This window comes from Pseudomonas sp. MN1F (genome assembly GCF_009391885.1).
GTDB lineage: Bacteria > Pseudomonadota > Gammaproteobacteria > Pseudomonadales > Pseudomonadaceae > Aquipseudomonas.
In genome coordinates this window covers 1-55,829 of sequence record NZ_VZII01000006.1, presented here as the reverse complement: position 1 = coordinate 55,829, position 55,829 = coordinate 1, and the positions used below count along the sequence as shown (strand labels likewise).

The 55,829-nt window shown below is 64.9% G+C and carries 53 protein-coding genes (1 of these 53 running past the window's edge); 12 read left to right on the top strand and 41 right to left on the bottom strand.

Features of this window, described 5'->3' with window-relative positions:
• A protein-coding gene (locus tag F6X59_RS02775; RefSeq protein WP_152954331.1) for a DUF2282 domain-containing protein crosses the window boundary here: on the bottom strand, window positions 1–218 show its 5' portion. Its footprint begins 70 nt before the window's first position; 218 of the gene's 288 nt are visible here — the first part of the coding sequence; its start codon is at window positions 216–218; its stop codon lies beyond the left edge, outside the window.
• A gap of 171 nt (window positions 219–389) precedes the next feature.
• Between F6X59_RS02775 and F6X59_RS02770 the strand changes: the two genes are divergently transcribed.
• Window positions 390–977: a sigma-70 family RNA polymerase sigma factor gene (locus tag F6X59_RS02770; RefSeq protein WP_152954329.1), complete on the top strand. Its 588-nt coding sequence runs from the start codon at window positions 390–392 to the stop codon at window positions 975–977.
• On the top strand, window positions 964–1,605 hold the full coding sequence (locus F6X59_RS02765; protein ID WP_152954327.1) for a DUF1109 domain-containing protein: 642 nt from the start codon (window positions 964–966) through the stop codon (window positions 1,603–1,605). The genes F6X59_RS02770 and F6X59_RS02765 overlap by 14 nt, the downstream gene beginning before the upstream one ends.
• A 6-nt stretch (window positions 1,606–1,611) precedes the next feature.
• Here the strand turns inward: F6X59_RS02765 and F6X59_RS02760 are convergent, their stop codons facing one another.
• Genes F6X59_RS02760 through F6X59_RS02750 form a run of 3 tightly spaced genes read right to left on the bottom strand, consistent with a single transcriptional unit; the run spans window position 1,612 to window position 5,039 of the window.
• Window positions 1,612–2,427 carry a helix-turn-helix transcriptional regulator gene (locus F6X59_RS02760; protein ID WP_152954325.1) on the bottom strand — a complete coding sequence of 272 codons (816 nt, stop codon included), beginning with the start codon at window positions 2,425–2,427 and terminating at the stop codon, window positions 1,612–1,614.
• Between the two features lie 53 nt (window positions 2,428–2,480).
• Window positions 2,481–3,899, bottom strand: a complete 1,419-nt coding sequence (locus F6X59_RS02755) for an aminotransferase (RefSeq protein WP_152954324.1) — start codon at window positions 3,897–3,899, stop codon at window positions 2,481–2,483.
• A gap of 36 nt (window positions 3,900–3,935) precedes the next feature.
• Window positions 3,936–5,039 carry a polyamine ABC transporter substrate-binding protein gene (locus F6X59_RS02750; protein WP_152954322.1) on the bottom strand — a complete coding sequence of 368 codons (1,104 nt, stop codon included), beginning with the start codon at window positions 5,037–5,039 and terminating at the stop codon, window positions 3,936–3,938.
• Between the two features lie 230 nt (window positions 5,040–5,269).
• Here F6X59_RS02750 and F6X59_RS02745 point away from each other — a divergent pair, with 230 nt between their 5' ends.
• Window positions 5,270–6,661 (top strand): FAD-dependent oxidoreductase, encoded by a 1,392-nt coding sequence (locus tag F6X59_RS02745; protein WP_152954319.1) that lies wholly within the window; start codon window positions 5,270–5,272, stop codon window positions 6,659–6,661.
• Between the two features lie 143 nt (window positions 6,662–6,804).
• On the opposite strand, the gene F6X59_RS02740 is transcribed toward F6X59_RS02745, so the two are convergent.
• From F6X59_RS02740 to F6X59_RS02720, 5 genes are read right to left on the bottom strand one after another with little or no spacing between them, the layout of a single operon-like run.
• A complete protein-coding gene (locus F6X59_RS02740; protein ID WP_152954317.1) occupies window positions 6,805–7,509 on the bottom strand; it encodes an NAD(P)H-dependent oxidoreductase in 705 nt (234 codons plus the stop codon).
• A 9-nt stretch (window positions 7,510–7,518) separates the two neighbouring features.
• Entirely contained in the window at window positions 7,519–9,153 is a 1,635-nt protein-coding gene (locus tag F6X59_RS02735) for an ABC transporter ATP-binding protein (protein WP_178120024.1), read from the bottom strand.
• A gap of 2 nt (window positions 9,154–9,155) precedes the next feature.
• The gene (locus F6X59_RS02730) at window positions 9,156–9,983 is read right to left on the bottom strand and encodes an ABC transporter permease (protein ID WP_152954315.1); all 828 of its coding nucleotides are present in this window, start codon (window positions 9,981–9,983) and stop codon (window positions 9,156–9,158) included.
• Window positions 9,984–9,986: 3 nt separating this feature from the next.
• Window positions 9,987–10,946 (bottom strand): ABC transporter permease, encoded by a 960-nt coding sequence (locus F6X59_RS02725; protein WP_346653484.1) that lies wholly within the window; start codon window positions 10,944–10,946, stop codon window positions 9,987–9,989.
• Between the two features lie 48 nt (window positions 10,947–10,994).
• Complete coding sequence (locus tag F6X59_RS02720) at window positions 10,995–12,596, bottom strand: ABC transporter substrate-binding protein (protein ID WP_152954313.1); 1,602 nt, start codon at window positions 12,594–12,596, stop codon at window positions 10,995–10,997.
• Window positions 12,597–12,783: 187 nt separating this feature from the next.
• Here F6X59_RS02720 and F6X59_RS02715 point away from each other — a divergent pair, with 187 nt between their 5' ends.
• On the top strand, window positions 12,784–13,218 hold the full coding sequence (locus F6X59_RS02715; RefSeq protein WP_079228574.1) for an Rrf2 family transcriptional regulator: 435 nt from the start codon (window positions 12,784–12,786) through the stop codon (window positions 13,216–13,218).
• Window positions 13,219–13,330: 112 nt separating this feature from the next.
• Here the strand turns inward: F6X59_RS02715 and F6X59_RS02710 are convergent, their stop codons facing one another.
• The 11 genes from F6X59_RS02710 to F6X59_RS02660 form a co-directional block, all read right to left on the bottom strand.
• Window positions 13,331–14,746 (bottom strand): aldehyde dehydrogenase family protein, encoded by a 1,416-nt coding sequence (locus F6X59_RS02710; protein WP_152954311.1) that lies wholly within the window; start codon window positions 14,744–14,746, stop codon window positions 13,331–13,333.
• Window positions 14,739–15,929 carry a pyridoxal phosphate-dependent aminotransferase gene (locus F6X59_RS02705; RefSeq protein WP_152954309.1) on the bottom strand — a complete coding sequence of 397 codons (1,191 nt, stop codon included), beginning with the start codon at window positions 15,927–15,929 and terminating at the stop codon, window positions 14,739–14,741. The genes F6X59_RS02710 and F6X59_RS02705 overlap by 8 nt, the downstream gene beginning before the upstream one ends.
• Window positions 15,930–15,958: 29 nt before the next feature.
• Window positions 15,959–17,566, bottom strand: a complete 1,608-nt coding sequence (locus F6X59_RS02700; RefSeq protein ID WP_152954307.1) for a 5-guanidino-2-oxopentanoate decarboxylase — start codon at window positions 17,564–17,566, stop codon at window positions 15,959–15,961.
• A gap of 10 nt (window positions 17,567–17,576) precedes the next feature.
• A complete protein-coding gene (locus tag F6X59_RS02695) occupies window positions 17,577–19,676 on the bottom strand; it encodes an acetate--CoA ligase family protein (RefSeq protein WP_152954305.1) in 2,100 nt (699 codons plus the stop codon).
• A gap of 13 nt (window positions 19,677–19,689) precedes the next feature.
• A complete protein-coding gene (locus tag F6X59_RS02690; protein ID WP_152954303.1) occupies window positions 19,690–20,850 on the bottom strand; it encodes an acyl-CoA dehydrogenase family protein in 1,161 nt (386 codons plus the stop codon).
• 36 nt (window positions 20,851–20,886) lie between these two features.
• On the bottom strand, window positions 20,887–21,678 hold the full coding sequence (locus F6X59_RS02685) for an enoyl-CoA hydratase/isomerase family protein (RefSeq protein WP_152954302.1): 792 nt from the start codon (window positions 21,676–21,678) through the stop codon (window positions 20,887–20,889).
• Between the two features lie 321 nt (window positions 21,679–21,999).
• Complete coding sequence (locus F6X59_RS02680) at window positions 22,000–23,412, bottom strand: amino acid permease (RefSeq protein WP_152954300.1); 1,413 nt, start codon at window positions 23,410–23,412, stop codon at window positions 22,000–22,002.
• A gap of 126 nt (window positions 23,413–23,538) precedes the next feature.
• Complete coding sequence (locus tag F6X59_RS02675) at window positions 23,539–25,791, bottom strand: ATP-binding protein (RefSeq protein WP_152954298.1); 2,253 nt, start codon at window positions 25,789–25,791, stop codon at window positions 23,539–23,541.
• Window positions 25,788–26,552, bottom strand: coding sequence for a substrate-binding periplasmic protein (locus tag F6X59_RS02670; protein WP_372240284.1), 765 nt, complete (start codon window positions 26,550–26,552; stop codon window positions 25,788–25,790). The genes F6X59_RS02675 and F6X59_RS02670 overlap by 4 nt, the downstream gene beginning before the upstream one ends.
• A complete protein-coding gene (locus F6X59_RS02665) occupies window positions 26,549–27,265 on the bottom strand; it encodes a response regulator (protein ID WP_152954296.1) in 717 nt (238 codons plus the stop codon). Before F6X59_RS02665 ends, F6X59_RS02670 begins: the two co-directional genes overlap by 4 nt.
• A gap of 76 nt (window positions 27,266–27,341) precedes the next feature.
• A complete protein-coding gene (locus F6X59_RS02660; protein ID WP_152954294.1) occupies window positions 27,342–27,989 on the bottom strand; it encodes a TetR family transcriptional regulator C-terminal domain-containing protein in 648 nt (215 codons plus the stop codon).
• A gap of 106 nt (window positions 27,990–28,095) precedes the next feature.
• Between F6X59_RS02660 and F6X59_RS02655 the strand changes: the two genes are divergently transcribed.
• The 4 genes from F6X59_RS02655 (at window position 28,096) to F6X59_RS02640 (ending at window position 31,365) form a co-directional block, all read left to right on the top strand.
• Window positions 28,096–28,851, top strand: a complete 756-nt coding sequence (locus F6X59_RS02655; protein WP_152954292.1) for an enoyl-CoA hydratase-related protein — start codon at window positions 28,096–28,098, stop codon at window positions 28,849–28,851.
• A 150-nt stretch (window positions 28,852–29,001) separates the two neighbouring features.
• The gene (locus tag F6X59_RS02650) at window positions 29,002–29,187 is read left to right on the top strand and encodes a hypothetical protein (protein WP_152954290.1); all 186 of its coding nucleotides are present in this window, start codon (window positions 29,002–29,004) and stop codon (window positions 29,185–29,187) included.
• A gap of 129 nt (window positions 29,188–29,316) precedes the next feature.
• A complete protein-coding gene (locus F6X59_RS02645) occupies window positions 29,317–29,991 on the top strand; it encodes a cysteine hydrolase family protein (RefSeq protein WP_152954287.1) in 675 nt (224 codons plus the stop codon).
• 12 nt (window positions 29,992–30,003) lie between these two features.
• Entirely contained in the window at window positions 30,004–31,365 is a 1,362-nt protein-coding gene (locus F6X59_RS02640) for a cytosine permease (RefSeq protein WP_152954286.1), read from the top strand.
• Window positions 31,366–31,407: 42 nt separating this feature from the next.
• On the opposite strand, the gene F6X59_RS02635 is transcribed toward F6X59_RS02640, so the two are convergent.
• From F6X59_RS02635 to F6X59_RS02605, 7 genes are all read right to left on the bottom strand, one after another.
• Complete coding sequence (locus F6X59_RS02635; protein ID WP_152954284.1) at window positions 31,408–32,820, bottom strand: MFS transporter; 1,413 nt, start codon at window positions 32,818–32,820, stop codon at window positions 31,408–31,410.
• Window positions 32,821–32,892: 72 nt separating this feature from the next.
• Window positions 32,893–33,330, bottom strand: coding sequence for a type II 3-dehydroquinate dehydratase (gene aroQ, locus F6X59_RS02630; protein ID WP_152954282.1), 438 nt, complete (start codon window positions 33,328–33,330; stop codon window positions 32,893–32,895).
• A 3-nt stretch (window positions 33,331–33,333) separates the two neighbouring features.
• Window positions 33,334–34,152 (bottom strand): shikimate dehydrogenase, encoded by an 819-nt coding sequence (gene aroE, locus F6X59_RS02625; protein ID WP_152954280.1) that lies wholly within the window; start codon window positions 34,150–34,152, stop codon window positions 33,334–33,336.
• Entirely contained in the window at window positions 34,149–35,381 is a 1,233-nt protein-coding gene (locus F6X59_RS02620; protein ID WP_152954278.1) for a CaiB/BaiF CoA-transferase family protein, read from the bottom strand. Before F6X59_RS02620 ends, aroE begins: the two co-directional genes overlap by 4 nt.
• Entirely contained in the window at window positions 35,378–35,833 is a 456-nt protein-coding gene (locus tag F6X59_RS02615) for a MaoC family dehydratase (RefSeq protein WP_152954276.1), read from the bottom strand. The genes F6X59_RS02620 and F6X59_RS02615 overlap by 4 nt, the downstream gene beginning before the upstream one ends.
• Window positions 35,830–36,228 (bottom strand): VOC family protein, encoded by a 399-nt coding sequence (locus F6X59_RS02610; protein ID WP_152954275.1) that lies wholly within the window; start codon window positions 36,226–36,228, stop codon window positions 35,830–35,832. The genes F6X59_RS02615 and F6X59_RS02610 overlap by 4 nt, the downstream gene beginning before the upstream one ends.
• Window positions 36,225–37,172 carry a ketopantoate reductase family protein gene (locus F6X59_RS02605; protein ID WP_346653468.1) on the bottom strand — a complete coding sequence of 316 codons (948 nt, stop codon included), beginning with the start codon at window positions 37,170–37,172 and terminating at the stop codon, window positions 36,225–36,227. The genes F6X59_RS02610 and F6X59_RS02605 overlap by 4 nt, the downstream gene beginning before the upstream one ends.
• Window positions 37,173–37,265: 93 nt before the next feature.
• Here F6X59_RS02605 and F6X59_RS02600 point away from each other — a divergent pair, with 93 nt between their 5' ends.
• Window positions 37,266–38,177: a LysR family transcriptional regulator gene (locus F6X59_RS02600; protein ID WP_152954274.1), complete on the top strand. Its 912-nt coding sequence runs from the start codon at window positions 37,266–37,268 to the stop codon at window positions 38,175–38,177.
• A gap of 7 nt (window positions 38,178–38,184) precedes the next feature.
• On the opposite strand, the gene F6X59_RS02595 is transcribed toward F6X59_RS02600, so the two are convergent.
• Together F6X59_RS02595 and F6X59_RS02590 are read right to left on the bottom strand one after the other, a co-directional pair.
• Window positions 38,185–39,369 carry a M20 aminoacylase family protein gene (locus tag F6X59_RS02595; RefSeq protein WP_152954273.1) on the bottom strand — a complete coding sequence of 395 codons (1,185 nt, stop codon included), beginning with the start codon at window positions 39,367–39,369 and terminating at the stop codon, window positions 38,185–38,187.
• 1 nt (window position 39,370) lies between these two features.
• On the bottom strand, window positions 39,371–40,675 hold the full coding sequence (locus tag F6X59_RS02590; protein WP_152954272.1) for an MFS transporter: 1,305 nt from the start codon (window positions 40,673–40,675) through the stop codon (window positions 39,371–39,373).
• 374 nt (window positions 40,676–41,049) lie between these two features.
• Between F6X59_RS02590 and F6X59_RS02585 the strand changes: the two genes are divergently transcribed.
• Entirely contained in the window at window positions 41,050–42,180 is a 1,131-nt protein-coding gene (locus F6X59_RS02585; protein ID WP_152954271.1) for a porin, read from the top strand.
• On the opposite strand, the gene F6X59_RS02580 is transcribed toward F6X59_RS02585, so the two are convergent.
• Window positions 42,157–43,095, bottom strand: coding sequence for a LysR family transcriptional regulator (locus F6X59_RS02580; RefSeq protein WP_152954270.1), 939 nt, complete (start codon window positions 43,093–43,095; stop codon window positions 42,157–42,159). The genes F6X59_RS02585 and F6X59_RS02580 overlap by 24 nt on opposite strands.
• A gap of 128 nt (window positions 43,096–43,223) precedes the next feature.
• Between F6X59_RS02580 and F6X59_RS02575 the strand changes: the two genes are divergently transcribed.
• Window positions 43,224–43,937: a GntR family transcriptional regulator gene (locus F6X59_RS02575; protein WP_103447785.1), complete on the top strand. Its 714-nt coding sequence runs from the start codon at window positions 43,224–43,226 to the stop codon at window positions 43,935–43,937.
• An 8-nt stretch (window positions 43,938–43,945) separates the two neighbouring features.
• On the opposite strand, the gene F6X59_RS02570 is transcribed toward F6X59_RS02575, so the two are convergent.
• The 4 genes from F6X59_RS02570 to F6X59_RS02555 form a co-directional block, all read right to left on the bottom strand.
• Complete coding sequence (locus F6X59_RS02570; protein WP_152954269.1) at window positions 43,946–44,896, bottom strand: PDR/VanB family oxidoreductase; 951 nt, start codon at window positions 44,894–44,896, stop codon at window positions 43,946–43,948.
• A gap of 57 nt (window positions 44,897–44,953) precedes the next feature.
• The gene (locus F6X59_RS02565; RefSeq protein WP_152954268.1) at window positions 44,954–46,015 is read right to left on the bottom strand and encodes an aromatic ring-hydroxylating dioxygenase subunit alpha; all 1,062 of its coding nucleotides are present in this window, start codon (window positions 46,013–46,015) and stop codon (window positions 44,954–44,956) included.
• 114 nt (window positions 46,016–46,129) lie between these two features.
• Window positions 46,130–46,846 carry a murein L,D-transpeptidase catalytic domain family protein gene (locus F6X59_RS02560; RefSeq protein ID WP_152954267.1) on the bottom strand — a complete coding sequence of 239 codons (717 nt, stop codon included), beginning with the start codon at window positions 46,844–46,846 and terminating at the stop codon, window positions 46,130–46,132.
• A gap of 88 nt (window positions 46,847–46,934) precedes the next feature.
• Window positions 46,935–47,969: a L,D-transpeptidase gene (locus F6X59_RS02555; RefSeq protein ID WP_152954266.1), complete on the bottom strand. Its 1,035-nt coding sequence runs from the start codon at window positions 47,967–47,969 to the stop codon at window positions 46,935–46,937.
• Between the two features lie 261 nt (window positions 47,970–48,230).
• On the opposite strand from F6X59_RS02555, the gene F6X59_RS02550 reads away from it, so the two are divergent.
• Complete coding sequence (locus tag F6X59_RS02550; protein WP_152954265.1) at window positions 48,231–49,751, top strand: NCS1 family nucleobase:cation symporter-1; 1,521 nt, start codon at window positions 48,231–48,233, stop codon at window positions 49,749–49,751.
• Window positions 49,752–49,851: 100 nt separating this feature from the next.
• Here the strand turns inward: F6X59_RS02550 and F6X59_RS02545 are convergent, their stop codons facing one another.
• The 7 genes from F6X59_RS02545 to F6X59_RS02515 form a co-directional block, all read right to left on the bottom strand.
• Window positions 49,852–50,472: a hypothetical protein gene (locus tag F6X59_RS02545; protein WP_152954264.1), complete on the bottom strand. Its 621-nt coding sequence runs from the start codon at window positions 50,470–50,472 to the stop codon at window positions 49,852–49,854.
• Window positions 50,472–51,170 (bottom strand): hypothetical protein, encoded by a 699-nt coding sequence (locus F6X59_RS02540; protein ID WP_152954263.1) that lies wholly within the window; start codon window positions 51,168–51,170, stop codon window positions 50,472–50,474. Before F6X59_RS02540 ends, F6X59_RS02545 begins: the two co-directional genes overlap by 1 nt.
• Before the next feature lie 11 nt (window positions 51,171–51,181).
• The gene (pstB, locus tag F6X59_RS02535) at window positions 51,182–51,967 is read right to left on the bottom strand and encodes a phosphate ABC transporter ATP-binding protein PstB (protein ID WP_027918791.1); all 786 of its coding nucleotides are present in this window, start codon (window positions 51,965–51,967) and stop codon (window positions 51,182–51,184) included.
• A 51-nt stretch (window positions 51,968–52,018) separates the two neighbouring features.
• Complete coding sequence (pstA, locus tag F6X59_RS02530) at window positions 52,019–52,912, bottom strand: phosphate ABC transporter permease PstA (RefSeq protein ID WP_152954262.1); 894 nt, start codon at window positions 52,910–52,912, stop codon at window positions 52,019–52,021.
• Complete coding sequence (pstC, locus tag F6X59_RS02525) at window positions 52,912–53,877, bottom strand: phosphate ABC transporter permease subunit PstC (RefSeq protein ID WP_079228597.1); 966 nt, start codon at window positions 53,875–53,877, stop codon at window positions 52,912–52,914. The genes pstA and pstC overlap by 1 nt, the downstream gene beginning before the upstream one ends.
• Before the next feature lie 73 nt (window positions 53,878–53,950).
• Entirely contained in the window at window positions 53,951–54,979 is a 1,029-nt protein-coding gene (gene pstS / locus F6X59_RS02520) for a phosphate ABC transporter substrate-binding protein PstS (RefSeq protein ID WP_152954261.1), read from the bottom strand.
• Between the two features lie 187 nt (window positions 54,980–55,166).
• Window positions 55,167–55,658, bottom strand: a complete 492-nt coding sequence (locus tag F6X59_RS02515) for a GNAT family N-acetyltransferase (RefSeq protein ID WP_152954260.1) — start codon at window positions 55,656–55,658, stop codon at window positions 55,167–55,169.
• Window positions 55,659–55,829 lie beyond the last annotated feature (171 nt).

The following is a 55,829-nucleotide window of genomic DNA, read 5'->3' as shown; positions in this document are numbered from 1 at the left end:
ACGTTCTTCCAGTGCATGCCGTCGTAATCCTTCTTGGCAGAACCGGCGCAGGTGGTGCCGGCACCTGCCTTGCAGTCGTTCTTGCCGGCCATGGCGACGCCATAGCACTTTTCCATGGCGGCGCCGCTGCCGGCCGGCTGGGTGGGGGTGGCTGCCAGGGCGGCGCTTGCCAGCGACGCGAGGGCCAGGGCAGCGGTGGCGAGGGCTAAGGTTTTCATGCTGATGTCTCCAGGGTGGGTGGCCGTGGCACTTTTACCGGCGGCTCATGGAGTAGTTCGTGGCGTGCGCCGATCCGGTTACAGCCCTGGAAAAATTTTTCGCTCAAGTGGCTGCAGCGACCTAAGGTTTCACTCACAGAAAATGCACCCAGGGTGTAACCCAGGCGGCCCATGCAGCGAACTGACTCACAGGCAGTATTTGATGCGCGCGAAGCCCAGCTGCAAGCCTTGCTGCTGGCCGGGCTGGCGGGCGACGCGCAGGCCTACCGGGCCTTCCTCGCCGCCCTGGCGCTGCATATCCGGGCGTTTCTACGACGGCGCCTGGCCAGCCGCCCGGCCGAGATCGAGGACCTGCTGCAGGAGGTGCTGCTGGCGGTGCACAACGCACGGCATACTTATCAGGCACAACAGCCGCTGACCGCCTGGGTGCAGGCGATCGCCCGCTACAAGCTGGTCGACTACCTGCGCAGCAGGGCCCGCTTTGATGCCCATAACGCGCCACTGGATGACGACGCCGAGCTGTTCGCCAGCAGCGATGCCGAGCCGGCCGAAGCCAGCCGCGACCTGGCCAGGCTGCTGCAACAGCTGCCCGAGCGCCAGCGGTTGCCGATCGTCCATGTCAAGTTGCAGGGGCTGTCGGTGGAAGAAACCGCGCAACTGACCGGGCTTTCCAGCTCAGCGGTCAAGGTGGGCATACACCGCGGCCTGAAGGCACTGGCCAGGTTGATTGGAGGTAAGAGCGACAATGAAGACCGATGACCTGATCACCCTGCTGGCCGCAGGCGAAGGCCCGGTGCAGCGCAACGCCACCGGCCGGCGCCTGGGGCTGGCCGTGCTGCTTGGCGGCCTGGCGGCCGTGCTGATGACCTTGGCCATTTACGGCGTACGCAGCGACCTGGCCGAGGTGGCGCGCACGCCGCTGTTCTGGGCCAAGGTGGCGTTGCCCAGCAGCCTGGCGGTGCTCGGGCTGTGGCTGACCAGCCGGCTGGCCACACCTGGCGTGCGCGGTGGCCTGGCCTGGGGGCTGCTGGGCCTGCCCTTGCTGCTGCTGTGGCTGGGCGCAGCGCTGAGCCTGGCCGGCGCCCCGCTGGATGCACGCGCCGACCTGCTGTTGGGCCGTACCTGGCGCACCTGCGCGCTGAACATCACCTTGCTGTCGCTGCCAGGGCTGGTCAGCGTGTTCTGGGCCTTGCGCGGCCTGGCCCCGACCCGTTTGCGCCAGGCTGGAGCCGCTGGCGGCCTGCTGGCCGGGTCGACGGCGACCTTGGCCTACTGCCTGCACTGCCCGGAGATGGGCGTGCCGTTCTGGGGCCTGTGGTACGTGCTTGGCATGCTGCTGCCGACCGCGCTCGGCGCGTGGCTGGGCCCGCGCCTGCTGCGCTGGTGACGCCTGTCAGATCCGCCGCAACCAGCCGATGAACTGGGCGAACAGCTCCGATTGCGAGTTGATGTCCAGCTTCAGGTAGAGGTTCTTGCGGTGCATCCGCACGGTCTCGGGTGAAATCCCCAGTTCATGGGCCGTGGATTTCACCGAGTGCCCCTGCAACACCATCTGCGCCACTTGCCGCTCGCGCTCGGTCAGTACCCCGCAACCAAAGCTGTCGAACGCGGCCTGCACGCTCCCTTTCGCTTCTGGCTGCTGCTCCAGGCCATGCCGGGCAAAGCGCATCAGCAGCTCGCGCACCATCGGTTCCACCGCCTGCAACAGGTGCAGTTGCTCCACACCCAGGCGCGCACCGCTGCAGCCCTGGAACAGGCTCAGGGAAATCTTGCTGTCGTTGCCCAGGTCGACGATGAAATAGCTGTCCTCGCTGCAGCCGGTGCCCAGGTAGTAGGTCTTGTAGTAGTCGCTGTCGAAAAAGTTGTCCGGGGCGATGTCTTCCAGGTGGTAGAAACCCTGCGCCAGGCCCTTCTGCACCGCCAGGCAGAACGGGTCGAGCAGGTAGCCCGCGGCGAAATAGCGCTCCAGCACCGCCTCGTGGTAGCGGGCCGGGATGCCCTGCTGATACAGCAGCTGCGGCGGCTGGCCCTTGCGTTCGAGGCTGATCAGCATCGACTCGGCCGCCACCAGCTGGCTGATGGCCGCCGCCAGCCAGGCCAGCGCGTCCGGGCCGTCGCTGTGGGCGAAGGCTTGTTGCAGGGCGCCGTGCCATTGCTGCAGGGCATGAAACGGCAGGTTTATTGTGGTGTTTTCGTGTGCTCGGCTCATGCCCCGCAGTCTACCGGCCGGGGCACGCGCGTGCATCTTTGGCAGAAGGTCGATCATTGGCCGTGGTACAGGCCCTGCTCGGTCAGCTCCTGCGCCGCTTCGAGAATGCAGCTGCGCAGCGTGTCGACGATCTCGTCGACCTGGGCGTGGGTGATGATCAGCGGCGGCGACATCACGTTCAGGTGCATGATCGGGCGCACCAGCAGCCCCTTGGCCTGGGCCCGCACGTGGATGCGCTCGCCGATGTTCACCGCGTCGGGGAACAGCGCCTTGGTCTGCTTGTTGGCGACGAATTCGACACAGGCCATCAGCTTCATGCAGCGCACCTGGCCGACCAGCGGCAGTGCAGCCAGGGTCTGCAGGCGCTGCTCCAGGTAGCTGCCGACAGCGTTGACGTGGGCCAGCAGGTTTTCCCGCTCGATGATCTCGATGTTCTTCAGCGCCGCCACGCAGCACACCGGGTGGCCGCTGTAGGTGAAACCGTGGGTGAAGCAGCGGCCCTTGCCCGGCTCGGCGATGACCTTCCAGATGCGTTCGGAGAAGATGCACGCGCCCAGTGGCAGGTAGGCCGAGGTCAGGCCCTTGGCGGTGGTGATGATGTCCGGGGTGACGCCGAACAGCGCTTCGGAGGCGAAGAAGGTGCCCAGGCGGCCGAACGAGGTGACCACTTCGTCAGCGACAAAGAGGATGTCGTAGGTCTGGCACACCTGCCACATGCGCTGGAAGTAGCCCTCGGGCGGGATGATCACCCCGCCCGAACCCATGATCGGTTCGGCGAAGAAAGCCGCGACGTTGTCCGCGCCCAGGGAGAGGATCTTGTCTTCGAACTCGGCCACCAGGAAGTCGAGGAACTCGGCCTCGTCCATGTCGTCCGCCGCCCGGTAGAAGTTGGGGTTGGAGACGTGGTGGATCAGCTCGTGGGCGTAGTCGAACTCCGGCACCCGGTCGGCGGCCTTGTTGCCGATCGACATGGTCAGGCAGGTCGAGCCGTGGTAGGCGTTGTAGCGGGCGATCACATGCTTCTTGTGCGGCTTGCCGCGGCAGTTCTGGTAGTACTGGATCAGCCGGTAGGCGGTGTCCACGGCGGTGGAGCCGCCGGTGGTGAGGAACACATGGTCGAGGTCGCCGGGCGCCAGGCTCGCGAGCTTCTGGCACAGTTCGATGGCTTTCGGGTTGGCCATGTCCGAGAACGGGTTGGAATAGGCCAGCTGGCGCACCTGGTCGGCGATGGCCAAAGCCATTTCTTCGCGGCCCAGGCCGATGTTGGTGCACCACATGCCGCCGACGGCGTCGAGGAAGCGGTTGCCCTGGGTGTCGTGGATGTAGGCCCCATCACCGGCCTGGATGTTCAGCGCGCCCTGCTCGGCATGCTCGTCGAACATGTGGTAGCCGTGCATGTAGTGGGCTTTGTCGGCTTTCACCAGCTGATCGTTGTGCGGGGTGGCGGCCAAGGGGCGAGTCGGGGTAGCCATAAGCAATTCCTTGTCGGATCGGTACGGTGAAAGGAGTCAGATGCCGGTCTTGACCGTGCTCCAGACCCGGGTGATGGCGCGCATGGCCTGCGGGTCCTGGGACTTCTGGGTGAACAACCGCTCACGGGTCTGCTCGTCGGGGTAGATGGCCGGGTCGTTGCGGATATCGGCCTGCACCAGCGGCGTGGCGGCCGCGTTGCTGTTGGCGTAGTGGATGTAGTTGGTCACCTCGGCCATGGTCTTGGGCTGCAGCAGGTATTCGATGAAGCGGTGGGCGTTGGCCACGTGGGGCGCATCGTTGGGCAGGTAGAGGCTGTCGAACCAGATCAGCGAGCCTTCCTTGGGAATGAAGAACGCCAGGTTGATGTCCTTCTTCGCCTCCACCGCGCGGGCCTGGGCGGTGGCGTAGTCGCCGGACCAGGTCAGGGCCATGCACACGTCACCGTTGGGCAGGCTGGTGAGGTAGTTCACCGAGTCGAATTTCTTGATGTAGGGGCGGATGCCCATGAGCACGTCCTGGGCGGCCTTGAGGTCGGCCGGTTTGGCGCTCTGCGGGTCTTTGCCGAGGTACTTGAGGGCCAGCGGGATGACTTCGCTGGGCGCGTCCATCACGGTCACGCCGCAGTCGGCGAAGCGCGAGACGATCTTCGGGTCGAACAGCATGGCCAGCGAGCCGATGGGCGCGTCGGGCATGCGCTGCTTGATCTTGTCGACGTTGTAGGTGATGCCGGAGCTGCCCCAGGTGTAGGGCGCCGAGTAGACCATGCCGGGGTCGAAGGCTTGCAGGCTCTGCACCACCTGCGGGTCGAGGTTGGCCCAGCTGGGCAGCTTGCTCTTGTCCAGCGGCTGGAACACCCCGGCCTTGATCAGCGGTGGCACCAGCGAGCCATTGAGCATCACCAGGTCGTAGCCGGAGCGGCCGGTGAGCAGTTTGGTCTGGACCGTCTCGTAGCCGTCGAAGGTGTCGTAGATCACCTTGATACCGGTTTGTTTTTCAAAATCGGCGAGGGTGTTTTCGCCGATGTAGTCGGTCCAGTTGTACAACCTGAGCGTATTGCTGGTGTCTGGTTCGCTGGCCAGGGCGGCCGTGGCGGAACAACACATCAGCAGACTGGAAATCACCTTCAATGCCTTGCGCATAGCAACTCCATCGTGTGATCAGGATCGGCTCGGGTGAGCGGATGGAGCCACTATCGGGGGGATTGGGCCACGGGGCCATAACCCGAATGGGTGGGGTCGCGCATAAATAGCCTGAACTTATATATCCATACGTTAAATCGATTTTATTTATGCACAGTGCACTGCAAGGATGCGTGACACAGGGCGCACCTTGCTCGGCGCCCTTTTCGGTCCCTTTCTGGAGAAGCACGATGCGCCCTTTCTGGCTGGAACAAGCCCTGAACAATCAGCCCGATGAACCCTGCCCGCCCCTGCGCCAGGACACCCGCGCCGATGTCTGCATTGTCGGCGGCGGCTACACCGGCCTGTGGACCGCCATCATGCTCAAGGAACAGTACCCCGAACTCGATGTGGTCATCGTCGAAGCGGACATCTGCGGCGCGGGGGCCAGTGGGCGCAACGGCGGTTGTGCGCTGTCCTGGTCGGCGAAGTTCTTTACCTTGGAGCGTTTGTTCGGGCTCGAAGAGGCCGTGCGCCTGGTCAAGGCGTCGGAGCAGAGCATTTATGCGATCGGCGACTTCTGCGAAAAGTACGGCGTGGATGCCGACTACCGTCTGGACGGCACGCTGTACACCTCGACCAGCCAGGCCCAGGTCGGCTCCACCGACGCGGTAGTCGCCGCGCTGGAGCGCCATGGCATCAACACCTTCAGCAAACGCCCGCTCGCCGACGTGCAACGGATGGCGGGCTCGGCCCAACACCTGGAAGGCTGGTACTCGCCCGCAGCGGCCAGCGTACAACCGGCCAAGCTGGTGCGTGGCCTGCGCCGCGTGGCACTGGGGCTGGGCGTGCGCATCCATGAAGGCACGCCGATGGTCGGCCTGGACGAAGGGCAGCCAGCCACGGTCATCACACCCCACGGCAAAGTCACCTGCGCCAATGGGGTGCTGGCGATCAATGCCTGGATGGCCCGGACCTTCCCACAGTTCTCGCGTTCGGTGGCGATTGTCTCAAGCGACATGATCATCACCGAGCCTCGCCCGGACCTGCTGGAACGCATCGGCCTGACCAGCGGCGTGACCGTGCTCGACTCGCGGATCTTCGTTCACTACTACCACAACACCCCGGACGGACGGCTCATGCTGGGCAAAGGGGGCAATACCTTCGCCTTCGGCGGGCGCATGCTGCCGGTATTCGACCAGCCATCACCCTATGCGAACCTGCTGCGCGATTCGTTGGAAAAGTTCTTCCCGGCATTCACCGGCGTCGATATCGCGGCAACCTGGAACGGCCCTTCGGATCGTTCGGTCACCGGCTTGCCGTTCTTCGGCCGCATGGGCGCCAAGGGCAATATCTTCTATGGTTTCGGGTATTCCGGCAGTGGTGTGGGCCCGTGCCACATGGGCGGTCAGATCCTGTCCTCGCTGGTGCTGGGGCTGGACAACCCCTGGACCCGCTCGCCATTGCTCGACGGCCCGCTCGGGCATTTCCCACCGGAACCCATCCGTTACCTGGGGTCATTGATGGTACGCAATGCCATTCGCCGCAAGGAGCGTGCCGAGGACCTTGGCCGGCGCCCTCGCCGGCTGGATGTTCAGTTGGCCAAGTTTGCTGCTGCGGCCGGCAAGGCGGACAAGGCGTGAGTGCTCGAGCCCCCGGGGCTGCTTTGCAGCCCATCGCCGGCAAGCGCGGCTCCCACCTTGATCGGCGTACGCAGGACCTGTGGGAGCCGCGCTTGCCGGCGATGGGCCGCAAAGCGGCCCCGACAATCCAAGCTGCTCTATGATCAGCGCGGCAGTGGATACAGCGCTTCATCAAACTGATCCAGGCGCGGGAAATTCAGCGGCAGGTCATCCGACAGGTGCTGCAGGCGCTGTTCGTAACTGTGCAGGAACGCCTGGCGCGCCTCGTCGCTGATATACGGCACATGCCAGGCCACGAACGGTTCCAGCACCTCGAAACCGACATAGGCCAGGGTGCCGCGCAGAATCGGCCGCAGCATGTCCTCCAGCGGCCCGTGGATCGCGCCCTCGCCGAACATGTGCTCACGCCCGCCCAGGGTCACGGTCACCAGCGCGCGCTTGCCGGCCAGACCACCCTGGTCGTAGAAACGCTTGCCGCCATAGCACACCCCTGACACCAGCACGCGGTCGATCCAGCCCTTGAGCATTGCCGGCGCCGAGAACCAGAAGATCGGGAAGTTCAGCACCAGCAGGTCGGCCCACAGCAGCTTGTCCAGCTCTTGCTGTATATCCGGCGCGATGGAGCCGCTCTTCACGCCCAGACGCTGCTCCAGCGCATACACCAGGTATTCCGGGTTTTCCCGATGGCTGAAGTCGTCTGCGCTGGCCACCGGGTTCCAGCCCATGGCGTACAGGTCGCTGACTTGCACCTCATGGCCCTGGGCGCGGAAGGTTGCTGCCGCTTGGTCACGCAGGGCGGCGGTGAAGGACTGAGGCTCGGGGTGAGCGTGAACGATCAACACTTTCATGGACAATCCTCAAACAGTTGCCAAAGGGGAATGGGAGTTGCGCGACGCCAGCAGGCGGTCGAGCCAGTCGGGGTCCATCTCGGGTTCGCAGGAGAACAGCAGCCCGGTGTAGTCACGGTGCGGCGGCTGGAAGATCGCCTCGCGGCTGCCGTGGTCGACCACCCGCCCGCGCTGCATTACCAGCACCTCGTCGGCGATCGCGCGCACGGTGGCCACGTCGTGGGTGATGAACAGGTAGGCCACGCCCAGCTCGCGCTGGATACGGTCGAGCAGTTTCAGCACGCCTTCGGCGACCAGCTGGTCGAGGGCCGAGGTCACTTCGTCGCAGATGATCAGCTGCGGCTCGGCAGCCAGGGCACGAGCGATGCAGATCCGCTGCTTCTGCCCGCCCGACAGCTCGCGCGGCAGGCGGTCCATGTACTTGGCCGGCTCCAGGTCGATCATCCGCAGCAGTTCGGCGACCCGCTCGCGCAGCGCCTTGCCCTTGAGGCCCAGGTAGAAGCTCAGTGGCCGGCCGATGATGTCGACGATGCGCTGCCTGGGGTTGAGCGCGGTGTCGGGGATCTGATAGATCATCTGGATGCGCCGCAGCTGCTCCTTGCTGCGCTGGCGGTAGTCGGCCGGCAAGGCCTCGCCGTCATACAGCACCTGGCCCGAAGTTGGCGGCAACAGGCCGCTGATCAGGCGCGCGGTGGTGCTCTTGCCGCTGCCCGACTCGCCGATGACCGCAAGGGTCTGGCCGCGATAGAGCTTCAGCGACACATCGTGCAGCACCGGTTGCTGGCCATAGCGGGCGTCGGCGTTGCGCACTTCCAACAAGGGCTTTTCATTGCCTGGGCAGGCCTTGGCCGTGGTGTGGAAGTTGCGCACCGCCCACAGCGACTGGGTGTAGGCCTGCTGCGGGGCACTGAGCATGTTGCGCGTTTGCGCCTCCTCCACCAGGCTGCCGTGGCGCAGCACCATGATGCGGTCGGCCATCTGCGCCACCACCGCCAGGTCATGGCTGATGTACAGCGCGGCGCTGCCGAAGGTCTTCACCGCGTCGCGGATCGCCGCCAGCACCTCGATCTGGGTGGTGACGTCCAGCGCCGTGGTCGGCTCGTCGAAGATGATCAGGTCCGGGTGACAGGCCATGGCCATGGCCGTCATCACCCGCTGCAACTGGCCGCCGGAGAGCTGGTGCGGGTAACGCTGGCCGATGTGTTCAGGGTCGGGCAGGCGCAGGATGCGGTACAGCTCCACCGCCTCGGCCTCGGCCTTGGCGCGGTCGATGCCACCATTGGTCACCGCGGTTTCCACATGCTGGTCGATCAGCCGGTGCGCCGGGTTGAACGAGGCGGCAGCGCTCTGCGCCACATAGGCGATGCGCAGGCCACGCAGCTTGCGCAGGGTTTCGGCGCTGCAATCGAGCAGCTGGATGCCATCGAAGCACACGCTGCCGCCGGTGATCCGGCAGCCGTCGCGCACATAGCCCATCGCGGCCAGGCCCAGGGTCGACTTGCCGGCACCGGACTCGCCGATCAGGCCCAGTACCTCGCCGCGCTTAAGGGTCAGGTCGATGCCCTTGATCAGCGGGTGCCAGGCGTCGTCATGCTGGCCTTCGATGCGTAGGCCACGGATTTCCAGCAAGGTATCGGGGTTCATGCTCAGCACTCCTTCAGGCCACTGGACAGGTGCAGCACCCAGTCGACGACAAAGTTCACGCTCACCGTGATCAACGCCACCGCCAGTGCCGGAAGCAGCGGGCTGATGTCGCCGAAGGTGATCAGCACCGCGTTGTCGCGCACCATGCTGCCCCAGTCGGCGGTCGGCGGCTGGATGCCGAGGCCGAGGAACGACAAGGCGCTGATGAACAGGAAGACGAAACAGAAGCGCAGGCCGAACTCGGCAATCAGCGGCGCCGCAGCGTTGGGCAGCACTTCGCGGGTGGCCAGCCACCACAGCCCTTCGCCGCGCAAGCGCGCAGCCTCGACGAAGTCCTGCACCACCACGTTCATCGCCACCGCCCGCGACAGGCGGAACACCCGTGTGGCGTCGAGCAGGGCAATCACCAGCACCAGCGAGGTGGCCGTGGTGCCGACCACGCTGAGGATCAGCAAGGCGAAGATCAGCTGCGGGATGGCCATCAGGATGTCCACCAGGCGCGACAGGCCCTGGTCGATCCAGCCGCCCTTGATGGCCGCGACCAGGCCACACAGGCCGCCCAGCAGGAACGCCAGGCTGGTGGTCAGGAAGGCGATACCGAGGGTGTTGCGGGCTCCGAACAGCAGGCGGCTCAAGGTGTCGCGGCCAAGGTTGTCGGTGCCCAGCAGGAACTGCGGGCTCCACGGCGCGAAGCCCTCGCCGACTACCTGGGTTTCGCCATACGGCGCCAGCAGCGGTGCGAACAGCGCCACCACGGTGTAGGCAACAATCACCAGCAGGCCGAATTTGGCGCTCAGGGGCGCACGCAGCACAGGTGTGATCAGGCTCATGGTCTACCCCTTCGGATGCATCAGGCGTGGGTTGCTGGCAATCGACAGCACGTCGGCGCCGGTATTGAGCAGGATGTAGGTGCCGGCGAAGATCAGGCTGCAGGCCTGCACCACCGGGATGTCGCGCTTGGCCACCGAGTCGACCAGCAACTGGCCGAGCCCCGGGTAGACGAACACCACTTCCACCACCACTACACCCACCACCAGGTACGCCAGGTTCAGCGCCACCACGTTGACGATCGGCGCCAGGGCATTTGGCAAGGCATGCCGGAAGATCACCCGCGCCGGCGACACGCCCTTGAGCCGGGCCATTTCGATGTAGGGGCTGGCCAGCAGGTTGATCAGAGAGGCGCGGGTCATGCGCATCATCTGTGCGATCACCACCAGGCTCAGGGTCGCCACCGGTAGCACCGAGACTTCCAGCACCTCGCCCAGCGAGGCATCTGCAGGCAGGCTGGAGATACCCGGCAGCCATTCGAGCTTTACCGCGAACACCAGGATCAGCAGGTAGGCGACGAAGAACTCGGGGAACGACACGGCGCTCAAGGCGCCGGTGTTGAGCAGGCGGTCGAACCAGCTGTTGCGGTACAACGCCGCGAGCATGCCCAGCAGCAACGCCGTTGGCACCGAGAACAGCGCCGCCAGCAGGGCCAGGCTGAAGGTGTTGCCCAGCCGCGTGCCAACCAGTTCGATGATCGGCCGCTGGTTGGCCAGCGATACGCCCAAATCACCGTGCAGCAGGCGCCACGCCCAGTGCACGAAACGCTGCACCGGCGACAGGTCCAGCCCCAGCTGGGCGCGCAGGGCCGCCACGGTTTCCGGGGTGGCCGACTGGCCGAGCATGGCCTGGGCGATGTCGCCTGGCAGCAGGCTGACTGCCAGGAAGATCACCACCGAGACCGCAAACAGCGACAACAGGCCCAGGGCCAGCCGCTGCACAAGCAGTTTGCCAAGATTGTTCACCGTACCATTCCTCTACTGGATGCCTCGACTGGATGCAGGGTCAGCGGCTCAGGCTTGCCACCAGCGCTCGATCACCCGCAGGCCATCCAGCTCGCCATAGGGCGCCGTGAGCGGGCCATGGGCCACGCGGCTGGAGCGAGCGGCAACGGAGCTGGCGAACAGCGGCACGATCGCCCCGCCTTCATCGCGGCACAGCGCCTGCATTTCGTTGTACATCTCGCGGCGCAGCGGCTCGTTCATCTCGCCACGGGCGGCGTTGAGCAACTGGTTGAAGCGCGGGTTGTCCCAGTGAGTCTCGTTCCACGCCGCACCCTTGGCGTAGCCGATGCTGAACATCCGGTCGGCGGTGAGGCTGGAGTACCAGAACGAGGTGGTGAACGGCTGCTTCATCCACACGTTGGTGAAGAAACCATCGGCCGGTTCGCGCACCACGTCGATGTCGATCCCGGCCTGACGCGCCTGCTCCTTGAACAGCACCGAGGCATCCACCGCACCGCTGTAGGCGGCATCGGAGGCCTGCAGGCGCACCTTGAGGCTGTCCATGCCGGCCTGGCGCAGGAAGAAGCGCGCCTTGTCCGGGTCGTAGACGCGCTGCTCCAGCGCCGGGTTGATGAAGCGGTTGGCCGGCTGCAGCGGGTGGTCGTTGCCGACCTGGCCGTAGCCGTAGAGCACCGAGGCCAGCAGGGTCTCGCGGTTGATCGCGTGCTTGAGGGCCATGCGCACGTTGTTGTCGCGGAACTGCTCGCTGTCGGTGAGCATCGGGAAGGTGTAGTGCTGGGCGCCCTTGGTTTCCTCGATCACCAGCTTCGGGTTGCGCTTGAGCAAGGCTACGGTCTTGAGGTCGACCTTGTTGATCACATCGACCTTGCCGGTGACCAGGGCGTTGACCCGCGCGGCGCCGTCGGCGATGGCGATCAGCTCGGCGCTGGCGAAGTGCGCCCTGCCCGGCTTCCAGTAGTCCGGGCTGCGCTCCAGGTCCATGCGCACGCCCGGCTCGAAGCCCTTGATGCGATAGCCGCCAGTGCCGACGCCGGCCTGCCAGTCGGCCAGGCCGTCCTTGGCGGGCATGATCACCAGGTGGTAGTCGGCGACCACGTAGGCGAAGTCGGCGTTGCCCGAATGCAGCTTGAACACCACGGTGTCGGGGGCGCTGGCGTGGATCTTGGCGACATCGCCCAGTACGGTCTTGGCCGCGGAGGTGGACTTGTCGCCCAGGTGGTGCTGGATCGAGGCCACCACGTCATCGGCATTCAGGGTCTTGCCGTTGTGGAAGGTCACGCCCTGACGCAAGGTGAAGGTCCACACCTTGGCGTCGGGGCTCGATTCCCAGCGCTCGGCCAGCTCCGGGATGGCGGTGCCTTCCACGGAAATTTCGGTGAGCGTGTTGTACACCGCCGAGAAGCCGATGAAGGTGAAGGTGTCGACCCACGAGCCTGGGTCCTTGGAATCGGTGGTGCTGCCCCCGGCCAGGCCCAGGCGCAAGGTGCCGCCCGGCTTTGGCGTGGCCTCTTCGGCATGACCAGGCAGCGGCAGGCCTAGGGAAAACGCCCCGGCGATGGCCGCAGCGGCCGCGCTGTACTTGAGGAAATCCCGGCGCGGCAGGCTGCCGTCGAGAATGGCGTGAGGATTGTTCTTGTTGTTATCGCTCATGGCATTTGCCCCTGTTGAACCGCAAGAAATTGTTGTTCGGTCAAAGCGGATTGCGTAGAAGCTGTTTACAATTTGTAATTGTTACCGTAACAAATACATTAGCGGCAGGACAAGCTGATTTCCAGCGCCCGATACCGGGCTTTTTCAGTCGTGTACCATTGACGTTTTCGCAGGGAGCCTTTGCCCCATGAGCCAGTCGACCCGACTCATCACCGCCTCGTACATCCTTTCGTTCGTGGCGGCCAATGCCCCGCAGAAGTTGCGCACCGAAACCATCGCCAAGTGGGTCAAGGTGCACCCGACCCGCGTGCGTTCGATGGTGTCGCAGATGGTCAAGGCCAATATCCTGACCTCGTACCGCGGCGCCCAGGGCGGCGTGACCCTGGCCCGCGCGCCGCAGGAAATCACCTTGCGCGAAGTGTATGACGCGGTGCAGGAAAGCTCGCTGATCGCCGAGAAGATCGACAACCCGTTTGCCGGGCTGGAAGACCACTGCAAGGTGTACGAAGTGTTCACCCGGCTGTTCGCGATGCTGGAGCAGAACATGCGCCTGGACCTGGGGGCGATCACGGCGGATCAGCTGTTCGTGGCGTTCGATACGCCGAAGGAACACACGGCCTGAACGCCAGCGCCTGCGGGGGTAACTGTCTTGCTCAATGTTTAAAACCTGACGCGCCCCCTGTGGGAGCGCGCCAGTTTTCAGAAGTTGTGCAACGCAGTTGCTTGCACACTTTTCAGAGCTGAATGGCCTTCACCTCGACAAACTCGTTCAGGCCCTCCTCCCCCCACTCGCGCCCATTGCCCGACTGCTTGTAACCGCCAAACGGTGCCTGGTAGTTGAACGCCCCGCCATTGACGAAGCATTGCCCCGCGCGCAGTTGGCGGCCCAGTTGCAGCGCCTTTTCGCGGCTACCGGCCCACACTGCGCTGGACAGCCCGAACGGCGAGTCGTTGGCCAAGGCAATGGCCTCGGCCTCGTCGGCATAAGGAATCAGGCACAGCACCGGCCCGAAGATTTCTTCCTGGGCGATGCGCATGCGGTTGTCGACGTCGGCGAAAAGCGTCGGCGGCACATAGAACCCGCGCTCGAAGCCCGCTGCGGTCGCCCCGCCACACAACAGCCGTGCGCCTTCTTCCTCGCCGACCCGGATGTATTCCTGCACCGTGCGCCGCTGCCCGGCCGAGCACATCGGCCCGAGGAAGCTGCGCGGGTCCTGCGGGTCGCCCATCACCAGGCTGCTGGCCTCGTCCACGGCGATGTCCAGGGCCTCGGCATAGCGCGAGGCCGGCAACAGCATGCGCGTCAGCGCCGTGCAGGTCTGCCCCGAGTTGATCATCACATCCTGCACGCCATGGCGCACCGCCGCCTCCAACGGTGCGTCGGCGGTGATCAGGAACGGCGACTTGCCGCCCAGCTCCAGGCACACCCGCTTCACCGACGGTGCTGCCGCCTGGGCAACCCGCACACCCGCGCCGGTGGACCCGGTGAACGAGACCATGTCCACCTGCGGGTGCCGTGCCAGCGCCTCGCCGACTTTCGACCCCGGCCCGCTGACCAGGTTGAACACCCCGGCCGGCAACCCGATGGCCTCGATCATTTCGGCCAGCAGGAAGGCATGCAGCGGGGTCTCCTGGCTCGGCTTGACCACTACCGTGCAACCTGCGGCCAAGGCTGGGGCGAGCTTGCCGATCAGCTGGTGCAGCGGGTAGTTCCAGGGGTTGATGAACGCGCACACGCCCACGGCCTCGCGGTACACGAGCGAGTTGCCGACTTCGCGCACCTCATCCATCAGGCCGGCCAGTTCGCTGTACTGCTCAAGCCCGACGATGGGCCCATCGACCTGCACCGGCCGGCACCACTGCACCGGCATGCCCAGCTCGGTGGTGATCACCGCGGCCATCTCGTCGGCCCGCGCCTTGAGCTGTTCGGCCAGGGCGCGAATGTACCCGGCGCGCACGCTGGACGGCGTGCGCGACCAGTCGGCGAACGCCTTTCGCGCCGCGTTGACGGCGCGTTCCACATCCGCTTCGTTACCTAGTGGCACCCTGCCGGCCACCGCCTCGCTGGCCGGGTCGATCACCTCGGCCATGCCCTGCCCCGCTGGCTGCTGCCAGCGACCATCGATAAACAGGCGGCTGTATTCATGCATTGCGTTGCGCCTCCATCAGTTCGCTGGCGCAGCGGGCAATGCGCCGGCAGGCTTCACGCAGCGGCTCGGCGCCGAGCACCAGGCCCAGGCGGATATGCCCGGCGGCACTCGGGCCGAAGGCTTCACCGGCCAGCACCGACACCCCGTGCTGGTCGAGCAGGCGGTCGGCGAAGGCTTGCGCGCTGAGGCCGGTCTCGCGGATATCGACCATTACGAACATGCCGCCATCGGGCTTGAGTGCCCGAATGCCCGGGCAGTCGGCAAGGCTTGCACACACCAGGTCACGGCGCTGGCGGTAGGCTTCGCGCATGCCGTCCAGTTCCGGCAACGGCTGCTCCAGCGCGGCCACCGCTGCATCCTGGATGAAGTCGGGCGAGCCATACAGCATGCACAGGGCAAGGTTTTCCAGGTGCCCGGACAACGCCGGCGAGCCGACCACCCAGCCGACCCGCCAGCCGGTCATGGCGTGGGACTTGGACAGGCTGTTCAGTGTCGCCGTGCGCTCGGCCATGCCCGGCAGGCTGGCCGGGCTGATGTGCTCGCCCTCGAACAGCAGCTCGCTGTACACCTCGTCGCTGATCAGCCACAGGTCATGGGCGATGCACAGTTCGGCCAGGGCCTGCCAGGTGCTGCGCGGCAAGCTGGCACCGGAGGGGTTGTGCGGGCTGTTCAGTGCCAGGGCACGAGTGCGCGGGGTGATCCGTGCGGCGACGTCTGCGGGCTGCACGCGAAAGCCATGCTCCGGGCGCACCGGCACCGGCACCACCTTGGCGCCGCAGGCACCGAACACCGCCTCGTAGGTGACATACATCGGCTCGGCGACGATCACTTCATCGCCCGGCTCCAGCACGCATTGGGCGACGCAGAACAGCGCGCACTGCGCCCCCGCCAGCACCGTCACCTGCTCGGCGGTGACCGCCTGGCCGCTGCGCTGCTGGTGGCGACGGGCGATGGCCTCGCGCAGGCTGCGCTTGCCGCGCACGTCGGCGTAATGGGTATTGCCGGCTTCGAGGCTGGCAACAGCGGCCTGAACGATTGGCGCCGGGGTGTCGAAGTCCGGGTCGCCGACCGACAGCAGCAGCACTTCGCGGCCCTGTTCGAGCATGGCCAGGGCGCGGTAGTGGATCTCCCAGGCGGCGGCGCCGTCGCCGGCAATCCGTTGGGTCAAAGAGGAAAATCGCATGGCTGGTTGTCCTGTTGTGCGGGGTGGGCTCAGCGCGCGCAGGCGTGCTTGAGCTCGATCAGGGTCACGCCGTTGCGGGCAAAGCCGCCGCGCAGGTCGCGTTGCAGTTCATCGAGGCTCTGCGGCTGCGCGACCGTACAGCCGAAGGCACGGGCCAGGCCGGCGAAGTCCGGGTTGCGCGGCAGTACGCCGATCGGTTCGATATCGAGGCCGAGCATGTCGTCGCGGATCTGCCCCAGCGCGTCGTTGTTCCACAGCAGCACCACCAGCGGGCGGTCCAGCTCCTCGACCGCGGTCGCCAGTTCCTGCGCGGTGTAGAGGAAACCACCGTCGCCCACCAGCACCAGGCCCGGGCGGTCGGCCGTGGCGAACATCGCGCCGATACCGGCCGGCAGGCCGTAACCGAGGGTGCCGTAGCCGGTGGGGTGCAGCCAGCTGCGCGGCGCCCGGCTGCTGAACACATAGTTACCGGTGTAGGCCAGTTGGGTCATGTCGGTGCTGATGAAGGCGTTGTCCGGCAGCTCGGCCGCGACCCGCTGCAGGATCGCCTGGTGAATGGCCTGCAGGGGGCCGTGGCTGGCCTGCACGGCATCGCGCAGGCGGGCTACTGCGGCGCTTGCCTGGGTCGCATCGCGCACGCCATCCGGCAGCTGTTCAAGCAGCCCCGCCAGGGTCTGCCGGGCATCACCGTGCAAGGCCAGCGCGCAGGGGTAGAAGTCGTTGAACTTGCGTGGGTCGATATCCACCCGCAGCAGTTCGCCGGTCAGCGGCAGGCGCTCACGCCAGAAGTCGGTGTCGGCCATCTCGGTGCCGACCGCCAGCACCACGTCGGCCTCGGCAATCAGCGCCCAGCCCGGTTCCACGCACAGCGTGGAGCCGGCGTTGAGCGGCGAGTCCAGCGGTGCCAGGCCCTTGCCGGCAACGCTGGTGAACAGCGGCGCCGCCAGGCGTGTGCTCAGCTGCTGCAGCTCGGCGCCCGCCTGCAGGGCGCCACCGCCGGCGATGATCATCGGGCGCTTGGCCGCCGCCAGCCTGGCCGCTGCCTGTTGCAGGCTGTCGAGGCTGGCCGGGCCGCGACCGGGGCGGCGCACCACGTCATGGCTCCAGTCCCGCGCCACCGGCGCAGCCAGCACATCCAGCGGCACCGAGATATGCACTGGGCGCGGGCGCTCACTGTCGAACACGGCATAGGCGCGGGCGATCAGTTCCGGCAGGTCCTCGGCCTTCAGCGCCACGGCCGAGAAGGCGGTGATCGGCGCAGTCATGGCGCGCTGGTCCTGGGTCTCGTGCAGGCAGCCCCAGCCTTTGCCCAGGCTGGCGGTGTGGTTGACGCTGGAAATCACCAGCAGCGGAATCGAGTCGGCGTAGGCCTGGCCGATGGCGGTGGCGGCGTTGGTCACGCCGGGGCCGGTGATGACAAAGCAGACGCCGGGTTTGCCGCTGACCCGGGCATAGCCGTCGGCCATGAAGCCGGCGCCCTGCTCGTGCCGGGTGAGCACGTGGCGAATGCCGCTGCCGGGCAAGCCGCGGTACAGCTCCAGGGTGTGCACGCCGGGGATGCCGAAGACGGTATCGACGCCGTAATTGGCCAGCAGGCGCACCAGCGCCTGGCCGCCTGTGAGTGTGGGGTTCGTCATGTTCATGTCCTTACACCTGGCCGAGGCGGATCAAGGCATCGACCGCAGTGGTGCCATTGGCATCGACCATCAATGGGTTCACATCCAGCTCCAGCAGCTGGCTGGCGTTTTCGCAGGCGTAGTCGGCCACCGCACGGATGGCTGCGACCAGTGCATCCAGGTCCGCCGCTGGCTTGCCGCGGAAGCCCTGCAGCAAGGCAGCGCTGCGCAGGCCAAGCACGGCCTTGCGGATGGCACCGTCGGTGGTCGGCAGCAGCAGGCTGTGGCTGTCCTTGAGCAGCTCGACGAGGATGCCGCCGGCGCCGATCACCAGCGCCAGGCCGAAATCCACCTCGCGCTTGATGCCGACGATCAGCTCGGCCAGTGGCGCGCCAGCCATGGGTTCGAGCAGTACCTGGTCGAAGGCGACGCCCGGCGCGTAAGCGGCGATGCGCGTGCGCATCTGCTCAAGGGCGCTGCTGAGGGCGGCCTCGTTGGCCAGGTTCAGCGCCACTGCGCCGGCCTCGGTCTTGTGCGGCAACTGTGCGCTGACGGCCTTGAGCACCAGCGGGAAACCCACCTTGCCAGCATCGGCCAGCGCATTTTGCGGGCTGCTCAATACGCCATTCGGAACGGGCAGGCCGAAGCCACGCAGGGTCTGCTTGGAATCCCACTCGTTGAGCAGGCGGCTGTCACCGGCCAGCGGCTGCGGGCACAGCGGCACCAGCGCCGACTCGCCCAGCGCCAGCAAGGCCGGGCGCTGCTGCGCGTAACGGGCAACCCGGCCCCAGGCCGCCAGGCCATCCTCCACCCCTTGCAGCGCTGGCACCCCGGCCGCGTGCAGGCGGTCACGGGCGCTGGCTGGCAACAGTTCGGGGAAGGCCGAGGTGACGAAGCCGGCCTTGCCATGGCGCTTGAGTGCTGTGCAGTACAGCTCCAGCAGCAAGTCGCATTCCTTGCGCTCGCCGGTGAACTCGGCGGGGTAATCGAGCACCAGCATCGCCGCATCGGCGTCACTGCGCAGGGCACTGTCGAGCATGCGCGCCTTGGCCGGGCCGTCGCCCCAGATCGCCGTGGTGAAGTCCAGCGGGTTGACCAGGTTGGCGTAGGCCGGCAGCACCTGGGCCAGTTCCTCGACCTGGCTGGCATCCAGGGCCGGCAGGTGCAGCTGGTTGCTTTCGCTGTAATCGGCGATCAGCCCGGCATCGCCGCCCGAACAGGCCAGCGCAATCAGGCTGGGGCCCTTGGGCAGGTTGCCGCAGGCGGCGGCCTTGAGGGTTTCGACGAAACTCACCGGGCCGCTGACGCGAATCACCCCCAGGCGCTCGAACAAGCTGTCGTACAGGGCGTCGGAGCCGGACAGCGAGCTGGTGTGACTGAGCGCCAGCTCGGCGCCGATCTGCGACACGCCAGTCTTCAGCGCGACGATCGGGATGCCCTTCTCCAGCGCCTTGTGCGCGGCGCGGGCAAAGCCCGGCACGTTCTTCAGGCCCTCCAGGTGCAAGCCGATGGCGGTGACCCGGGGTTCATCGAGCAGCACATCCATCAACTCGGCGATGCCCAGTTGCGCCTGGTTGCCGACCGAGGCCATGTAGGCCACCGGCAGCGAGCGGTCGCTCATCGACAGGTTGTAGGCAAAGTTGCCGCTCTGGGTCAGCACCGCCACGCCCTTCTCTACCGCCTTGCCACCGTGGGCCACAGGCCACAGGGCGGCACTGTGCAGGTAGTCGAGCAGGCCGTAGCAGTTGGGCCCGAGCAGGGCCATGTCACCGGCGGCGTCGAGCAGCTGCTGTTGCAGTGCCTGGCCCTCGGCGCCGCTTTCGGCGAAGCCCGAGGCATAGCAGATCGCCCCGCCCGCACCCTTGGCAGCGAGTTCGGCGACACAGGCCAGGGTCAGTTCGCGGTGGGTGGCGATGAACACCGCGTCCGGCGCGCAGGGCAGCTCGGCCACGCTGCGCACACAGGGCACGCCGTCGATGCTGGCCTGCTGCGGGTTGACCAGCCACATCTGGCCCGGGTAGCCGCCCTCGGCACAGCGCTTGAGCGCACGGGCCATGCTGCGCCCGCCGACGAAAGCCAGGTGCCGGGGGGCCAGCAGGCGTTTGAGGTTGTCACGAATGGCTTGCGACATGGTGAGGCTCCGGTCAGCGCAGCAGTGGGCGCAGCAGTTCGCGCGAGATGATGTGCCGCTGGATTTCCGAGGTGCCTTCCCAGATCCGTTCGATGCGTGCGTTGCGCCAGATGCGTTCGACCGGCCCTTCATCCATCAGGCCCATGCCGCCGTAGATCTGCACCGCTTCGTCGGCAACCTTGCCGAGCACTTCGCTGGCGAACAGCTTGGCCATGCCGGCCTCGCCGTCGGTCATGCTGCCCTGGTCCATCTTCCAGGCGGTGTGCAGGGTCAGCAGTTCGGCGGCACGGATCTGCGTGGCCATGTCGGCGAGCTTGAACGACACGCCCTGGTAGGTGCCGATCGGCTGGCCGAACTGCTTGCGGTCGGCCGCCCATTGCAGCGACACGTCCAGCGCGCGCTGGGCCTGCCCAACGCAGTTGGCGGCGACCATGACCCGGCCTGCGGTCAGCCAGGCGTTGGCCACTTCCCAGCCCTTGCCGACTTCGCCGAGCACCTGGGTGGCCGGCACCTTGCAGTCGTCGAAGAACAGCTCGTAGGTGTGGTAGCCACGGTTGCTGACGCATTTCGGGCCACGGCGGATGGTCATGCCCGGGGTACCACGGTCGACCAGGAAGGCGGTGACGGCGTTGCGCTTGCGGCCGTTGTGCTCGTAGGTGTCGGTGACGGCAAAGACGATGGCGAAGTCGGCGTGCCCGGCATGGCTGATGAAATGTTTGCTGCCATTGATCACGAAGCCGTCGCCCTCGCGCACGGCGCGGGTCTTGATCGAGTTGGCATCGGAGCCGGCGCCCGGTTCGGTCAGGGCAAAGCAGTCGGTCTTCTCGCCACGGATGCATGGCAGCAGATAGTCCTCGACCTGCTGGCCGGTACAGGCCATGAGAATCTTCGACGGCCGGGCGACGAACACGTGCAGTGCCCAGGAGACCTTGGACAGCTCGCGCTCGATCAGGGCCTGGGACAGGTAATCGAGGCCGCCGCCACCGACCTCCTCGGGCATGTTGAAGGCGTAGAAGCCGGCGGCGATGGCTTTGCCACGGATCTGCGCGGCAAGCTCCGGCGACACTTCGTCGGCACGGTCCACAGCTTCTTCATGGGGCAACAGCTCCTTGGCGACGAAGCTGCGTACGGCATCCACCAACATTTCTTGTTCTTGGGTCAGTTGGAAATTCATGGCCTGTTCCTGGGTAACCGGGGGAAGAGTGAGGGCTTATTTGCCGCTGAAGCGTGGCGGGCGTTTTTCCGTGGCTGCGCGCAAGGCCTCGGCGCCGTCTTCGCTGCGCCCGCAGAGCAGGCCGGCGGCGAGTTCGGCAGTGAGTTGCTCGGCGAGGCTGCGCGAGGCGCCTTCGCGCATCAGGCGCTTGGCCTGGGCGTAGGCGAAGGTCGGCCCCTGGGCCAGGCGCGCGGCCAGTTCGGCGGTGGCGGTGGCTAGCTGGTCGTCGGCGACTACCTCACCGACCAGGCCGGCCGCCAGGGCGCGTTCGGCGCCCCACAGTTCGTCGAGGAACAGCAGGCGCTTGGCCTGCTCGCTGCCGATCAGCCGAGGCAGGTGCCAGCTGGCGCCGGCATCCGGCGAGTAGGCCATGCTGGTGTAGCCGGCCTTGAAGCGTGCCGACTGGGCCGCCAGGCGCAGGTCGCAGCACAGTGACAGGTCCATGCCGGCGCCGACGGCGGTACCGTTTATGGCGGCGATGGTGGGTTTGTCCAGGTTGTGCAGGCAGTGCATCAGGGCGTGGGCGGTTTCGGTCCAGCCGTAGGTTTCCAGGGCGCCACGGGCTTCGGCTTCGGCCCACTCGGCGAGGTCGGCGCCGGCGCAGAAGCTGCGCCCGGTGCCGGTCAGCACCACCACGCGTACAGCCGGGTCGACGTTGTACGCCTCGAGGGTGGCGTGCAGCGTCTTCAGCGTGGGGATGTCCAGCGCGTTGCGCTGCTCGGGACGGTTCAGGGTGATCCAGGCAACGCCGGCTTCAACCTGGGTGATTAGGGACGACGGAGCGGTCATGACGGGCCTCGGATTATTGTGATTGCTGTGAGAGGTGAGGCTCATGCTAAACGAGTGTTCAACAAGGAGGCAATTGGTGGGGTGATTGCGCTGTAACGCTGCAAGCAATGCATTAGCTATCTGATTTATAAGGATTTTTGCAGACATCCAGAGAAGCGCTGGTTGGTGCTGTTACAACTTTGTACAACTGCCCACAACCGCTGGGGGCTGCTTTGCAGCCCATCGCCGGCAAGCGCGGCTCCCACCGGGGCCTGCGTAAGCCGTTCAAGGTGGGAGCCGCGCTTGCCGGCGATGGGCCGCAAAGCGGCCCCAGTGGATCTGTCAGGCTGCCGGCATGTCAGGCTCCAGCCCCACCCCCTGGCGCTTGCGCTGCACCAGGAAATACGCCGCATAGCACAGCGCAATAAAGCCAAAGCCCCAGTACAACGAAGGCCGCTGCGTCTCATCCATTGCCAGGAACACGAACAGCGAACTGCACAAGGTGATGCACAGCAACGGCACCAGCGGGTACAGCGGCGCGCGGTACTTGAGCTCGCTCAACTGGCCGCCATCACGCAGGAACTGCTGGCGGAAGCGGTACTGCGCCAGGGCGATGACAATCCAGGTCACCGTGCCGGACATGCCGCTCACCGCCATCAGCACCATGAACAGGGTGTCGGCGGCGACAAAGCTGGTCATCAGCGACACCAGCGCAAAGCACAAGGTGATGAACAGGGCGCGCAGCGGCACGCCGCGGCTGCTCAGCGGCGACAGGCTGCGCGGTGCCATGCCGGTCTTGGACATCGCCCAAAGGATGCGGGTAGAGGCATACAGGCCGGAGTTGCCCACCGAGAGAATCGCGGTGAGGATCACGAAGTTCATCAGGTCCGCAGCGTAAGGAATGCCGACCATGTCGAACACCTGCACGAACGGGCTTTCCATCAGCCCGGCCTGCTGCCACGGCACGATCGCCGACAGCACCACGATCGCCAGCACGTAGAAGATCAGCACGCGGAACACCACGTTACGCACTGCCCGCGGGATGCTCTTTTCCGGCTGGTCGGTCTCGCCCGCCGCCACGCCCATGATCTCGCAACCCTGGAAGGCGTAGACCACGGTCATCATCACCGCGAACACTGCAGACAGGCCATTGGGGAACAGCGAATCACCGATCAGGTTGCTCATCATCGGCGCCGGCGCCCCGCTGTTCAGCGAAATGCCGCCGAAGATCACCAGCACACCGACGATGATGAAGCCGAGGATCGCCGCCACCTTGATCCCGGAGAACCAGTATTCCGCTTCACCGAAGGCGCGAGTAGCCAGTGCGTTGATGCCGAACAGCACGGCCACGAACAGCGCCGACCAATACCAGATCGGCACCTCCGGGAACCAGCGAGTCATCAGCATGCCGGCGGCGGTGAACTCCAGGCCCACGGTGGTGGCCCAGCTCATCCAGTACACCCAGCCGATCATGAAACCGGTGGCCGGGCCGATGAATTTCGTCGCATGGGCCTGGAACGAACCGGACACCGGCATCTGCACCGACAGTTCACCCAGGCAGACCATCACCAGGTACATCAGGAAACCGGCAACCAGGTAGGCCAGGATCGCGCCCACCGGCCCGCCCTGGTTGATGGTCACCCCCGAGCCCATGAACAGCCCGGTGCCGATCACGCCACCGAGCGAGAGCATGAAGATGTGCCGGCTCTTCAATGCCCGCGTGAGGTGGATACCTTCAGCTTTACGGCCTTTCATTATTATTATCTCCAATAAGCCTCGAAGACCGCGTGTGCAGCGGTTGAGTCCGATTATTGGAAAGCGATGTAAGGCCCGGTTGATCGTAAAGATCAAAGATGTAAAAAGTCGTAAGGATTTTGTCGCTCAGCCGACCAGCAGCTCGGCCAGGGTGTGTTCGCCACGCTGCAGCTGCTCGCCCAGCAACGGGCCCATGGCCCGCACGCCCGTTTTGTCGCGGGCCAGCGCAAGCGCCTCAAGCCGGCGCAAGGTCGCCGCCAGGCCGCACAAGCCCATGGAGTCGCTGCTGCCAGCCAGTCGATGGGCCAGGTGGGTCACCTCGGTGCAGTCGCCCGCCTCGACCGCCTCCAGCAAAGGCTGGTGCTGTTGCGCCAGGGCGTCTCGCAAGCCAGCCAGCAGGCCTTGCAGCTTTTGCTCGCCGAGCAGCGTGCGGTGCGTGGCCAGCAACTCATGGTCGAGCCAGGCGGGCGCTTGCGTTTGCTGCTGTTGGATTTGCCCCGCCAGAGCCTGACGCAGGTTGGCAAGCTTCAGCGGCTTGCCCAGCACCCCCTGCATCCCGGCATCCAGATAGGCACGCACCAGCCCCGGCTGAACGCTGGCGGTCAGCGCCAGGATGCGCGTGTCGCGGTTCGGCGTGGCGCCAGCACGCAGCTGTCGGCACAGCTCCACGCCACTGATGCCCGGCAAGTGCACATCCAGCAGAAGCAGATCGAAGCGCTGCTGTGCACACAACTGCAAGCCCTGCTCGGCATCCTCGGCCAGCCACACTTCATGCCCGTCGCGCTCCAGCAGCCCGCGCACCACTTCACGGTTCAGGGCTACGTCTTCCACCACCAGGACGTGCAGTGGCGCAGCGGCGCGCTCAGCCTGCGCCATGGCCTGGGGCGCCTGCGCCGTCTCAAGCGCCAGCTCCAGCCAGAAGCAGCTGCCCTCGCCCTCGCGGCTGCGCACGCCGATCTGCCCGGCCATCTGCTCGACCAAGTGCTTGCTGATCGCCAGCCCCAGGCCGGTGCCGCCGTAGCGCCGTGCGACCGCCTCGCTGGCCTGGACGAAGCGGTCGAAGATCTTCGGCTGCATCGCCTCGCAGATGCCGATGCCGTCGTCGGTGACACTCAGGCGCAGATGCTGCCGCCCGGGTTGCGCCTGCAACACCTGCACTTCCACCAGGATCTCGCCGCCCTCGGTGAACTTGATGGCGTTGGCCAGCAGGTTGCTCAGGACCTGGCGCAGGTACTGCTCGGCGCCGTGCTGGTACGCAGCCAGCTGCGGGTCGATGCGGCACAGCACCAGGCTGTCGTTGGCCAGCGCGCGGGGTTCGAGCAGGGTCACGACCTCGGCGCACAGCTGGCGCAGGGAGAAATCCACGGCCTCGGGGCGGCTTTCGCCCTCTTCCAGGCGGGCAAAATACAGCACCTCGTTGAGGATGCTCAGCAGCCCGTCGCCGGCCTTGTACAACGCCTCCAGGCGTTGGCGATCCGGCGCTGCGAGGCCGGCGTCGCGCAACAATTCGGCCATGCCGAGAATACCGTTCAGTGGCGTGCGCAGTTCATGGCTCATGGTGGCGAGGAAGCGCGACTTGGCCAGGTTGGCCGCCTCGGCATCGTCCTTGGCACGCATCAGGCTGGCGGTGCGCCGCTCAACCTGCTTCTGCAGCTCGTCACGCTTGTCCTGCAAGGCCAGGCGGTCGCTTTCGCGGCGTTCGCTGTCACTGAGGATGGCCCGGCGCATGTCATCCAGTGCCAGCGCCACGCTGTCGATTTCGTCGGTATGGGGCGAACGGCGCTTGTTCAGGCGCAGCGGCTCGTGCCATTGCCCGGCACCGATGCGCCGGGCGAAGTCGGCCATGACCTGCAGGTGACGGGTTACCAGGCGATAGAACAAACCCGACAAAGCCAGCGCCAGGCCGCAGAGGAACACGCTCATCCACAGCAGGCTGGTCAGGCCGGTGGCGAACAGCCGCCGGTGCACCGCGCCCAGGTCAGTGCTCACTTCCAGTTCGCCCAGGTGGCGCGCAGGCCCTGACGGTGGCTGATAGTCCAGCGCGAAGCGCTCGACCCGCAGCGGCCCCTGCGGGTTCGGCTCACCTTGCTGCAGGGTGAAGTCGGCGCTGTTCAGGCGCACCCGCGCCACGTCGGAGAAGTCCACCAGCCCGCGCAGCTGCACGTTCAGCTGCTCCTGATTCAGGTCCCACAGGCTACGTTCCAGGCTGGCCAGGTAGCCAGCGCGGATCAGCGCCATGCGCGCATCGATCTCGCGCATCTCGCGGCGGTACTCGAAATACAGCTGCACGCTGCTGGCCAGCACCGTGAAGCACAGGCTGAACAGCAGGATGAACAGCAACAGCCGCCGCAGCAGGCCACCGGGTTGCAGGCGGTTCATGGCTGGCTGACCATGTCGCGGTAGGTGACCTCGCTTTCATGCAGCCAGCGCTCCAGTTCGCCGGCGTCGGCCATCTTCTGCAGTTGCGCGTCGATCTCGCCCATGTGCTCGCTCAACGGCGAGTGGCGCGACACCGCCACGCGCAGGTAGTCGACGCTCAGTGCCGGTGGCAGTGCAACGATGTCCTGGGCGCCAGGCAGGTGTTCGACGAACAGCTGCCCGGTGCGCCGCTCCTGGACCACGAAGTCGATGCGCCCGCGAATCAGCTTGCCGAAGTTCTGCCCGCTGTCCGACACCCACTCGATGTTCTGGTGCTGCGCCACGAAGCGGTCGAACGCCGGGCCATAGCTTTCGCCGAAGAGCAGCCCTCCACGGTATTTGGCCAGGTCTTCGAGCTGGTCGAACTGCAGCGGATGCTGGCGGTTGGCGAACACCGCCACCTCCTCGCGCAGCACCGGCACCTGGGAAAAGCGCATCGACTTGGCGCGCTGCTCCGAGGTGTAGGCCAGCACCACATCCACCCGCCCTTCGGCAGCGTCGAGCAGGCAGCGTTGCCAGTTGCCCAGCACCACCATCTCGACCTGATAGCCCAGCCGCCCGAACAGCTCGCGTACCACCGTCGGCGCCAGCCCGCGCGGCTGCTTGCCATCGCTCCAGGACACCGGTGGGTACACCGGGTAATCGCAGTAACGCACGGTGCCGGCGGCCTGCAGTGCACCACTGGCCAACAGCACCAGCAGGCCGAACAGGTACGGGCTCACGCAGCCACGCTGGCAGTGAACAGGTAGCCGGCACCGTGGATGGTAATGATCAGTTCAGGCTCGGCGGGGTCGTCGTGCAGCTTGCGCCGCAGGCGGCCGACCAGTACGTCGATGGAACGGTCGTTGGGCACCCACTCGCGGTTGCGGATCTGGTCCATCAGCTGGTCGCGGCTCAGGGTGTGGCCGCTGTTGCGCAGGAACACGCTGAGCAGCTGGAATTCGCCGTGGGTCAACAGGGTTTCGCCGCCCTGCGCATCGATCAGGCGGCGGCGGTCGCAGTCCAGCGACCAGTCGCCGAACTGCTTGAGGGTGGCGGTGGCCACGCTGGCTGGCCGGGCGCCCTGGGCGTGGCGCACGCGACGGATCAGGTTCTTCGCGCGGGACACCAGTTCGCGGGGGTTGAGCGGTTTGCTCACATAATCGTCGGCGCCACATTCCAGGCCGACGATGCGGTCGATCTCGTCGTTGCGCCCGGTGATCAGGATGATCCCCACTTCCGAGCGCACCCGCAGCTCGCGGGTCAGGGTCAGGCCGTCCTTGCCGGGCAAACGGATGTCGAGCATCACCAGTTCCACCGGCTGCTCGCCCAGCAACGTTTCGGCCTGTTCCGCAGTGGCGGCGCAGTGGACGGTATAGCCTTCCTGGGACAGGTAGGCCTGGAGCAAGTCACGAATCAGTGGATCGTCATCGACGATCAGTACCTGAGAGGTCATTGCGGGTAGTCCTGAAGCGCCCGAAGGCGATTTTTTTATTAGAGTGGGCCAAGACTAGCGATTGCTGAACGGTCGATCAACAGCCCTCGGTGGCTGTGCTGAAGCGTTGCCGACCACCGGCTTGCAGGCCATCGACCCAGGCCTCGCAGATCTGCACGCCCTGGGCCGGGGTGAAGGTGCCCGGGTTCAGCCCGGATTCCAGCCACAGGCCATCGAGCAAGGCGCTGAGGCTGATGGCGGCGAGGTCGGCATCGAAGTGTTCCCAGCCCTCCTCCCGCGCCAGCTCCGCGAGCAGCGTGCGCAGTTCGCGGCGGTACTCGCCGTAGGAGTGGTCATGCACCTGGTTGATCGCCTCGGCAGTCTTCACCGCGCCCCAGAACGCCAGCCAGGCATCGAGCAGCTGCGGGTCGAGCAGCTCGGCGCTGAACGAGCCACGGAAGAACGCCGACAACCGTTCGCGGGCGTTGGGCGCGGCCTGGGCCATGGCTTCGCGCAGCAGTTGCATGACCCGGCCGGTGACCGCCATGTAGGCTTCGGCGACCAGCTCGTCCTTGCCCGAATAATGGTGGCTGATCAGGCCTACCGAAACCCCGGCTTCGGCGCAGATCTTGCGGATCGAGGCGCCCTGGAAGCCATGGCGCTTCAGGCAGGCCAGGGTGGCCTCGACCAGATTGGCCTTGCGCAGTTCGGGCAGCATGCGGCTGAAGCGGGCTTCCTGGGTCATCGGTGGCTCTCGTGGATCGCACAGTTGAACGACTGTATAGCAACTCGCCTCGGTCGCGATAGCCTGTTTATACTCGGGCACGATAACAACAACAGAGGCACCGCCCATGACCGACCTGATCCATCAGCAGCTCGACGAAGGCCTGCTGACCCTGCGCCTGAACCGCGCAGACAAACTCAACGCCCTGACCAACGCCATGTACACGCGCCTGGCAGAGCTGTTCGAGGCCGCCAACAGCGACCCGCAAGTCGAGGTGATCCTGATCACCGGCAGCACCGAGTGCTTCACCGCCGGCAACGACTTGCCAGATTTTCTCGACCAGCCCCCGACCGACCTGCAAAGCCCGGTGTTCCGCATGATGTGGGCGGTGCTGGCGCTGGACAAACCGCTGATCGCGGCGGTTGCAGGGCCGGCGATCGGCATCGGCACCACGCTGCTGCTGCATTGCGACCAGGTGCTGGTCAGCCGTGACGCCAAGCTGCGCACGCCGTTCGTGGCACTGGGCGTGTGCCCGGAGTTTGGCGCGAGCCTGTTGCTGCCACAGCTGCTCGGGCATGCGCGGGCGGCGCAGCTGTTGCTGTGCAACCAGGCGCTGAATGGCGAACAGGCGCTGCAGTGGGGCCTGGCGACCGAACTGTTCGACGATGGCGCGCAATGCCTGGCCGCCGCGGTCAAGCTGGCGCGGCGCCTGCAGCAGTTGCCCGCCGATGCACTGCGCATCAGCAGGCGTTTGCTCAAGGATGGGCAGCGCGACGCGCTGGCCGCCACGGTGGCCAAGGAAGGCCTGCTGTTCATCGAGCGGCTCAACAGCGATGAAGCCAGGGCTGCCTTGACCGCGATGGTATCGCGCAAGACGGGTTGATACGCTTGGTAGCACAGTATTACGGCATACCACATGCCATTCAGTAACACTGCCAAGCTCGACCGTTCAAAGTCGCTGCTCCTGGCGCATCTGTGGTGATGGCCCGAATTTTGCTGCCATGGCTGAACGATTAACGCGAGTGTTCTGCTCATGGCCCGCCTCCCCTCCATCATTGCCAAGTTTCGCACCCGCCGCCCTGGCCGGGTGCGCGCTTTGCCATGCGGGGCCATGAACGGCTACCTGCGCCGAGCGGCGGCACCGTTGCAGATCACGCTGCAACGCCTTCCCGCTGCTGTCGCCGCCAAGCAGAACGGTTTCTGGCAGATAGTCGGCTGATTTCTTCCACGAGCGTTGCGCTCGACCCTCGCAGGCACCGTTGTCACGGCGCCCGCGCACCTGCATCCGCAGCACCGCCTGGCGAGCCCTTTGTGGCGCGCCCGGGGCGCTGCACCTGGAAGAAACCCGATGACTCAAGACACCGCTATTCTCGTGATCGACCTGCAGCAGGAGGACAGCTTCCCCCTGCCGCGCCTCGACAGTGTGATCGACAACGCGGCCGCGCTGATTGACGGCGCCCGCAGCCGCAACCTGCCGCTGTTCTACACCCGCCACGTCAACGATGCGCTCGGCCGCGACCTGGCATTCGGCGAGCCGGTCGACGCACAAGGCCGGCCAACCACCTACCGTGCCGGCACCCCGGCCATCGAGATCATCGACGCCCTGGCACCGCAGGCCGGTGACACGGTGATCGACAAACAGCGCTACAGCGCCTTTCACGGCACGCGCCTGGCCCAGAGTTTGAAAAGCCGCGGCATCAAACGACTGGTGGTGATCGGTGTACTGACCGACGTGTGCGTGATGAGCAGCCTGTTCGATGCCTACCAGCACGACTTCCAGCTGGTGCTGGTCGCCGACGCCTGCACGGCGACCACGCTTGCCGCCCACTACTCGGCGCTGTTCATTCTCTCCAACTGGCTCTACGGGCTGGAAATCTTTTCCACCGAGCAGTTGCTGCGCCGCTGGAACAACCAGCCGGCCGCCTCTGTGCTCAGCGCAGAACCCGACCATCTCGCCTTTGCGCCAGAAGCGTTCGTGCAGACGATTGCGCGCTTCGAACGCCAACTGACTGCCCAGCACTGAGCGGAGAACGACATGAAAGTAGAGAAAAGAAGCATCGACTTCATCCCGGAAGCCGAACGCCATGGCGAGCCGCGCTCGCTGTTCTTCGTCTGGTTCGGCGCCAACGCCAACATCACCACGGTGGCCGCCGGGGTGCTGCCGATCAGCCTGGGGCTCAACCTGTTCTGGAGTGCGCTGTCGATAGTGCTCGGCGCGTTGATCGGCGCGATCTTCATGGCGTCGCATTCCGCCCAGGGCCCGCGCCTGGGCATCCCGCAAATGATCCAGAGCCGCGCGCAGTTCGGCGTGTTCGGCGCCATCGTGCCGTTGCTGTTCGTGATGCTCATCTACCTGGGCTTCTTCGTCAGCAACACGCTACTGGCCGCCCAGGCCATCGCCAGCGCCAGCCCGCTCGGCAACGGCGGCAACATTGCCCTGCTCGGCGCCCTGTGCTTCCTGGTGGCGTTGTTCGGCTACCAGCTCATCCACCGCCTGCAGAAGCTGCTGTCGCTGCTGTCGATCGCGGTCTTTGGCATTGCCACCCTGCTCGCCCTGGCGCTGCCGATGGAAGCCGGCCAATGGTCTGCGCAAGGCTTCAACCTGGCCAGCTTCCTGGCCTCGGTGAGCATCGCGGTCACCTGGCAGCTGTCCTACGCCCCTTACGTAGCCGACTACTCGCGCTATTTGCCGACCCGCACGTCCACCCGCCAGGTGTTCTGGTACAGCTACGCGGGCACCGTCATCGGCGGTAGCTGGATGATGCTGCTGGGCGCCGTGCTGGCCAAGGCTGTTGCCGGCTTTTCCGACAACGTCGGCCTGCAGCTGCTCGGCGTGCTCGGTGGCGGGACGTTGCTGGCGGTGGCGTTCGTGCTCTACGGGCAGATCGCGATCAACGTGTTCAACCTGTATGGCGCGTTCATGTCGACGGTGACGGTGATCGAACCGTTCGCGGCGCTGAAAGTCACCCCCGGGGTGCGCGCGGGCTTCATGCTGGTGATCTGTGCCCTGGCGACAGCGTTGTGCACCCTGGCCCAGGATGACTTCATCCAGTTCTTCCTGAACTTCATCTTCTTCATGAGCTACTTTCTGATCCCCTGGACCGCGATCAACCTGGTGGACTACTACGCGCTGCGCAAAGGGCAATACCTGATAGCCGACATCTTCGACCCCTCGGGTATCTATGGCCGGGTCAACTGGATTGCGGTGGGCGTGTTCCTCGCCACCATCGCCCTGGAGATCCCGTTCATGAACACCTCCCTCTACGTTGGGCCGGTCGCCGCCTCGTTGCAGGGCATCGACCTGGCCTGGGTGGTGGGGCTGCTGTTCCCGGCAGCCTGCTATTACGGCCTGATGAGCAAGCGCAGGAGCCTTGCAACCGGCACTGTGAAGTCCTGACAAGCGCTGTTGTTGCGGCCACCTGGGTGGCCGCAATGCCCGTCAGGTGCGCAAGACCTGCTCACCGGCATTGCCTGGCAGGCGCATGGCATCGACCAGCGCGAGGCAGGCAATCAGCGCTACCCCGAGCAACGCCCAATGGAAGTCGCTGACGGTCATCCCGCCCTCAGCGCCGCGCAGCATCATCGATAGCCGCAGCAGCAGCGCCGCCACGGCAACCCCCAGCGCCATCGCCAGCTGGAAGAACATGCTGAACAACGTCGACGCCTCGCCCATCTGCGGCTTGGGCACCTCAGCGAAACCGACGGCGTTGTAGGTGGTGAACTGCATCGAACGCGACAGCCCGCCAATGAACAGCACCAGCGCCATCCAGTACCACGGCATGCCCTGCTGCAAGCCCAGGCAGGCCAGGATGCAGCCGACACCGATCATGCCATTGACCAGCATTACGCGACGGAAACCATAACGGCGCAGCAAGCCGGTGGTGAACGGCTTCATCGCCAGGTTGCCAGCGAAGATCGCCAGCACCAGCAAGCCGGCGTCCACCGGTGACAGGCCAAAGCCAACCTGCAGCAACAGCGGAATCAGGAACGGCAAGGCGCTGATCGACAGGCGGAACAGCGTACCGCCGACGATGCTGGCCCTGAACGTGGCGATGCCCATGGCCGCCAATGGCAACAGCGGTGCCGGGTGGCGCTGGCAATGACGAATCGCCAGCCAGCTCAGCAGCCCGCCCAATGCCACCAGTGCCGCCCCGCCGGGCAGGCTGCCAGCGCCGAGCGAACCTAGCATTTCCAGGCCGATCAGCCACGCGGCGCAGGCCGACGCGAGGAACCCGAAGCCGAGCAGGTCGAAGCGGCGCGCTTCGCTGGGGCGGCCAGCGGGAATCAGCCACCACGCTGCCGCAATGGCCAGCACGCCAAGCGGTATGTTCAGGTAGAAGATCCACGGCCACGACAGGTGGGTGACGATCAGCCCGCCGATGGGCGGCCCCAGTACCGGCGCTACCAGCCCGGGCCAAGTGATCACCGCAAGCATCTTTACCAGGTCCTGCTTCTCGGTGGTGCGCAACACCACCAGCCGCCCGACCGGCACCATCAGTGCACCGCCGATGCCTTGCAGCACCCGCGCGGCGACGAAGGTCTCCAGGTTGGCGGCCAGGCCGCAGAGCCACGACGCCAGGGTGAACAGGCCGATGGCCCCGGCGAACACCTGCCGGGCGCCAAAGCGGTCGGCCACCCAGCCGCTGAGCGGGATGAACACTGCCACCGCCAGCAGGTAGGCGCTGATGCCGATGTTCAGGCTGACCGGGTTCTCGGCGAAGTCACTGGCCATCTGCGGCAGCGCCGTGGCGATGACGGTGGCGTCGAGGTTTTCCATGAAGAAGGTAATGGCCACCAGCAAGGCGACCAAGGTGGTTTGCCGAGAGGGGTTCGCGACTGCGGGGGTGGCCAAGGTGACAAATCCTTCTGAATGTGGAGAGCCTTCATTGCCGGAGCGGGCTTGCCCGCCCCCGCAGCGAGACGGTCAGAGCATCTTCAACGCCGCACGCAGCGCCAGCAGGTAGGTCTCGACGCCAAACCCGCAGATCTGCCCGCGCACCACCTCGGCAAACACCGAGTGATGGCGGAACGGCTCTCTGGCATGGATGTTCGACATATGCACTTCAACCACCGGCGCCTCGACAATGGCCAGTGCGTCACGAATGCCGTAGCTGTAATGGGTCCAGGCCCCGGCATTGATCAGCACTGCATCCACCCCGTCCTCATAGGCGCGATGGATGCGCTCGCACATTGCACCTTCATAGTTGGTCTGGAAGCACTCGACCCGCGCACCGAGTTCCTCGCCCAGCGCCTGCAGGGCCTGATCGATGTCGGCCAGGGTGGCTGTGCCGTACTGGCGCGGGTCGCGCTTGCCGAACATGTTGTGGTTGATGCCGTGCAGCATCAGGACATTGGCGGCCATGGCTCACTCCAGGGGGATGGTCAGGCGATCGATCACGGCACGGGTTTCAGGCCGCACCCCGCGCCACCAGGCAAATGCCTCTGCCGCCTGCTCCACCAGCATGCCGACGCCATCGGCCAAGCGCGCCACACCGTGCGCCTGCGCCATGCGCAGGAACGGTGTCAGGCCTTTGCCATAGGCCAGCTCGTAGGCCAGGCGCGCGCCGCCCAGCACGCCTGCAGGCAACGGCGGCAACTCGCCGGTCAGGCTCGCGGAGGTGGCGTTGACGACGATATCGAAGGCTTGCCCGTCCAGTTCCTCATAACGGCTGATGCGCAGCCGCGGATGATCCAGTTCGTTGCGCAAGGTCAGCGCCTTGGCCATGTCGCGGTTGGCGATTACCAGCTCACGCGGCCCGGCCTGCAGGAACGGCAGCAAGGCGCCGCGCACCGCGCCGCCAGCACCGAGCAACAGCACCCGGCGATTGCGTAGCGGTTCGCCGAGGTTCTGCTCGATATCACGCAGCAGGCCGATGCCATCGAAATTCTCGGCGTAGATACTGCCATCCTCGAACTTCAGCGCATTGGCCGCCCGTGCCAGCTGCGCCCGCTCGCTGCGCCGGTCGGCCAACTCGAAGGCGCGCAGCTTGAACGGCGCGGTGATGTTCATGCCCAGCCCGCCCTCGCTGCGCAACTGCAATACCTGGGCCTCGAAGCCTTCAAGCTCGCCTTCGATGGCGCCGTACTCCAGGGCCTGGCCAGTGGCCTCGGCGAACAGGCCATGGATCAGCGGGGACTTGGTGTGGTTGATCGGCCGGCCGATCACTGCATAGCGGTCGCTCATCGTGCATCTCCGTGGGTGAACAGCACACCGTCTGCCTGCATGGCGGTGATTTCTTCAGGGCTGAAACCAAGCGCCGCAGCCACCTCGGCGTTGTGCTGGCCAAGGTCCGGGGCCACCTGGTGGATCGTGGTGTCACAGTCGGAAAAACGGAACGGCAGGTTGGGCAGGCGCAAGGTGCCGTAGCGCGGGTGCTGCTGTTCGATGACCATGTTGCGCGCCTGGATCTGCGGGTCGGCGAGCACCTCGTCGATGCGCTGCACTTTGGCACTGGGGATGTCGATGCCGTCCAGCAAGTGCAGGATATCGGCCACCTGGCGGGCGCCGACCCAGTCGCGGACCACGGCCAGGATCGCCTGGCGATGGGCATTGCGACCGTTGAGGTTGTGATAGCGTTGATCGCTGCCAAACCCGCTCGGGCCGCCATTGGCTTCGAGCATGGCGGCAAAGCGTTGCCAGGCATCATCGACCTGGGCGGCGATCACCAGGTCGCCATCGGCGGCGCGGAACACGCCGTACAAGGTCGAGGTGGGCATGTCATGGCCGGTCTGCTCGGGCAGCACGCTGCCATCGGACAACGTGTAGCACTGCACTGCGTACTCATGCATCGACACCAGCGTGTCGTACAGGGCCATGTCGATGTGCTGCCCACGGCCGCTGCTGACCCGGCCCAGCAGCGCCGCATTGATTGCCGCCACGGCATGGATGCCGGTGTACATGTCGCCCAGCGAAATGCGCAGCAGCGGCGGCGCTTCGCCGGGCACGCCGACCATCTGCATGATCCCGCTCTTGGCCTCGGCGATCAGCCCGAAGCCGGCGCGGTGGGCGTCCGGCCCAGTGTGGCCGTAGGCGGAAATCGAGCAGTACACCAGGCGCGGGTTGCGCGCTGCGAGCTCGGCATAGCCCAGGCCCAGCTTGTCCAGGGCACCGGGGCGGTAGTTTTCGATGAACACGTCGGCCGAATCGGTCAGGCGCTGCATGAAGGCTTTGCCACGCGGGTCCTTCATGTTCACGCTGACGCCCTGCTTGCCCATGTTCAGCTGCAGGAAGTAACCGCTCTGCTGGTCATCCAGGGTGAACGCGTGCTGGCGGCCGGCATCGCCGCTGCCCGGCCGCTCGACCTTGATCACCTCGGCGCCCAATGCTGCCAGGCAGCGCCCGACATAGGGGCCGGCGAGGAAGTGGCTGTAGTCGATGACGCGAATACCCGCCAATGGCAATGCCTGGCTCATGCTGCTGCCCTCCGCGGCACCATCAGCCGGTGCTCGCCGCGCTGCACGACTTCGCCGTGCTGGTTGATCAGTTCCGATGGCAGCACCACGATGCCCCAGCCCGTGCGACTGTTGCTCGGGCGCATCGCCCCCACCCGCATGCGCACATGCAGCACATCGTTGACCTTGATCGGCAGCACGAAGTCCCAGGTCCAGCCCAGCGACATGCCCGGCAGGAAACGGTATTCGCACTGGGTCTTCAGGCCGTCGGCAATCGACAACCCGAACAGGCCGTGGGCGACCAGGCAGCCGAAGTGGCTGGCGTTGGCGTACGCCTCGTCGACATGCACCGGGGTGTGGTCCCCGGTCAGGTCGGCGTAGGCCAGGATGCGTTCGCGGGTCACGGTGTAGGTGGGGCTGATGCATTCATCGCCCTCGCGGGCATCGTCCCAGTATTTTTCCACCACGCTCATGCCTGCACCTGCGCTCGGGGGTCGATGGCCAAGGCCTGGGCCACGCATTGCGCGGGCATCGCCTGGATGAATTCCACGGCCAGGCCGTCGGGCAGGCGCAGCCAGTTACGCCCTTGGGGCATCTCGCTGACGCCGAAACGCTGGGCCGCCGCCAATGCGGCTTCAAGGTCCTCGCACATGATGCCCAGGTGCGCCATGCGCCCTTCCGGGCCAGCGAAGTCCGGCTGGTGGATGAACTGCAGGCCACCGAGGGTCCAGTACTGCGCGGGGCGCTCGACGTCGCCCTGCACTTCGCGCATGGTCATGCCGCACACTTCGCTGAAGAAGCGTATATGCCACTGGATGTCCCGCACCCAGAACGCGACATGTTCGAGGTAGGCTTTTGGCTGGCTCATGGGTTTTCCCTCTTCTGGTGATCGGCCATGGCGCGTTCGATGCCCTTGATGCAGGCCACCAGGGTTGCGTTGACCGGTGTGGCCACGCCATGGCGCTGGCCCCAGCGCACGACGGAGCCGTTGATGAAGTCGATTTCGGTGATCGAGCCTTTTTCCAGGCTTTGCAGCATCGAGGTGCGGAAGCTCGCCGGCAGGCCTTCGGCGGCCAGCGTCCAGGCGGCCTCGGGGCTGGTCAGGCTCAGGCGGATACCGGCGCGCTCGGCCACGGCGATGGCCTCGGCCACGGCGGCCTTGGCGGTGCTTTCGAGCAGCGGCTCGCTGTACAGCTGGCCGTAGCTGAGCATGGTGATGCCGCTCAGCGCGCCAGTGGCGACGTTGACCAGCAGCTTGTCCCACATGGTGCCGAGGATGTTGTCGCTGACCGTGGTGGCCAGCCCCGCGCCGTTGAAGGCTGCGGCAATCGCTTGCACACGCGCTGTGAGCTGGCCGTCCAGCTCGCCGATGAAGGTTTGCTTGCCCGCCACACCGGCACGGATCGCACCCGGCGCCAGGAGCACGCCGCCGACGTAGGTCTTGCCGGCCAACACCCGCTCGCGCCCTACCGCCTCGGCCAGGATGTCCTCGTGGCCGAGGCCGTTCTGCAACGACAGCACCAGCGTCTGCGGCCCGATCAGCGCGCTGGCGCCGGCAATGGCCTCAGCGGTGTGGAACGACTTGACCAGCACCACCACCAGGTCAGCCACGCCGACGTCTTCGGCGTTGATCGCGGCATTCACCCGCACGTGGCGCTCGCCGCGTTCGTCCTGCACCTGCAGCCCATGCAGGTTGATGGCCTCGACATGCGCACGGCCACGGTTCAACAACCAGGTTTCATGCCCCGCCTCGCTCAAGGCCGCGCCAATGGCGCAACCCAGGGCACCGGCACCCAGAATGCAGATTTTCACGTCGCAGACCTCCTGTGGTTTGCGACTACCTTATGCAGCGAGGGTTATTTGGGCTATACAATGGCCTCAATAGCACTATTGAGATTCGCAATAATGACCCCACTGGAGCCCTTGCCGGAACCCAAGCTGTTGCAGTTGTTCGAGGTGCTCTACCAGTGCCGTAGCGTGACCCGCGCCGCCGAGCAGCTTGGCCAGAGCCAACCGACCATCAGCATTTGGCTGGCGCGCCTGCGCGAGCAGTTGCACGACCCGTTGTTCGTGCGCACGCCGGGTGGCATGGCCCCTACCCCTCGGGCCGACCAGCTGATAGGGCCGTGCCGGGAAGTGCTGGAGTCGCTGCGCCGCCTGAGCGACTGGGAACCGCAGTTCATGCCGGCCACGGCACAGCGGCGCTTTCGCCTGTGTGTCAGCGATGCCAGCCATATCACCTTGCTGCCCAGCATCCTCAACCATTTGCGCAGCCATGCCCCGGGCATTCGCCTGGAAGCGGCGCGGATCGATGGCAATACCGAGCGCGCGCTGGAATCGGGTGAGGCAGACCTGGCCATCGGCTTCGTACCCGGGCTTGGCGCGGGCATGTATCAACAGGTGCTGTTCGAACAGGACTGGGTTTGCCTGAGCAGCGCACAGCATCCGCGGTTGGGCGATGGCATGAGCGTGGCTCGCTACCGTGCCGAGGGGCACGTGCAGATCAGTGCCGGGACCGGGCAGAAGCTGCTCGAAACAGGCCTGGCGCGGGCCGGGATCGAGCGCAGGAGCATGCTCGAGCTGCCCGGGTTTCTCGGCTTGGGGATGATTGTCGGCACCACCGACCTGGTCGCCACGCTACCGCGGCACATCGGCCAGACGCTTGCCGACATGCACGGGCTGAGGCTGCATGACTGCCCGTTTGCGGTGGAGCGCTTTACCGTCAAGCAACATTGGCACGCGCGGTATCATCAGGATGGTGGCAATCGCTGGATCAGGGGCGTGATCCGCGAGCTGTTTCAACAGCCCGCGGCCTGACGCTACGTCAACGCAGGTAGTCCTGGACCCATTTCACCCAGCACTCAGCGCCTATCTTCACCAGCGCATCGTTGAAATCGTAGTGCGGGTTATGCACCGAGCAGCCATGGAACTCGCCGGTACCGTTACCCAGCATGAAGTAGCAGCCTGGCCGCGCCTGCAACATGTAGGCGAAGTCTTCGGTGCCCATGACTTTTTTCGGCATCTTGTCCAGCAGCGCACCGTCATCGAACAACGGCCTCAGGCTTTCACGCAGCAATGCGCTCTCCTGGTCGCTGTTGCACAGCGCCGGCGCCAACTGGGTGAACTGCACTTCGATCTGCACACCGAAGCTTTCAGCGTGCCCTTTGACCAGGGCGTCAATGCGGCTGTTGATTTTCTGCTGGGTTGCGGCCGTGTCGGTGCGCACGCTCAGCAGCATGCAAGCCTCATCAGGGATGATGTTGTAGACCGTGCCGGCCTGGATCATGCCAATGCTGATGACCGCGTATTCCTCGACGCTCAGGTTGCGCGACTTGATGGTCTGGATGGCGCTGATCAGGCTGTTCAGCGCCATCACCGGGTCGACCGAAAGTTCCGGCATCGCACCGTGGCCACCCTTGCCGGTGACCCGAATGCTGACGCGCTGCGAAGACGCCATGGTTGGCCCGGCCTGCACCACGCAGGTGCCCACCGGCAAGCCGGGCATGTTGTGCAGGGCATACACCGAATCACAGGGAAAGCGCTCGAACAGGCCGTCGTCGAGCATTGCCCTGGCCCCGGCCAGGCCTTCTTCATCCGGCTGGAAGATCACATTCAAGGTGCCATTGAAATTGCGCGTGGCCGCCAGTTGCGAAGCGGCTGCCAGCAGGATTGCGGTATGCCCGTCATGGCCACAGGCATGCATGCGACCGGGGATCTTGCTGGCATGGGCAAAGGGGTTTTTCTCGGTCATGGGCAAGGCGTCCATGTCTGCACGCAAACCGATGCTGCGCGGGCTGTTGCCCACCTTCAACACGCCTACAACACCATGCCCGCCAACGTTGCGATGCACTTCGTAGCCCCAGGCCTTAAGTTTGTCGGCCACCAATGCGGCCGTGTCGGGGGTGTCGCCGCCAAGTTCCGGCGCGGCGTGGATCTGTCGGCGCAGCATGACGAACTCATCCAGCGCCGCGGCCTCGCACCGAGGCGGGTTGTTCAGGAACGTACCCATGTCACTCGCATCCTTTGTTTTCAGGGAAATAGTTGAGGCAGACCAGGCTGACAACGCCACCGCCCAAGAGGAAATAGGCCGGCGCCATCGGGGTTTGCAGCGCGGCGATCAGCCAGGTAGCCACCAGCGGCGCGAAGCCGCCGAAGAGCGTCACGCCCAGGCTGTAGCTGACCGAGGTGCCAAAGGACCGGCGGGCTTTCGGGAAGCCCTCCATGATCAGTGCGAAGAACGCGCCCGCGCCGATGCACGTCGGCAGGATCAGCACGGCGACGCACATCATGGCCAGGCCCATGTCACGTACCTGCCCGAGCAGGTAGAACACTGGCAGGATCAGCACCACCGGCGTGGCCACCGTCCACGCCAGCAGGCGCTTGCGCAGTTGGTACTTGTCGGCAAATTTGCCCGCCAGCGGGCAGATGACCGCCATGCAGCCGCTGCTGATGCAGGCGATCGCCATGGCGCTGCCAGGCGGATACTGCAAGGTGGTGGTGAGGTAGGTGGGCATGTAGAACACCAACAGGTACATGCCGATGGTCGAACTGGCCATCAGGCCGATGCCCAGGGCGATGCGCTTGAGCAGTTCGGCATCGAGCCCTTGCCCACCGTGGGACACGGGCGCCGCCTCGTGGGTTTCTGGCAGGCGCGTGCGAATGTACCAACCGACCGGGCCGATCAGCAGCCCGACTATGAAGGGTACCCGCCATCCCCAGCTTTCCAGGGCTGCGGGGTCGAGCAACTGGTGCAGCGCAAAGCCGAAGCCGGCGCCCACCAAGGCAGCATAGCCCTGGCTGGCGGCCTGCCAGCTGACGTTCCGGCAACGGTTGCGCACCGCACTCGATTCCATGAGGAACACCGATGCAGTCCCGACCTCCCCGCCTGCCGACATGCCCTGGATCAGCCGGCCGACCACCAGCAGCAGCGTGGCGAAAATGCCAATCTGCGAATAGGTGGGTGCAAAGGCGATCAGCGCGGTGCCCAGGGTCATCAGGCCAATGGTAAGGCTCAAGGCGGCCTTGCGCCCATGCCGGTCGGCGTAGCGGCCGATGACCATCGCCCCGATCGGGCGCATCAGGAAACCCACACCAAAGGTGGCCAGCGACATCAACAACGACGCCGTCGCCGACTCGGAGGGGAAGAAATGCTTGCCGATCAGCACGGCGAAGAAGCTGTAGATGGTGAAGTCGTACATTTCCAGCGCATTGCCCAGCGAACAGGCGATCAAGGTCTTGCGCGAGGAACGCACCCCCTGCGTGGCGCAATGCGCATCCGGCTGCACGGCGGTCGATACGGGTAGCGGTGTTGTCATTGTTTTCTCCGATGGCAAATCGCGGCGTGCAACGACTATCAGCCAATCGGGCACTCAACACACTTGCAGTTTGGGCATGTAAGTAACCGCAGGTTAATCGCCCCGTGCAGGCGCCGGCCAATATGCCCTGAGCTGGCGCACTGTTTGCCGTGCCGGTGCCCGCTGCCCCGCTAACGCGCACCGATCCGCACACCCAACGCTGGCGTGTCGGGTGTTCCCGGCCGCTCTGCAGCAGGTGTTGCCGCCCAGACGCGCGCTGCGCCAGGGCCTGATTAACCAGGCGGCATAGGGTTGCCGAATAAGCAATCGCACTGAAACGATCTGTTCACCGACGCTACGGGCCACCCCATCAGTGAGTTGGCCTGGAGTCGTGAATGAACACTCGCACTACCTCGATGCTGTTGATGATTCAATGTGTTTGCCTTGCCGTGCCGGCGCATGCCGAGGGCTTCCCGACCTTGGGACGGATTGCGCCAGGTTTCGGTTATTACGGGGTCGATAACGGTTTCGATGACAAGCTCAAGCTCTACGGCACCGTGGATGCCTTCACCAGCTATCACGACTCGCAGCACCATTCGGGTTTTCGTCTGGCCGGTGGCGGCGCATGGACCAACAAGCTCGGGCTGTATGCCAGGAAGGCGGTTGGCACCGATACCGTTCTGGAACTCGATGTCGAGGAAGGCTTCAACGTCAATGGCAAAGCCTTGGAGGGTACCTGGGCCACGATCGGTAGCCTGCGCCTGGCAACGCTTGCCCTGCGCTCGCGAACCCTGGGCAAGCTTGAGTTCGGCAAGACCTACAGCATGGGCACCCCGACCTACGCCGACCCGTTCCTGGCCACTTATGGCTCGCCTTACACCTTCCTGGCCCTGCCTGCCGCTGGCAAGGGTGCCTACAACCTCGACCTGCGCCCGAAACACACCCTGGCGTACACCAGCCCGACCCTGAACGGTTTCACCCTCGGCACCGCCGTGACCTTCGGCTTCGATGATGCCGCCAGCCAGGGGCGTACCGTGCGCGGTGGCGGCGCCCGCCTGCAATACCGCACCAGTGAATTGATGCTGCTGGCCTCGTACAACCTGTATTACAGCGACCCTTGGGACGACGGTGGCCGCTCGCGCCAGACCGCCAACCATTACAAGAGCCTGTCGACGTTCTACGATTTCGGCCCGCTAGCCACCAGCCTGACCTGGCAACACCAGGACGTGGACCAGCCCGGCACACCCAGTACCACGTTGTATACCTTCGGCGTGATGGCACCGGTTGGCCAACTGGACGTGCTGCGCCTGGCCGTGATGCAGCGCCAGGTCACGGCGAGCGACAAGAACGCCCAAGGGGTAATGCTCGGCTACGATCACTTCATCAACCCGCGCTGGGCTGTCTATGGGCGGGTTGGCAAGATCTTCAACCAGCCTGCCTCCTCGGTCACCTACGCTGGCACCCCGCTGGACCAGGTTGGCGACGACCCCAGCAACCTCTCCCTAGGCATGTACTATCACTTCTGACGGCGCCGGGCGGGTTTGCCTGAGCACCTGCCCACGCAAGCTGTGAAAGAGTTCCTGAGCCGGCGCGGTAAGGCTGTGGCGGTCGATGCAGACCAGGTTGACCGGGTAATCCGGAATCAGCTCCTGCACCGCCACGGCCAGGAACTCGCCATCAATGCCAAAGGTAAACCCCTGGTCCACCGCCAGCTCACTGATGGTCATCAACGATTCGGTGTTCTTCAACAGCTTGAGCGCCATCATCACGGATGTGCACTCAACGGTGTTCTGCGGGACACGCAGGCCGTTGGTCTCGAACAGCTGGTGAAACTGTGATGCCTGGTCCGAGAGCTCATCCAGGCTGATCCACGGGGCGTACTGCAAGGTGCGCAGCGACTTGGCGAACTTCTGCTGATTCGACGCATGGCAGATCACCCGGCCCTTGATGCTGCCAAGCGCCTCCCAGTCGAGGTTCAGCCGGCTCAGCGGTTGCTGCGAGGTCAGGGCAAAATCCAGGCTGCCATCGCGCAGCCGCTGCAGAATCTGGCTCGGGCGCAGGTCGGTGATGGTGATCTTCACCCGCGGGTATTTGCGCCGGAAGGCCAGGATGCTGTCGTCAACCCCGTCCAGCATCGCCGTCAGCGAAGTCACCCCGATGGACACCGCACCCAGCGCGGCATCCTGGATGCTGGCCGCTTCGATCTGCAGGCGACGGATGCTTTCCACCACCAGGTTGGCATGGCGGATGACGCGCTTGCCTTCCTCGGTCAGGACCATGCCTTTGGGTGAGCGCTGCAACAGGGTGAAACCGACCTCGCGTTCCAGTTCCTTGATCGAACGGCTCAGTGCAGGCTGGGTGATGTGCATGAGCTTGGAAGCTTCGAGGATGCTGCCGGCGTTATGGATGGCGACCAGCGCCTTGAGTTGGTGCAGTTTCAAGCGTCTTTACCTTATTGTTAGCGGGCCTGTTCCATGCCGCGCACAGATTACCGCAAGCTCCACCTGCTCGGTGCAACGTCCGTGCCGCTTGCGGTACCATGGCGGCCCCTTCTTTGAGGTCGCGTGCAATGAGCAAACACGGCCAGACCATCCTGGTCGCCCTGCGCAAGATGATCGCCTCCGGCGAACTGGCCGGCGGTGAACGGTTGATGGAAGTCCCGACCGCGGAACGTTTCGGCGTGTCCCGCATGCCGGTGCGCATGGCGTTCCGCACCCTGGAACAGGAAGGCCTGCTGGTGCGCCATGGCGGCAAGGGCTTTCAGGTGCGTACGCTGAGCGTCGACGACCTCACCGGCGCCGTGGAGGTGCGAGGCGTCCTTGAAGGGCTGGCGGCGCGCCTGTGCGCCGAACGTGGCCTGGACGCGCACGCCATGGCCACACTGGCGCAGTGCCTGGATGAGGGCGACGCCCTGTTCGCCAAGGGCTACATCACCGAACAGGACCTGGCGGCCTACCACGACCTCAACGTGCGCTTGCACCAGGTGATCGTGGCCGGCAGTGGCAACCCGGCCATTGCCGAGGCACTGGCACGCAATGACCATCGCCCGTTCGCCTCGGTATCGGCGCTGGCCTTTGACCGCGACGACATGGCTAGCGAATACCGGCGCTTCAATTTCGCCCACATGCAGCACCACTCACTGGTCGATGCACTGCGCAACGGCCAGGGCGCGCGCGCCGAAAGCATCATGCGCGAACACGCCAATGCCACGCTGCGCTATGCCGAAGTGTTCGGCGCGGCCAGCACGGCAAGTGGCGTCCAGGTGATTTCCAAAGGCAACTAGGCGCGCACCTACAGGTCCAGCACCAGCATCGGCGTCCTGGCCCGTGAGCAGCACGGGGTGAACTGGTCGTTGGCGGCCTGCTCATCCTCGGTCAGGTACAGGTCGCGATGCTCCGGCACCCCTTCCAGCACCCGGGTCAGGCAGGTTCCGCATACGCCCTGCTCGCACGACACCGCAATCGGCACGCCATGGCTTTCCAGTACCTGGACCACGGTCTTGTCCGCCGGGATCTCGAAGACCTGGCCGGTGCTGCCGAGCCTGACCGAAAATACCCCGTCAGCCGCAGTGTCGACCGGCGCGGCGGCGAAGTATTCGCGGTGCAACCGGGCGTCCTGCCAGCCATGACTGCGGGCACTGTCCAGCACATGTTGCATGAACCCACCCGGCCCGCAGACGTACAGGTGATCCTCCACGCCAGGCACTGCCAGTACCTGGGCCAGGTCGAGCCGGGTCTGCGGGAGCGCGTCGAAATGCAGATGGACCTGGCCGGCGAACGGTGTCGCCGCCAGGCGTTCAAGGAACGCCGCGCGCTCGCTTGAGCGGGCGCAGTAATGCAACTCGAAGTGATCACCCTGCAGCCACAGTTGCTCCGCCATGCACAGGATCGGGGTGATACCGATGCCGCCGGCAAACAGCAGGCTGCGCCTGGCACCGGGCGCCAGGGCGAACAGATTGCGCGGCTCGCTGATCAGCAGGCGATGCCCCGCTTCAACCTGCTCGTGCAGGCAGCGGGAGCCGCCGCGCGACGCGGCATCGTTGAGCACGCCGATCAGGTAACGGTGGCGCTCCTGCGGGTGATTGCACAAGGAGTACTGGCGCACCAGGCCGCCGGGCAAGTGCACATCAATGTGCGCGCCGGCGCTGAATGCGGGTAGCAGCTTGCCTTGGGCGCAGCTCAATTCGTAGCTGCAGATACCTTCGGCTTCACGGGTTCGGGCTGTGACGACAACTTCAATCATGGCTCACCTTGCATGGACGGCCACCGGGATGGCCGTGCTGGGCATCGACAGGGACGGTTACTGCGCGGTTGCGATCAGTGGTACAGCGACGCTGGCCTGCTCCTGGGCGATCAGCCGCTCGAGCACGCGCCGCGCCTGCACACCGCCGGCATCGATATTGAGCTTGAGCAAGTGACGCTGCGGGTTCGCCAACAGGTTGGCCTGTTGCTGTTCAAGCATGTCGAGGTCTTCGCTGAAGATCTTCCCCTGCCCTTCGCGGATGCTGGCGGTCAGTGCCTGATCCTGAGGGTTGAAGTTGCGCGCCATGCCCCAGAAGTACCAGATGGAGGTCTCGGTCTCTGGGGTGATGAAGTCGACCACGATGCTCGACGCTTTGTCCTGGGCCGCCGCGTGGTAGCCGCCCTTGCCGGCGAGTGCCACGCCCACTTCGATCAGTACATGGCTAGGCGGGGTGAAACGGCAGATCTGCCAGCGGTCGACCGGCTGGTCGTCGGGCAGCTGGTTGCCACGCAGCGCCATGCGCCAGAACGGCGGCGCCATGATGTTTTGCATGTGGCGGGCAGTGACCACCTCGTCGCCGTTGACCGTGGTCACTGGCGGCGCTTCGTCGATTTCCTTCTGGCCGATGCTGGAGGCATGAACGTAGGTTTCGTGGGTCAGGTCCATGAGGTTGTCGATCATCAGGCGATAGTCGCAATTGATGTGGAACAACCCGCCGCCGTAAGCCCACTCGTCACTCTCTGCCCACGGCAGATGGCAAAGGCTGGCGGGGTCGGCCAGTGCCTGTTCGCCGGGCCACACCCAAACGAAACCATAGCGCTCGACCGTGGCATAGGCCTTGTTGCACGGGAACCCCCGTACCCGCTGGCCAGGCATGTCGACGGTCTTGCCGTCGCCGCCCATGACCAGGCCATGGTAACCACAGACGAGGTTGCCGTTCTCGACATAGCCCAAGGACAACGGTGCCCCGCGGTGCGGGCAGAAATCCTCCACGGCGCAGATCAGGTTTTGCTGACCGCGATAGAACACCATCTTTTCCCCGCAGATCTGCCGGCCCAGCGGCTTTTCGGTGATCTCGTCAGGGGTGCAGGCGACATACCAGGCGTTTTTCGGGAACATCCGATTCTCCGATTGATTGTTTTTGTGGATCCATTAACAACCAAAAATCGGATATCAGTCAATAAAAAAGTGGCTTATGAACATTTATGGATCCATAAGCCACCTGTAGCGGGGTTACTTGCTGGCGATCGACTGGTTCGCCAACGGGCAACTCTGGGCATTGAGAAAACGCGACTTCTTCAGCCAGTCCTGCTGCGGGTAGTAGGCAAACACATAGCTGCCGCGTTGCAGCGTGTCGATCAGCTTGCCAGCGATTGCCGGCCGAACGGCCGGGCAGCCCTGGCTGCGCCCCAGGCGACCGAGGCCGGGAACGACCTTGGGGTCGGCATAGGCGGCGGCATGCATGACAATCGCCCGCGACATGCTGTTGTCGTTGAACCCCGGTTCCAGCCCCTGCAGGCGCAGCGAGCGGCCGTGCTTGCCGCTGTAGGTCTGGCCGGTTTCATACAAGCCGAGGGAGGATTGGTAACTGTTGGGGGCGTTGGAAAATGTCGTCGGCACATCGGCGCCGCTGTTCTTGCCGTGGGCGACCCACTCCTCGAACAACAGTTTGCGCGCACGCAAGTCGAACACCCACAGGCGCTTGTCACGCGAGGCCTTGGAGTAATCGATCACCGTCAGCAACTTGTCCCCATCGCTGTGGCTGGCACACGCATAGGCGGTAAGGGCCAAGTTCAGGGTGGAAAGGTTGGCGTTGGGCGCCAGTTGCTGCAGTTCGGCGGCGCTGGGCAGGGGCTGTGCGTGGGCGGCTTGCCAGGCGCAGAGGAAAAACAGGCCAATACTGGCCACCGAGAGCCGAATGGCTCCCCGCACGGGTTGGAACATCGACATGGTTACCCCGGTAAAGGCCTGTCAGCAAAAAGTCAGCTGGCTTGCGGCCAAAAGCCACCACTTTGCTTGAATTCTTCGGGATTGCCGATCATTTCTTGACCAATGGCTTGTGTTTCTTACCGTCTTCGGTGCTGATCACCGTGAACTTTCCGTCGCTGCGGGTATCCCGGGTCGACGCCCAATCGGTGATCACCAGCATCGTGCCGACGTCCATCGCCGCGCGCAGGTGCTGGCGGAACTCCGGGTTGATGTTCAGTTGCCCCAGCTGTTCATAGGGCGTATCCCCGTACTCCGGGTTGCTCAGGGCCACCACTGACCACCGTAAGGGTAGCGCACCATCGAGCTCCAGGGCGGAGGGTTTTTGCAGCAGCGAATACACCGCCATGCCACTGCGATGCTTGCTGTTTTCAAGCGAGAGTGCAGGCGCCGAGCCGATCAGCTGGCCACCGCGATACACGTAGGCGCGCAGGTCGGCGCGACTGACCAGGATCGACAGCGGTCCAGCCGTCGGGTCCGGGTCGTTCCAGAACTGCTGGTTACTCAGTACCAGCGGCCCCTGGGCCTTGCCAGCGTTGACCGTGGGCGCCAGCACGCCAGGGTGGTAGACCTCCACCGGTGCACTGTGGGTATCGGAAACGATGACGGTGGTCGAACTGAAGCCGGTGGCCTCATACAGCTTCTTGGCAAACTCCAACGGCAGGCGTACGCAACCATGGGAAGCCGGGTAACCCGGCAGATGGCCCGCGTGCAGGGCGATACCGTCCCAGGTCAGCCGCTCCATATAAGGCATCGGTGCGTCGTTGTAGAGGCTGGATTTGTACTCGACTTTCTTCTGCAGAATGCTGAACACCCCGGTGGGGGTTTCCCGCCCTGCCTTGCCGCTGCTCACGGTGCTGACGCCGATGGCGATGCCATTGCGATAAACGTAGGCACGTTGCTCGGTGAGGCTGACCACCACAGTCACCGGCCCCGCCGGTGAGACCTGCGGGTACCAGAGAAACTGGCCGGGCTTGAGGTGATCGATCTGGCTCCTCAGTGCAGCCGGGGTGGGCACCTGCAGCGGCGCCGCTTCGACCAGGGTGGCGGCAAGCAACAGACCCAGCGCGAGCAATGCATGCAACATCGAACGGTTCCTCATGGCATCCTGGCCTCAGCTTATGCGCAACATGCCGCGCAAGCCACCCAGAGCATCATCGCGGTGCGCGGGGGTAACAACGGCGCACAAACATGTGCACAAACTTCCCACTTCAAAGCGTAATCCACAACGCAAAAAACCGTGGAGAAAGCGCAGACGCCGTGAATTCCTGCACGCCCATGGGTTGGTACGAATCTTGTTTGTATACAAATACAAATAATAAAAGTACACAACCATCATGGAGTCCCGATGGCGTCGATTTCCCGTTCCGATGTTGGCCAGCTTGCCGATTGCCCCGCCGAAACGGCCGGCTCCAGTGAGTCGCCGTTGAGCCCACGCCTGTACAGTAGCGACCTTGCGCCGACCCGTGCGGCCAATCGCACCTGGGGGCGCTACAGCCTGTTTGCGCTGTGGACCAACGACGTGCACAACATCGCCAACTACTCCTTCGCCATCGGCCTGTTCGCCCTGGGCATGAGCGGCGCGCAGATCCTCACTGCCTTCGCCCTCGGTGCACTGGTGATCTACGGCCTGATGAACCTGTCCGGCTACATGGGGCAGAAGACCGGCCTGCCCTACCCGGTCATGTGCCGGATCAGCTTCGGCATCCATGGCGCGCAGATCCCGGCCCTGATCCGCGCGGTGATAGCCATCGCCTGGTTCGGCATCCAGACCTACCTCGCCTCGGTGGTCCTGCGCGTATTGCTCACCGCCATCGCGCCGGACCTCAAGCCCTACGACCAGAACTCGATCCTCGGCCTGTCGACCCTGGGCTGGGTGACTTTTCTTGGCATCTGGTGCGTGCAGGTGGCGATCTTCGCCTACGGCATGGAAATGGTGCGCCGCTTCGAATCCCTCGCCGGGCCGATCATCCTGGTCGCCTTCAGCGGCCTGGCAGGCTGGATGTACTGGCGCAGCGGGCTGTCGATTGCCTGGTCCAGCGGCAACGCGCCGACCGGCTCCGGCATGTGGTTGAAAGTGCTCGGTGCCGCCGCACTGTGGGTGTCGCTGTACGGCACCATGATTCTCAACTTCTGCGACTTCACGCGTAACTGCCCGGATCGACGGACCATCAGCGTGGGCAACTTCTGGGGCCTGCCGGTGAACATGCTCGGCTTCGCGTTGATCGCCGTGGTGCTCGCCGGTGCGCAATTCAGCATCGACGGCAAGCTGGTGCAAAGCCCCAGCGAAATCGTCGCCGCCATTCCCAACACCGCCGGCCTGGTGCTGGCCTGCCTGGCCTTCCTGCTCGTCACCGTGGCAGTGAACATCATGGCCAACTTCGTCGCCCCGGCCTTCGTGCTCACCAACCTGGCACCGAAGGTGCTGAACTTCCGCCGCGCAGGCTTGCTCAGCGCCACCATCGCGGTGGTGATCCTGCCCTGGCACCTGTACAACAGCCCGTCGGTGATCGTGTACTTCCTCGGAGGCCTGGGTGCCCTGCTCGGCCCGCTGTACGGGATCATGGTCACCGACTACTACCTGGTACGCCGCGGCCGGGTGAACCTGCCCGAGTTGTACAGCGAAAGCCCTGAGGGTGCCTATCACTACCGCGGCGGGGTCAACCTGCGCGCCGTGGCGGCGTTCATCCCGGCTTCGCTGATCGCCATCCTGCTGGCGCTGGTGCCGGCGTTCGAGACGCTGTCGCAGTTCTCCTGGTTCTTCGGCGCGGGCCTTGGCGGGTTGATTCACTACGCCATTGCCAACCGCAGCGCCAAGTACATGGAAGTGTCTGGCGAAGGCATCGCCGTGGACAGTGCGCACCATTGATCAAAGATCGAGCGCCGCGCGGGCGGCGCTCGGTCGCATAGGCGCTGCACATTCCAAGGCGACCACAGGGTGCTATCAAATGCCCCAGGGCAGCAGACGCTCAGGAAGCCAGCGCTTGCTCACGCCGACGCACCGGCACCTGAAACCGCTGCGGTTGCTGCCAGGCCAGCTGAGCCTGCACCTGTTCCGCCGCATCCATCACCTTCTGCGCCCAGCTGTCATCTTCCGGGTTGACCACCACCACGCGGAACCCGTGGTCAAAGCCCTCGATCCCGACCCCTTCGGAATCGTCGACATGCAAGTCGATGTCGAATGCCGGCGGGTACTTCGAGGGGGCATTCTCAAGCCCATGCTGCGACAGCACATGCTGGTGGCGATCACTGTTGACCACACCGTCGACATGAATGCCATAGAGCATCAGCCAACGGCGGATATAGGCCGGTGTGCGGCCCGACGAGGTGTAGATCCAGATGCTGCAGCCCTGGCGGCGCAGGTCACGGATCAGCGAGCGCGTGCCACTGCGCAGCGGTTCGCCCAGCCAGCGATGGACGAACGCCGGCAGCTTGCTCTGTTCTTCATCGGCGTGGTGCGGCAGACAGGCGAGCGTGTCATCGATATCGAAGGAAATGCGCATCTGCGGGCGCCTGAATTTGCGCCCGATGGCATTCCACGCACGTCGCCCACCGGCCTTGCCCTGCTCCAGCATCGAATACCTTTGCATCATCGGCTCCCCTGACGGGCTGGCGCGCAGGTGCCGCGCAGGAAGAACTTTTCGGGTTCAGGCGCCTTCGCTTCGAGGAAGGCCGCGTACTTTTTCTTGATCTTGGGCAATTCGTACAAAGCTTTCACACCATGCTTGGCGGAGTTGCGAATGACCGAGGACGGGTTGAAGTAACCCTCGGCGTTGTCCAGCGTCAGCACGAACGGCGGCAGCCCGGCACGCATCAGCAGATAGCTGACAATGAGCGACCCCGTGCGATTGTTCCCTTCGATGAACAACTGCGGCTTGCTGAGGATGCGTACATAGACACCGGCTGCGCGTTTCCAGATGGACTCGCTGCGGTAAGAGCAATACCAGTTGTACAGATCCTTGATACCGCCTTCCACGTTGTTGAAAAAGCGTGCCTCGGTGGCCGCCAGGTGTGGCGCAAACTCGCGGCGGCGCGCCGGGTCGCTGCCGCACAGCACGGTGGCGTTGATCTCCAGCATCAGGTTCAACTGCTGCAGGTCGAACAGGTCCACACCCCGTGCGACATAGTCGTCAATCAAGGCATAGCCTTCAAGCACATTGAGCAGCACCTCGTCGGTGAACGGATCACGCGGTTCGGTGAAGTGTTGGCTGAGTTCGCCAAAGCGGCCCTGCACTTCGCGCAGTGCGCGCTCTACCGCTGGCAGGTCAAGACGACATGTCGCATCCATTGGTCATCTCTTCAGCTGAACTTGCCGCTGATGTAGTCACTGGTCAGCTGCTCACGCGGATTCTGGAAGATCTGCGTGGTCGGGCCCATCTCCACCAGGTAACCGGTACGGGTGCCCTGGGAGATGTCGACCGAGAAGAACGCGGTGGTGTCGGCCACACGGATCGCCTGCTGCATGTTGTGGGTGACCAGGGCGATGGTGTAGTCCTTCTTCAGCTCGACCATCAGCTCTTCCACGCGCCGGGTGGCGATCGGGTCGAGTGCCGAGCATGGCTCGTCAAGCAGCAGCACTTCCGGCTCGGTGGCGATGGCACGGGCGATGCACAGGCGCTGCTGCTGGCCGCCGGACAGCGACAGGCCGCTGACCTTGAGCTTGTCCTTGACCTCGTCCCACAGCGCGGCGCCTTGCAGGGCGTGCTTGACGCGGTCGCCGATGTCACCCTTGTAGCGGTTCAGGCGCAGGCCGAAGGCGACGTTGTCGAAGATACTCATGGAGAACGGGTTAGGCTGCTGGAACACCATGCCGATGTAGCGGCGCACCACCACCGGGTCCACGCCCTTGCCGTAGACATCCTGGCCAAGGAAGTGCACATGGCCTTCGAAGCGGAAGCCTTTGACCAGGTCGTTCATGCGGTTGAGGCTGCGCAGCACGGTACTCTTGCCGCAGCCAGACGGGCCGATGAAACCGGTGATCTCGTTCTTGCGGATCGGTACATGGCTGTCACGCACGGCCATGAAGTTGCCGTAGAAAATCTTGTCCAGCTTGCAGTCCATGACGATTGGCGCTTCGCTGACCATGGGAGCGGCTCTCTGTGCAGTTGATACGTTCACGGTCGAATGCTCCCTTTCTCAGTACTTGGGCTTGCCGAAAATGCGGCTAAGAATGTTGACTACCAGCACGATCATCACCAACACCAGCGAGGCCGCCCAGGCGAGCTCCAGCTGGTTGTCGAACGGCATGCCGGAGAAGTTGTAGATCAGTACGGCAAGCGATGCCGTGGGGTTCATGACGGCCAGGCTGCCGTCGTGGTAGATCCAGTAGTTGCTGAACAGCGCGGTAAACAGCAGCGGCGCGGTTTCGCCTGCGGCGCGGGCCACGGCCAGCATGACGCCGGTGAGGATGGCCGGCATGCCGGTCGGCAGGACGATCTTGCAGATCACCTGGGCGCGGGTGCAGCCCATGCCGTAGGCGGCGTCCTTCATGATCTTGGGCACCATCTTCATGGCTTCTTCAGCGGTCAGCACGACGATCGGCAGCATCAGTACCGCCAGCGCCACGCCACCGGCCGGGGCCGAGTAGCTACCGGTGGTCATCACCACCAGGGCGTAGGCGAATACACCGGCGAGGATCGACGGCAGGCCGGTGAGCATCTTCGCGGCAAAGCGCGAGGCGTTGGCCAGCTTGCTCTCAGGCCCGAGTTCGGCGAGGAACACCGCCGCGAGGATGCCGACCGGCACCGCGATGGCGGCAGCGATGCCGACCATGACAAAGGTACCGGCCAGGGCGTTACCGAAACCACCGCCCATCTCGAAACCGGTGGGTGGCAGCTCGGTGAACACTTCCAGGCTCAGGCGCGCGCCGCCACGGGTGATCAGCATGTACAGCACGGAAATCAGCGGCACGCTGGCCAGCAGGGCCACGCACCAGACCGTGGAGGTCAGCACCAGGCTGCGCAGGGCACGGCCTTCGAAGCGGCGTTGCAGGCTGGGCAATGCGGCGGTGGCTGCAGTGAGGTCAGTCATTATTTGTTACCCCGCTGGGCGTAGAGCATGATCATCGAACCGAACACGTTCACCAGCAAGGTGATGAACATCAGCACCAGTGCTGCGTACATCAGCACCTCGATCTCGTTCGGCCCGGCCTCAGGGAAGTTCAGCGCCAGCAAGGCTGCCAGCGTGTTGGCCGGGGCAAACAGGGAAAGGGTGATGGTGTTGGCGTTACCCACCAGCATCGCCAGGGCCATGGTTTCGCCCAGTGCGCGGCCAAGGCCCAGCACCAGCGAGCCGAAGATGCCGGTGGCGGCCGACGGCACCATGACTTTGAGGATGGCTTCCCAATGGGTGGTACCCATGCCGTAGGCAGCCTGCTTGGTCTTCATCGGGACGCTGGTCAGCGCATCCTGGGAAACCGCGGCAATGGTCGGCAGGATCATGATCGCCAGCACCAACGCCGCCGGCAGCAGGCCGGGGCCACTCAGGGAGGTGCCGAAGAATGGGATCCAGCCCAGCTCGCTGTTCAGCCAGGCGGTCAACGGCCGGATGGCCGGAATCACGACATAGATGCCCCACAGGCCGTAAACGACGCTGGGGATGGCGGCGAGCAGCTCGACAATGGTGCGAAACACCGCGGCGAGCCTCGCCGGCAAGAAATCCTGGGTAAGGAAAATGGCCATGCTGACGCCAAAGAAACCGGCGATCAACAAGGCGATCAGGGCGCTGTAAAGCGTGCCCCAAATGGCTGGCAAAATGCCGTATTTGCCCTGGTTGACGTCCCACACACTGCCGAACAGCACGTCAAACCCGTGCTTTTCCATTCCTGGAAGTGCTTTGCGTCCTACTTCGTATACCAACGCGAAAACCAGCGCGAGAATCAGCACCACACCGATACGTGCAAGGGCACGGAAGGTGCGATCGACCAGGAAGTCCTTGGTTGACGGTGGCTGGCACGCGGAGTCTGGGTTATCCGGTATGGCAAAAGGTGTGTTCATTTAGCTGATTCCGGGACTAAGGGCAAACACCCCCGGCATGGTGGTCACACCACGCCGGGAGCGCCTGAAGGTATTACTGGATGCTCTGCGACGCTTTGCGCACTTCATCGACAACCGACGGCGGCAGCGGGATGTAGCCCATCGAGTCGGCGATCTTCTGGCCGTGGGTCAGGCCGTACTCGACCATGTCACGCATGGCCTTGGCCTTTTCCGGGCTGCCGTTGTCCTTGCGGAAGATCATCCAGGTGTAGGAAGTGATCGGGTAGGACTTGGCACCTTCCGGGTCTGGCAGGTGAGCAATCAGGTTTTCCGGCATCTTCACCGCAGCCAGTGCTTCGGCACCGCTTTCGGCGTTCGGCACGACGTACTGGCCGGCCTTGTTTTCCAGCTCGGCGAAGTCGACCTTGGCCAGTTTGGCGAAGCCGTATTCGATGTAGCCGATGGCGCCCGGGGTCTGGCGAACGGTGGCGGTCACGCCATCGTTCTTCGGCGACTTGATGAACTTGTCGGTGGCCGGCCAGTTGACGGTGTTGCCTTCACCCAGGTCTTTCTTGAAGTCGGCGTTGATGGCCGACAGGTGCTTGGTGAAGACAGCGTTGGTACCGCTGGAGTCGGCACGCACGACCACGGTGATCGGCAGCTCAGGCAGCTTCAGGCCCGGGTTGGCCTTGACGATCTGTGGGTCGTTCCACTGGGTGATCTTGCCGAGGAAGATGTTGGAGTACACATCGCGCGGCAGCTTCAGGCCTTTCGGGTTGCCTGGCAGGTTGTAGGCCAGGACGATTTCACCGGCGGTCATCGGCAGCAACTGCACGCCTTCGCCGACCTTGGCCATGTCTGCTTCGCTCATGGCCGAGTCGCTGGCGGCGAAGTCGACGGTTTTGTTCAGGAAGTCCTGAACCCCTGCCCCGCTCCCCTTGGACTGGTAGTCGACGGTGACGCCAGCCGTGTTCTTGCTGAAGTCCTTGAACCAGGTCAGGTAGATCGGTGCTGGGAAGCTCGCGCCGGAACCGGTCAGGCGAACGTTGTCTGCGGCAAAGGCCGAGGTGGCGCTAAGCGAGACGGCAACGGCAAGTGCAGCAGACTTCATCAGGCGTATCATGGAAAAAGCGCTCCGTGTGATGGCCAGCACACTTTGCAGCAGCTGTGTTACAGCTTTGTGACTGTTGAATGGCAGTGGATGCTTTAACCCCCTCTAGTACGGGGCACACCGTCAGCGGTCTGTCATTCCTTGGTAACCAAATGTGACTAGATGCGTTGCCGTGCCCTCGACACAAGTACCCGCTACGTCAGAGCGCCATGACCATTTCATGCCAGGCCATGCCACCGTGGTCCGAGGGCGAAGGCCGCACATACTGGTAGCCCATCTTGCGGTACAGCTCGACGTGCTGTTCCTTGCACATCAGGTGGATGCTCTGCTTGCCCAGCGCCTGCATGCGGCTGATGAACTCCCGCATCAGCCGCTTGGCGTAGCCCTTGCCCTGGTGGGCCGGGTCCACCACCACCGACATGATCACCACATTGGGCGCCTGCGGGTCGTGGCCGACCAGTTCCTTGAAGGCCTCGTCGGACATCACCACCTCGTGGGCGCAGCCACTGTTGATGAAGCCGACGATGCCGTGGGGGTCCTGGAGCAGCAGGAAGCCTTCGGGGTATTGGCTGATACGCGTGCGGATCTTCTCCAGCGTGGCCGCCTCGTCGCCCTCGTAGGCACCGATTTCGATCGCGTAGCAGCGCTCGGCGTCAGCGATGACGGGCTGGCGGAATGAGGTGTTGCTCATGGGAAGGCTCCGGCATGTGAAGTAATGGGATCGCCATGGTAATGCACGTTCGGGCTGGCAGGTGGCTGGCGGGCGATTTTCAGCGCCTGTGAGATCGAGCGCCGCCCGCGCGGCGCATCGCGAGCAAGCTCGCTCCTACATTTGTTGCAACGTACCGAACCTGACAGGCCA

Excerpts from the sequence above, each read along its gene's own strand:
- F6X59_RS02770 (WP_152954329.1), top strand. The coding sequence starts at position 390 with ATGCAGCGAACTGACTCACAGGCAGTATTTGATGCGCGCGAAGCCCAG.
- F6X59_RS02765 (WP_152954327.1), top strand. The coding sequence starts at position 964 with ATGAAGACCGATGACCTGATCACCCTGCTGGCCGCAGGCGAAGGCCCG.
- F6X59_RS02760 (WP_152954325.1), bottom strand. The coding sequence starts at position 2,427 with ATGAGCCGAGCACACGAAAACACCACAATAAACCTGCCGTTTCATGCC.
- F6X59_RS02755 (WP_152954324.1), bottom strand. The coding sequence starts at position 3,899 with ATGGCTACCCCGACTCGCCCCTTGGCCGCCACCCCGCACAACGATCAG.
- F6X59_RS02750 (WP_152954322.1), bottom strand. The coding sequence starts at position 5,039 with ATGCGCAAGGCATTGAAGGTGATTTCCAGTCTGCTGATGTGTTGTTCC.
- F6X59_RS02745 (WP_152954319.1), top strand. The coding sequence starts at position 5,270 with ATGCGCCCTTTCTGGCTGGAACAAGCCCTGAACAATCAGCCCGATGAA.
- F6X59_RS02740 (WP_152954317.1), bottom strand. The coding sequence starts at position 7,509 with ATGAAAGTGTTGATCGTTCACGCTCACCCCGAGCCTCAGTCCTTCACC.
- F6X59_RS02735 (WP_178120024.1), bottom strand. The coding sequence starts at position 9,153 with ATGAACCCCGATACCTTGCTGGAAATCCGTGGCCTACGCATCGAAGGC.
- F6X59_RS02730 (WP_152954315.1), bottom strand. The coding sequence starts at position 9,983 with ATGAGCCTGATCACACCTGTGCTGCGTGCGCCCCTGAGCGCCAAATTC.
- F6X59_RS02720 (WP_152954313.1), bottom strand. The coding sequence starts at position 12,596 with ATGAGCGATAACAACAAGAACAATCCTCACGCCATTCTCGACGGCAGC.
- F6X59_RS02715 (WP_079228574.1), top strand. The coding sequence starts at position 12,784 with ATGAGCCAGTCGACCCGACTCATCACCGCCTCGTACATCCTTTCGTTC.
- F6X59_RS02710 (WP_152954311.1), bottom strand. The coding sequence starts at position 14,746 with ATGCATGAATACAGCCGCCTGTTTATCGATGGTCGCTGGCAGCAGCCA.
- F6X59_RS02705 (WP_152954309.1), bottom strand. The coding sequence starts at position 15,929 with ATGCGATTTTCCTCTTTGACCCAACGGATTGCCGGCGACGGCGCCGCC.
- F6X59_RS02700 (WP_152954307.1), bottom strand. The coding sequence starts at position 17,566 with ATGACGAACCCCACACTCACAGGCGGCCAGGCGCTGGTGCGCCTGCTG.
- F6X59_RS02695 (WP_152954305.1), bottom strand. The coding sequence starts at position 19,676 with ATGTCGCAAGCCATTCGTGACAACCTCAAACGCCTGCTGGCCCCCCGG.
- F6X59_RS02690 (WP_152954303.1), bottom strand. The coding sequence starts at position 20,850 with ATGAATTTCCAACTGACCCAAGAACAAGAAATGTTGGTGGATGCCGTA.
- F6X59_RS02685 (WP_152954302.1), bottom strand. The coding sequence starts at position 21,678 with ATGACCGCTCCGTCGTCCCTAATCACCCAGGTTGAAGCCGGCGTTGCC.
- F6X59_RS02680 (WP_152954300.1), bottom strand. The coding sequence starts at position 23,412 with ATGAAAGGCCGTAAAGCTGAAGGTATCCACCTCACGCGGGCATTGAAG.
- F6X59_RS02675 (WP_152954298.1), bottom strand. The coding sequence starts at position 25,791 with ATGAACCGCCTGCAACCCGGTGGCCTGCTGCGGCGGCTGTTGCTGTTC.
- F6X59_RS02665 (WP_152954296.1), bottom strand. The coding sequence starts at position 27,265 with ATGACCTCTCAGGTACTGATCGTCGATGACGATCCACTGATTCGTGAC.
- F6X59_RS02660 (WP_152954294.1), bottom strand. The coding sequence starts at position 27,989 with ATGACCCAGGAAGCCCGCTTCAGCCGCATGCTGCCCGAACTGCGCAAG.
- F6X59_RS02655 (WP_152954292.1), top strand. The coding sequence starts at position 28,096 with ATGACCGACCTGATCCATCAGCAGCTCGACGAAGGCCTGCTGACCCTG.
- F6X59_RS02650 (WP_152954290.1), top strand. The coding sequence starts at position 29,002 with ATGGCCCGCCTCCCCTCCATCATTGCCAAGTTTCGCACCCGCCGCCCT.
- F6X59_RS02645 (WP_152954287.1), top strand. The coding sequence starts at position 29,317 with ATGACTCAAGACACCGCTATTCTCGTGATCGACCTGCAGCAGGAGGAC.
- F6X59_RS02640 (WP_152954286.1), top strand. The coding sequence starts at position 30,004 with ATGAAAGTAGAGAAAAGAAGCATCGACTTCATCCCGGAAGCCGAACGC.
- aroQ (WP_152954282.1), bottom strand. The coding sequence starts at position 33,330 with ATGGCCGCCAATGTCCTGATGCTGCACGGCATCAACCACAACATGTTC.
- aroE (WP_152954280.1), bottom strand. The coding sequence starts at position 34,152 with ATGAGCGACCGCTATGCAGTGATCGGCCGGCCGATCAACCACACCAAG.
- F6X59_RS02620 (WP_152954278.1), bottom strand. The coding sequence starts at position 35,381 with ATGAGCCAGGCATTGCCATTGGCGGGTATTCGCGTCATCGACTACAGC.
- F6X59_RS02615 (WP_152954276.1), bottom strand. The coding sequence starts at position 35,833 with ATGAGCGTGGTGGAAAAATACTGGGACGATGCCCGCGAGGGCGATGAA.
- F6X59_RS02610 (WP_152954275.1), bottom strand. The coding sequence starts at position 36,228 with ATGAGCCAGCCAAAAGCCTACCTCGAACATGTCGCGTTCTGGGTGCGG.
- F6X59_RS02600 (WP_152954274.1), top strand. The coding sequence starts at position 37,266 with ATGACCCCACTGGAGCCCTTGCCGGAACCCAAGCTGTTGCAGTTGTTC.
- F6X59_RS02595 (WP_152954273.1), bottom strand. The coding sequence starts at position 39,369 with ATGGGTACGTTCCTGAACAACCCGCCTCGGTGCGAGGCCGCGGCGCTG.
- F6X59_RS02590 (WP_152954272.1), bottom strand. The coding sequence starts at position 40,675 with ATGACAACACCGCTACCCGTATCGACCGCCGTGCAGCCGGATGCGCAT.
- F6X59_RS02585 (WP_152954271.1), top strand. The coding sequence starts at position 41,050 with ATGAACACTCGCACTACCTCGATGCTGTTGATGATTCAATGTGTTTGC.
- F6X59_RS02575 (WP_103447785.1), top strand. The coding sequence starts at position 43,224 with ATGAGCAAACACGGCCAGACCATCCTGGTCGCCCTGCGCAAGATGATC.
- F6X59_RS02570 (WP_152954269.1), bottom strand. The coding sequence starts at position 44,896 with ATGATTGAAGTTGTCGTCACAGCCCGAACCCGTGAAGCCGAAGGTATC.
- F6X59_RS02565 (WP_152954268.1), bottom strand. The coding sequence starts at position 46,015 with ATGTTCCCGAAAAACGCCTGGTATGTCGCCTGCACCCCTGACGAGATC.
- F6X59_RS02560 (WP_152954267.1), bottom strand. The coding sequence starts at position 46,846 with ATGTCGATGTTCCAACCCGTGCGGGGAGCCATTCGGCTCTCGGTGGCC.
- F6X59_RS02555 (WP_152954266.1), bottom strand. The coding sequence starts at position 47,969 with ATGTTGCATGCATTGCTCGCGCTGGGTCTGTTGCTTGCCGCCACCCTG.
- F6X59_RS02550 (WP_152954265.1), top strand. The coding sequence starts at position 48,231 with ATGGCGTCGATTTCCCGTTCCGATGTTGGCCAGCTTGCCGATTGCCCC.
- F6X59_RS02545 (WP_152954264.1), bottom strand. The coding sequence starts at position 50,472 with ATGCAAAGGTATTCGATGCTGGAGCAGGGCAAGGCCGGTGGGCGACGT.
- F6X59_RS02540 (WP_152954263.1), bottom strand. The coding sequence starts at position 51,170 with ATGGATGCGACATGTCGTCTTGACCTGCCAGCGGTAGAGCGCGCACTG.
- pstB (WP_027918791.1), bottom strand. The coding sequence starts at position 51,967 with ATGGTCAGCGAAGCGCCAATCGTCATGGACTGCAAGCTGGACAAGATT.
- pstA (WP_152954262.1), bottom strand. The coding sequence starts at position 52,912 with ATGACTGACCTCACTGCAGCCACCGCCGCATTGCCCAGCCTGCAACGC.
- pstC (WP_079228597.1), bottom strand. The coding sequence starts at position 53,877 with ATGAACACACCTTTTGCCATACCGGATAACCCAGACTCCGCGTGCCAG.
- pstS (WP_152954261.1), bottom strand. The coding sequence starts at position 54,979 with ATGATACGCCTGATGAAGTCTGCTGCACTTGCCGTTGCCGTCTCGCTT.
- F6X59_RS02515 (WP_152954260.1), bottom strand. The coding sequence starts at position 55,658 with ATGAGCAACACCTCATTCCGCCAGCCCGTCATCGCTGACGCCGAGCGC.